This window comes from Sphingobacterium chuzhouense (genome assembly GCF_014692525.1).
GTDB lineage: Bacteria > Bacteroidota > Bacteroidia > Sphingobacteriales > Sphingobacteriaceae > Sphingobacterium > Sphingobacterium chuzhouense.
On sequence record NZ_JACNYL010000005.1, the window covers coordinates 173,014 to 230,684 of the forward strand.

Annotated in this window: 46 protein-coding genes (2 of these 46 only partly in view); 15 read left to right on the forward strand and 31 right to left on the reverse strand. The window is 41.9% G+C overall.

Features of this window, described 5'->3' with window-relative positions; all coding sequences use genetic code 11:
* Together H8B21_RS18445 and pdxA are read right to left on the reverse strand one after the other, a co-directional pair.
* Positions 1 to 710 carry the 5' portion of a CCA tRNA nucleotidyltransferase gene (locus H8B21_RS18445; protein ID WP_190315321.1) on the reverse strand. The gene continues 709 nt to the left of window position 1, outside the view, so the window shows 710 of its 1,419 coding nt (coding positions 1-710); its start codon is at positions 708 to 710; its stop codon lies off the left edge, out of view.
* Between the two features lie 69 nt (positions 711 to 779).
* Complete coding sequence (gene pdxA, locus H8B21_RS18450; RefSeq protein ID WP_190315322.1) at positions 780 to 1,835, reverse strand: 4-hydroxythreonine-4-phosphate dehydrogenase PdxA; 1,056 nt, start codon at positions 1,833 to 1,835, stop codon at positions 780 to 782.
* A 162-nt stretch (positions 1,836 to 1,997) separates the two neighbouring features.
* Here pdxA and rsmA point away from each other — a divergent pair, with 162 nt between their 5' ends.
* Genes rsmA through H8B21_RS18465 form a run of 3 tightly spaced genes read left to right on the forward strand, consistent with a single transcriptional unit; the run spans position 1,998 to position 4,873 of the window.
* Positions 1,998 to 2,792, forward strand: a complete 795-nt coding sequence (rsmA, locus tag H8B21_RS18455) for a 16S rRNA (adenine(1518)-N(6)/adenine(1519)-N(6))-dimethyltransferase RsmA (RefSeq protein WP_190315323.1) — start codon at positions 1,998 to 2,000, stop codon at positions 2,790 to 2,792.
* Complete coding sequence (locus H8B21_RS18460) at positions 2,767 to 3,936, forward strand: FAD-dependent monooxygenase (protein ID WP_190315324.1); 1,170 nt, start codon at positions 2,767 to 2,769, stop codon at positions 3,934 to 3,936. The genes rsmA and H8B21_RS18460 overlap by 26 nt, the downstream gene beginning before the upstream one ends.
* A 7-nt stretch (positions 3,937 to 3,943) precedes the next feature.
* Positions 3,944 to 4,873, forward strand: a complete 930-nt coding sequence (locus tag H8B21_RS18465; protein ID WP_190315325.1) for an NAD(P)-dependent oxidoreductase — start codon at positions 3,944 to 3,946, stop codon at positions 4,871 to 4,873.
* On the opposite strand, the gene H8B21_RS18470 is transcribed toward H8B21_RS18465, so the two are convergent.
* Positions 4,858 to 5,718: a UbiA prenyltransferase family protein gene (locus tag H8B21_RS18470; RefSeq protein ID WP_190315326.1), complete on the reverse strand. Its 861-nt coding sequence runs from the start codon at positions 5,716 to 5,718 to the stop codon at positions 4,858 to 4,860. The genes H8B21_RS18465 and H8B21_RS18470 overlap by 16 nt on opposite strands.
* A 155-nt stretch (positions 5,719 to 5,873) precedes the next feature.
* Between H8B21_RS18470 and acs the strand changes: the two genes are divergently transcribed.
* Entirely contained in the window at positions 5,874 to 7,793 is a 1,920-nt protein-coding gene (acs, locus tag H8B21_RS18475) for an acetate--CoA ligase (RefSeq protein WP_190315327.1), read from the forward strand.
* Between the two features lie 76 nt (positions 7,794 to 7,869).
* On the opposite strand, the gene H8B21_RS18480 is transcribed toward acs, so the two are convergent.
* Positions 7,870 to 8,499, reverse strand: coding sequence for a porin family protein (locus tag H8B21_RS18480; RefSeq protein ID WP_190315328.1), 630 nt, complete (start codon positions 8,497 to 8,499; stop codon positions 7,870 to 7,872).
* A 68-nt stretch (positions 8,500 to 8,567) separates the two neighbouring features.
* The gene (locus tag H8B21_RS18485; protein WP_190315329.1) at positions 8,568 to 9,635 is read right to left on the reverse strand and encodes a metallophosphoesterase; all 1,068 of its coding nucleotides are present in this window, start codon (positions 9,633 to 9,635) and stop codon (positions 8,568 to 8,570) included.
* Between the two features lie 97 nt (positions 9,636 to 9,732).
* Here H8B21_RS18485 and H8B21_RS18490 point away from each other — a divergent pair, with 97 nt between their 5' ends.
* From H8B21_RS18490 to mnhG, 7 genes are read left to right on the forward strand one after another with little or no spacing between them, the layout of a single operon-like run.
* Positions 9,733 to 12,042 carry a putative monovalent cation/H+ antiporter subunit A gene (locus H8B21_RS18490; protein WP_190315330.1) on the forward strand — a complete coding sequence of 770 codons (2,310 nt, stop codon included), beginning with the start codon at positions 9,733 to 9,735 and terminating at the stop codon, positions 12,040 to 12,042.
* A gap of 14 nt (positions 12,043 to 12,056) precedes the next feature.
* The gene (locus tag H8B21_RS18495) at positions 12,057 to 12,467 is read left to right on the forward strand and encodes a Na+/H+ antiporter subunit B (protein ID WP_190315331.1); all 411 of its coding nucleotides are present in this window, start codon (positions 12,057 to 12,059) and stop codon (positions 12,465 to 12,467) included.
* A 1-nt stretch (position 12,468) separates the two neighbouring features.
* The gene (locus H8B21_RS18500) at positions 12,469 to 12,825 is read left to right on the forward strand and encodes a Na+/H+ antiporter subunit C (RefSeq protein ID WP_190315332.1); all 357 of its coding nucleotides are present in this window, start codon (positions 12,469 to 12,471) and stop codon (positions 12,823 to 12,825) included.
* 59 nt (positions 12,826 to 12,884) lie between these two features.
* Positions 12,885 to 14,333 carry a proton-conducting transporter transmembrane domain-containing protein gene (locus H8B21_RS18505; protein ID WP_223815137.1) on the forward strand — a complete coding sequence of 483 codons (1,449 nt, stop codon included), beginning with the start codon at positions 12,885 to 12,887 and terminating at the stop codon, positions 14,331 to 14,333.
* A gap of 3 nt (positions 14,334 to 14,336) precedes the next feature.
* The gene (locus H8B21_RS18510) at positions 14,337 to 14,813 is read left to right on the forward strand and encodes a Na+/H+ antiporter subunit E (protein ID WP_190315334.1); all 477 of its coding nucleotides are present in this window, start codon (positions 14,337 to 14,339) and stop codon (positions 14,811 to 14,813) included.
* A complete protein-coding gene (locus H8B21_RS18515; RefSeq protein ID WP_190315335.1) occupies positions 14,810 to 15,085 on the forward strand; it encodes a monovalent cation/H+ antiporter complex subunit F in 276 nt (91 codons plus the stop codon). The genes H8B21_RS18510 and H8B21_RS18515 overlap by 4 nt, the downstream gene beginning before the upstream one ends.
* Positions 15,078 to 15,491: a monovalent cation/H(+) antiporter subunit G gene (gene mnhG / locus H8B21_RS18520; protein ID WP_190315336.1), complete on the forward strand. Its 414-nt coding sequence runs from the start codon at positions 15,078 to 15,080 to the stop codon at positions 15,489 to 15,491. The genes H8B21_RS18515 and mnhG overlap by 8 nt, the downstream gene beginning before the upstream one ends.
* A gap of 5 nt (positions 15,492 to 15,496) precedes the next feature.
* Here mnhG and H8B21_RS18525 read toward each other — a convergent pair whose 3' ends face one another.
* Entirely contained in the window at positions 15,497 to 16,588 is a 1,092-nt protein-coding gene (locus tag H8B21_RS18525; RefSeq protein ID WP_190315337.1) for a lactonase family protein, read from the reverse strand.
* A gap of 158 nt (positions 16,589 to 16,746) precedes the next feature.
* On the opposite strand from H8B21_RS18525, the gene H8B21_RS18530 reads away from it, so the two are divergent.
* Complete coding sequence (locus H8B21_RS18530; protein ID WP_317170415.1) at positions 16,747 to 18,120, forward strand: peptidylprolyl isomerase; 1,374 nt, start codon at positions 16,747 to 16,749, stop codon at positions 18,118 to 18,120.
* A gap of 26 nt (positions 18,121 to 18,146) precedes the next feature.
* Here the strand turns inward: H8B21_RS18530 and H8B21_RS18535 are convergent, their stop codons facing one another.
* The 13 genes from H8B21_RS18535 to H8B21_RS18595 form a co-directional block, all read right to left on the reverse strand.
* On the reverse strand, positions 18,147 to 19,016 hold the full coding sequence (locus tag H8B21_RS18535) for a DUF4440 domain-containing protein (RefSeq protein ID WP_223815138.1): 870 nt from the start codon (positions 19,014 to 19,016) through the stop codon (positions 18,147 to 18,149).
* 23 nt (positions 19,017 to 19,039) lie between these two features.
* Positions 19,040 to 20,512 carry a cysteine--tRNA ligase gene (gene cysS / locus H8B21_RS18540; RefSeq protein ID WP_190315338.1) on the reverse strand — a complete coding sequence of 491 codons (1,473 nt, stop codon included), beginning with the start codon at positions 20,510 to 20,512 and terminating at the stop codon, positions 19,040 to 19,042.
* Between the two features lie 17 nt (positions 20,513 to 20,529).
* Positions 20,530 to 21,837, reverse strand: a complete 1,308-nt coding sequence (gene der, locus H8B21_RS18545; protein ID WP_190315339.1) for a ribosome biogenesis GTPase Der — start codon at positions 21,835 to 21,837, stop codon at positions 20,530 to 20,532.
* A gap of 217 nt (positions 21,838 to 22,054) precedes the next feature.
* Entirely contained in the window at positions 22,055 to 23,392 is a 1,338-nt protein-coding gene (locus H8B21_RS18550; RefSeq protein WP_190315340.1) for a DUF3472 domain-containing protein, read from the reverse strand.
* Between the two features lie 147 nt (positions 23,393 to 23,539).
* The gene (atpG, locus tag H8B21_RS18555) at positions 23,540 to 24,424 is read right to left on the reverse strand and encodes an ATP synthase F1 subunit gamma (RefSeq protein WP_190315341.1); all 885 of its coding nucleotides are present in this window, start codon (positions 24,422 to 24,424) and stop codon (positions 23,540 to 23,542) included.
* A 61-nt stretch (positions 24,425 to 24,485) separates the two neighbouring features.
* Entirely contained in the window at positions 24,486 to 26,060 is a 1,575-nt protein-coding gene (atpA, locus tag H8B21_RS18560) for a F0F1 ATP synthase subunit alpha (RefSeq protein WP_190315342.1), read from the reverse strand.
* Positions 26,061 to 26,111: 51 nt separating this feature from the next.
* Positions 26,112 to 26,657 (reverse strand): F0F1 ATP synthase subunit delta, encoded by a 546-nt coding sequence (locus H8B21_RS18565; RefSeq protein WP_190315343.1) that lies wholly within the window; start codon positions 26,655 to 26,657, stop codon positions 26,112 to 26,114.
* A gap of 28 nt (positions 26,658 to 26,685) precedes the next feature.
* Positions 26,686 to 27,180, reverse strand: a complete 495-nt coding sequence (locus tag H8B21_RS18570) for a F0F1 ATP synthase subunit B (protein ID WP_190315344.1) — start codon at positions 27,178 to 27,180, stop codon at positions 26,686 to 26,688.
* Positions 27,181 to 27,305: 125 nt separating this feature from the next.
* Positions 27,306 to 27,509, reverse strand: a complete 204-nt coding sequence (gene atpE / locus H8B21_RS18575; RefSeq protein WP_105727133.1) for an ATP synthase F0 subunit C — start codon at positions 27,507 to 27,509, stop codon at positions 27,306 to 27,308.
* Between the two features lie 51 nt (positions 27,510 to 27,560).
* On the reverse strand, positions 27,561 to 28,679 hold the full coding sequence (atpB, locus tag H8B21_RS18580; RefSeq protein WP_223815139.1) for a F0F1 ATP synthase subunit A: 1,119 nt from the start codon (positions 28,677 to 28,679) through the stop codon (positions 27,561 to 27,563).
* Between the two features lie 62 nt (positions 28,680 to 28,741).
* Complete coding sequence (locus H8B21_RS18585) at positions 28,742 to 29,140, reverse strand: hypothetical protein (RefSeq protein WP_190315346.1); 399 nt, start codon at positions 29,138 to 29,140, stop codon at positions 28,742 to 28,744.
* Between the two features lie 12 nt (positions 29,141 to 29,152).
* Positions 29,153 to 29,371: an AtpZ/AtpI family protein gene (locus H8B21_RS18590; protein ID WP_190315347.1), complete on the reverse strand. Its 219-nt coding sequence runs from the start codon at positions 29,369 to 29,371 to the stop codon at positions 29,153 to 29,155.
* 41 nt (positions 29,372 to 29,412) lie between these two features.
* Positions 29,413 to 31,659: a helix-turn-helix domain-containing protein gene (locus H8B21_RS18595; RefSeq protein WP_190315348.1), complete on the reverse strand. Its 2,247-nt coding sequence runs from the start codon at positions 31,657 to 31,659 to the stop codon at positions 29,413 to 29,415.
* Between the two features lie 188 nt (positions 31,660 to 31,847).
* Here H8B21_RS18595 and H8B21_RS18600 point away from each other — a divergent pair, with 188 nt between their 5' ends.
* Entirely contained in the window at positions 31,848 to 32,354 is a 507-nt protein-coding gene (locus H8B21_RS18600) for a cupin domain-containing protein (protein WP_190315349.1), read from the forward strand.
* Positions 32,355 to 32,371: 17 nt separating this feature from the next.
* On the opposite strand, the gene H8B21_RS18605 is transcribed toward H8B21_RS18600, so the two are convergent.
* A complete protein-coding gene (locus H8B21_RS18605) occupies positions 32,372 to 34,390 on the reverse strand; it encodes a hypothetical protein (protein ID WP_190315350.1) in 2,019 nt (672 codons plus the stop codon).
* A gap of 138 nt (positions 34,391 to 34,528) precedes the next feature.
* Here H8B21_RS18605 and H8B21_RS18610 point away from each other — a divergent pair, with 138 nt between their 5' ends.
* The gene (locus tag H8B21_RS18610) at positions 34,529 to 37,543 is read left to right on the forward strand and encodes a ligand-binding sensor domain-containing protein (RefSeq protein ID WP_190315351.1); all 3,015 of its coding nucleotides are present in this window, start codon (positions 34,529 to 34,531) and stop codon (positions 37,541 to 37,543) included.
* Positions 37,544 to 37,551: 8 nt separating this feature from the next.
* Positions 37,552 to 38,154, forward strand: a complete 603-nt coding sequence (locus tag H8B21_RS18615; RefSeq protein WP_190315352.1) for a response regulator transcription factor — start codon at positions 37,552 to 37,554, stop codon at positions 38,152 to 38,154.
* 5 nt (positions 38,155 to 38,159) lie between these two features.
* On the opposite strand, the gene H8B21_RS18620 is transcribed toward H8B21_RS18615, so the two are convergent.
* The 11 genes from H8B21_RS18620 to H8B21_RS18670 form a co-directional block, all read right to left on the reverse strand.
* A complete protein-coding gene (locus H8B21_RS18620; RefSeq protein ID WP_190315353.1) occupies positions 38,160 to 40,259 on the reverse strand; it encodes a polysaccharide lyase 8 family protein in 2,100 nt (699 codons plus the stop codon).
* Between the two features lie 52 nt (positions 40,260 to 40,311).
* Positions 40,312 to 41,577 (reverse strand): glycoside hydrolase family 88 protein, encoded by a 1,266-nt coding sequence (locus H8B21_RS18625; protein WP_223815140.1) that lies wholly within the window; start codon positions 41,575 to 41,577, stop codon positions 40,312 to 40,314.
* Positions 41,578 to 41,634: 57 nt separating this feature from the next.
* Complete coding sequence (locus H8B21_RS18630) at positions 41,635 to 44,463, reverse strand: glycoside hydrolase family 3 N-terminal domain-containing protein (protein ID WP_223815141.1); 2,829 nt, start codon at positions 44,461 to 44,463, stop codon at positions 41,635 to 41,637.
* A gap of 72 nt (positions 44,464 to 44,535) precedes the next feature.
* Positions 44,536 to 46,452, reverse strand: a complete 1,917-nt coding sequence (locus tag H8B21_RS18635) for a heparinase II/III family protein (RefSeq protein WP_190315354.1) — start codon at positions 46,450 to 46,452, stop codon at positions 44,536 to 44,538.
* A complete protein-coding gene (locus H8B21_RS18640) occupies positions 46,443 to 48,149 on the reverse strand; it encodes a RagB/SusD family nutrient uptake outer membrane protein (protein ID WP_190315355.1) in 1,707 nt (568 codons plus the stop codon). The genes H8B21_RS18635 and H8B21_RS18640 overlap by 10 nt, the downstream gene beginning before the upstream one ends.
* A 10-nt stretch (positions 48,150 to 48,159) precedes the next feature.
* Entirely contained in the window at positions 48,160 to 51,654 is a 3,495-nt protein-coding gene (locus H8B21_RS18645) for a TonB-dependent receptor (RefSeq protein ID WP_190315356.1), read from the reverse strand.
* Positions 51,655 to 51,783: 129 nt separating this feature from the next.
* Complete coding sequence (locus tag H8B21_RS18650) at positions 51,784 to 52,953, reverse strand: FecR family protein (protein ID WP_190315357.1); 1,170 nt, start codon at positions 52,951 to 52,953, stop codon at positions 51,784 to 51,786.
* A 79-nt stretch (positions 52,954 to 53,032) separates the two neighbouring features.
* Entirely contained in the window at positions 53,033 to 53,635 is a 603-nt protein-coding gene (locus H8B21_RS18655; protein ID WP_190315358.1) for an RNA polymerase sigma factor, read from the reverse strand.
* Between the two features lie 72 nt (positions 53,636 to 53,707).
* Entirely contained in the window at positions 53,708 to 54,943 is a 1,236-nt protein-coding gene (locus H8B21_RS18660; RefSeq protein ID WP_190315359.1) for a metallophosphoesterase family protein, read from the reverse strand.
* A gap of 19 nt (positions 54,944 to 54,962) precedes the next feature.
* Positions 54,963 to 56,600, reverse strand: a complete 1,638-nt coding sequence (locus H8B21_RS18665) for a RagB/SusD family nutrient uptake outer membrane protein (RefSeq protein ID WP_190315360.1) — start codon at positions 56,598 to 56,600, stop codon at positions 54,963 to 54,965.
* Positions 56,601 to 56,614: 14 nt separating this feature from the next.
* A protein-coding gene (locus tag H8B21_RS18670; protein ID WP_223815142.1) for a SusC/RagA family TonB-linked outer membrane protein crosses the window boundary here: on the reverse strand, positions 56,615 to 57,671 show its 3' portion. It continues 2,147 nt past the right edge of the window; only the last 1,057 of its 3,204 coding nucleotides appear in the window; its start codon lies off the right edge, out of view; it ends in the stop codon at positions 56,615 to 56,617.

A 57,671-nucleotide genomic window follows, 5' to 3' on the forward strand; every position in this document is an offset into this window, starting at 1 on the left:
ATGGCAGGAAAAATAATCTTTAGCAGTCCTGTATCGAATAGATAGCGGAAACCAACGGAGGGTTTAGTTGCCATGACGATTTTATTCAGTTCATCTGTAATCCGCTCCTTAGAAATAATTTTAATGCGTTCCGCATTTTCCGCTATAGCTTGAACCGCTTTCACATCAATCTTAAAGTTAAGTTGTGTAGCGAAGCGAATCGCGCGCATCATACGCAAGGGATCATCAGAAAATGTGATATCTGGATCAAGCGGTGTCCGAATAATACGGTTTTGGATATCTTCCACTCCGCCAAAAGGATCTACAAGTTCGCCAAAACGGTCAGCATTTAAACAATACGCCATTGCATTAATTGTAAAATCCCTACGGTTCTGATCATCTTCAAGTGTACCATCCTCTACAATGGGTTTTCTGGAGTTGGAACGGTAAGATTCTTTACGGGCCCCTACAAATTCCAAATTGATCCCATCATGCACCAACATGGCTGTTCCGAAGCTTTTGTAGACTGCAACTTTAGCATGTAGAAGTTCGCCAAGCTTAGAAGCAAAATCAATCCCACTTCCAATCACAACCAAATCGACATCGTTTTTGAAAGATCGTTTCATGATACAATCACGAACATACCCACCCACTACGTAGCATTCGACCTGTTCTTTATCCGCTAAATCTCTGATGATTTGAAAAATAGGATGTTGTAAATTTTCTCGCATAGCTTCTTCTCCAGGCACAGCGCCTACAGAGGGCAAAAATACAGATTATTTTGTAGAAAGTGCCTTCTACTAATCCCTATCTTTTGATAAGCGACGGAACGGTAGCGGATTGGCAGCGAGTTCCTCTTGCTCCCGTCGGCGTTTCACAATATGAACAGCAGAAAAAATGGCTTCCAAGAAAGATTCATGTGACGCCAAGTTTTTTCCGGCGATATCATAGCCCGTTCCATGATCGGGAGATGTACGAACAATAGGTAATCCCGCGGTGTAGTTAACTCCTTTACGAGAAGCAATATGTTTAAACGGGATCAAGCCCTGATCATGATACATGGCTAAAACACCATCAAATTTAGTGTACGTATCACTCGCAAAAAAACCATCTGCCGGATAAGGTCCAAAACAGAAAATCCCTTCTTCCTTCGCTTTTTGGATAGCCGGCGCAATAATCTCTTCATCTTCCGTACCAATTAATCCATTATCTCCTGCATGGGGATTTAATCCCAGTACTGCTATTTTAGGTTTTTCAATCCAAAAGTCTTTCTTAAGGCTTTCGTTCATCATCCGTAATTTCTGTAAAATAGCATCTGCTGTTATTGCGCCCGCAATTTCCTTGACAGGAATATGTCCGGTAACAACCCCTATACGAAGTTCATCGGCAATCATAAACATCAACACATCCGATGCTTCCATCTTAGATTGGAGATATTCAGTATGGCCCGGAAAATGAAAACCATCTTGTTGTATATTGTGCTTATTGATAGGCGCAGTGACCAACGCATCCAATTTACCATTACGGAGATCCTCCGTAGCTCTCTCTAAAGAAAGAAAAGCATACCTTCCCCCGATTTCATTCTGCTCGCCCAAGGTGATCTTCACATCTTCCTGCCAACAGTTAATCATGTTAGCACGCTTAAGGTTTGCCTGATCTGGATGATGGATAACATTGAAACTGAAATCCTGTACACCAATCGCTTTTCGATGAAATGAAGCAACTTTAGTATTACCGTATACGACCGGCGTAAAGTAATCCAACACCCGATTATCCATCAACGATTTAATAATCACCTCTAATCCGATGCCGTTTACATCCCCTATGGTAATACCTATTTTTAGTTTTTCACTCATTGTCTGAAAGCTTTGAATCAAAATTACAAAATTTAGAGTAAATAAAAAGCTTTCTCGTAGTTGACCGGAAAAGATGGTCGCTTTCTCCTACAAGGGAACCTTGAACGACACCGGAAATTGCATAATAATGTTTAATTTTGCTTTTTAACACCTCAACGACGAATGAGTACGGTACGCGCAAAGAAACATTTAGGACAACATTTTCTCAATGATAAGAGTGCTGCACAAAAAATTGTGGAAGCTTTGGAACCTACTTTGGGTTTTAAACACGTATTGGAAGTGGGACCTGGTATGGGTGTGCTATCCGATTTTTTACTTCAAAAAGATGCCTACGAAACCTGGCTGATTGATGTAGACGATGAATCGATCGTGTTTCTTGCCGACAAATACCCACAGTTGGACAACAGGCTTATTCACGGCGACTTTCTTACGCTAGATTTCAGTCGATTTTTTGGAGATAAGATGGCGGTCATCGGCAATTTCCCTTATAATATATCTTCGCAGATTCTATTTAAGATTTTGGAGGAGCGTCAACGTGTGGTACAGATGGTGGGAATGTTCCAAAAAGAAGTAGCTGAACGCTGTGTGGCAAAGCCTGGCAACAAAGAATACGGCATTCTCAGTGTATTCCTGCAGGCTTATTATGACGTGCGTTATCTTTTTACGGTAAAAGCCGGGGCATTTAATCCACCTCCCAAAGTACTTTCAGGTGTCATTAAAATGACCAGGAACGACCGTGATAGACTTGACTGTGACGAAAAACTATTTTGGCGTGTCGTAAAAGCCGCTTTCAACCAACGACGCAAAACGTTACGAAACGCCTTGTCTGCTGTTGTTCCTAAAGATAGGATGAGCAACAATCCATTGTACGAGCTCCGGGCGGAACGGTTGTCAGTCGAAGATTTTGTCACTTTAACAAATGAAATTGCCAATGCCATATACCAAAACGATAGATAGCGAGTTTACCATTGTAGGTGGCGGTGTAGCAGGGCTTGCCATGGCTATAGCTCTTCAAAAAATCAACAAGGACTTTTTGCTTTTTGAGCAAGCAAAGGAGTTAAAAGGAATAGGTGCAGGATTTGGTCTGGCAGCAAATGCGATGCGTGCTTTAGATCTACTTGGTTTGAGAACTGAAGTAGAACAAATAGGTTATTATCTGGATAGCTACAACATTTTAGACCATAAAGGGGGGCTTTTAGTGTCTCCCGATACACATGCGATCCGTGAACAGTATCAGCAACAAAATTTTGCCATTCATCGTACAGATTTACACCTTTTTCTGCTATCTAAAATCAAAACTCAAAAACTACAGTTAGACAAAAAAGCTATCCGATTAGAACAATATGGAGACGCTGTTACCCTATTTTTTGACGACGGCACTCAGCATACATCACATTTTTTAATTATTGCCGATGGGGTGAAGTCTCCACTCCGGCAACAACTCATACCATCCTCCACACCTCGTTTTTCGGGATATACTTGCTGGCGCGCGACCATTGATAATACGGAGATAACATTAGATAAGGGAACAGAAACGTGGGGGAAATTAGGAAGGTTTGGGATGACACCCTTAACCAATAATCGTATCTATTGGTATGCATGTATAAACGCCACGCCTAACAATCCCATATATCGAGATTATAATATCGACGATTTATTACAACATTTTCAATCCTACCATGACCCTATTCCTTCTATTTTAGCGTATACCAAGGATAGCGAACTGATTTGGAATGACATTATAGACATCGAACCGCTCAAACATCTTGCTTATGACAACATTCTTCTCATTGGTGATGCCGGACACGCTACGACGCCCAATATGGGTCAAGGGGCTTGTCAAGCTTTAGAGGATGTAGCCGTTCTATTGGATGAGCTGGGGTTAGAAAAGGGTGTTAAGGAGGCGTTCTTTTCGTTTGAAAAAAGACGATTACCCCGGACAAAATATATTACGGATACTTCGAGATGGATCGGAGAAATCGCGCAATGGGACAATAGCCTATTAATCAGCATACGAAATATGCTGATGAAAATTATGCCTGCTAAATTAGCTCAAAAGAACCTAGACAAATTGTTATCTGTAGATTTTATGAAACTTTAGTTAAAAAATGAATATTCTTATTGTAGACGACATACACCATATATTATTAGAGAAGCTGGATCAAGCCGGAATTTCGTACGATTACCAACCGGGCTTCAGCAGAGCAGATGCCGAAAATGTTATCCAACACTACACGGGACTGATTATCCGTTCGAAATTTCAAGTAGACGAGTCCTTCCTTGATCTGGCCGCCAACCTACAATTTATTGGCCGTCCAGGTGCAGGAATGGACAATATCGATGAGGAATATGCCATCTCAAAAGGTATTCGGCTGTTTTCGGCGAACGATGGTAATAAGGATGCTGTTGGTGAGCACATGATCGGGATGCTGCTGGCCTTAATGAACAATCTAAACCGTGGGCATAGAGAAGTGTGTACTGGGCAATGGTGCAGGGAAGAAAACCGAGGTTACGAATTAAAAGGACGAACAGTAGCTCTCATTGGGTATGGACATAATGGGCAAGCAATGGCCAAAAAACTGTCGGGTTTTGAGGTTAATGTCATTGCGTATGACAAATACAAAACTGGGTTTTCCGATGCTTACGCCAAAGAGGTTTCGATGGAAGAAGTTGTTCGTCAAGCAGACGTATTAAGTTTTCACATTCCGCTAACACGTGAAACCAGAGGCATGGTAGATGATGAATACCTTTTCCACTTCCGCAAACCCATCTTTTTCCTGATGGGTGCCAGGGGATCTATAGCAAACATCCCATCGGTTCTGAAATACCTGGATACCGGTAAAATTTTAGGGGCAGCATTTGATGTGTTACCTATCGAAAAATTCCCTATGCTTAGCGAAACAGACTGGTACGCTGACCTTATTTCAAAGGATAACGTATTGCTAAGTCCACATGTAGCCGGATGGACGTTCGACAGTTATTATAAACTATCGGATATTATAGCCGATAAGATTATTGGGTTCTATAAAAACAAATAAACTATTAAAAACTGCGCTATCAATGCAAAGTCTAATAAGAATGCATAATGATAGCGATTTGCATTTCGGAACACAACCTGCTTGAGCACGACTGCAATCAACAGGTTCGTTGTCAATATCCCCATTTGTACATTAAATTGAATATCTGACAACAGAACGATTGTGCTATGCGTGATTAAAAGAGCGTAGCACAATAAAATCGCTCTATCCGCGCCAATCATATTTGGAATAGTTTTCAAATGATAATACGAATCTTGTTGAATATCCCGGATGTCAAAAGGTAAAGTACAAATAAGCAAGAAAATAAACTTTAGCACGAAAAGCGTTCGGAATAGATGTAAATCAACCGTTAATCCGTCCAAATGCATCTCAAAAATCGGTAAACATACCGAACTTAACGTCCAGACCAACGCAATATGAAAAATTTTCATACCCGGCAATTGGCGAAATCCGACCCACTTCCCCTTATGGGGGATTATTGGAACAGAATACGCTACGCTGATAACGCCTATCCCCGTTAAAATAAACAAACTATATAAGTGAATATGAAAAACGGCATATACCAATACGATAAATCCTATTCCGTTATTTAACCACAATAGCCATTCGTTCCTAAATATCCAGCGTGTACGTTTATATATGGATTTCTGTGGGTTTCGGGGTTTGGACAATAGCATACTGAAATTGTACAAAAGTAACGTTGCCGCCCCTTCTACCATTATAATAGGATAATCAAACGGAGCATCAAAGAATAAGTACGTCAATGCACATTGCGCTATTGCAGCTCCTGCAATCAGCAGATTGGTATAAATAAGAAAATAATATACTTGCTTCAATAGCTTCATCGAAGATAAAAATAAGAATACTTAAAGGTAAAAAATTGACATTAATGGCAAAAAAAACTAAATTAGTCCTTGTATATCCAATACAGACATCTTTCAATAAATAAATGTCTGTATTGGATAAAAGTTAATCATTTAAATTTTGTATTTAAAAAAACATGAACCTACAAATTAAAAGTTTTGAGGAGTATGAGGAGGCGTATAAGTATAGCGTCGAAAACCCGGAAGCATTTTGGGGAGAAATTGCAGAAAACTTCTTTTGGAAACGAAAATGGACTAATGTATTAAACTGGAACTTTACCGAACCTAACATCAAATGGTTCGAAGGGGGAAAGCTTAATATCACCGAAAATTGTTTAGATCGCCATATTTATAATTTAGGAGATAAACCTGCCATTATATGGGAACCTAACGACCCAAATGAGGCACATCGCATCCTCACTTACAAACAACTTTTAGAGAAAGTCGAAGTCTTTGCGAACGTGTTGAAAAACAACAACGTAGTCAAGGGAGACCGTGTATGTATATATCTTCCTATGGTACCTGAGCTGGTCATCGCCGTATTGGCTTGTGCTCGTATTGGTGCCATCCATTCCGTTGTATTTGGTGGTTTCTCCGCTCGCTCTATCGCAGACCGAATCAACGATGCAGAATGTAAATTAGTCGTTACCTCGGATGGTGGATTCCGTGCGGGGAAAGTGCTGGAGTTAAAATCTATTGTGGACGACGCCCTTATGCAATGTGAATCCGTGGAACGTGTAATTGTATTAACGCGTACGCGCACGCCGATATCTATGATAAAAGGTCGTGATGTATGGTGGGAAGACGAAATTAAAAAAGTGGAAACCCAAGGAAATCCTCCTTGTCCCGCGGAAGAAATGGATGCAGAAGATCCTTTGTTTGTACTCTATACATCGGGTTCGACTGGCAAACCTAAAGGCGTGGTACACACTACCGGAGGTTATATGGTCTATACCGGATATACCTTCTCGAATGTATTCCAATATCAACCTGGTGAGGTCTATTTCTGTACCGCCGACATTGGTTGGATTACAGGCCACAGTTACATTGTATATGGGCCACTGTCGCAAGGAGCAACGTCGTTAATGTTCGAAGGAACACCGACTTACCCCAATGCAGGACGTCTTTGGGATATCGTTGATAAATATAAAGTAAACATCTTATATACAGCGCCTACGGCCATTCGCTCTCTAATGGCTTTTGGAGACGAGTATCTAGAAGGTAAGGACCTGAGCAGTATCAAAAAATTAGGATCTGTAGGCGAGCCTATTAATGAAGAAGCTTGGCATTGGTTCAATGAAAAAATCGGAAAGGGCAAAGCACCGATTGCCGATACTTGGTGGCAGACAGAAAATGGTGGTATATTGATTGCACCGATGGCGGGTATCTCGCCAACCATTCCTAGTTACGCGATGTTACCACTTCCTGGTGTACAACCGTGTTTAATGGATGAAGATGGCAAAGAAATCGAAGGCAATGATGTAACGGGAAACCTATGTATCAAGTTCCCATGGCCAGGCATGTTGCGCACAACTTGGGGCGATCACGAACGATGCCGCCAAACCTATTTCTCCACCTATCCAAACAAATATTTCACGGGTGACGGTTGTTACAGAAACCCCGAAGGTTATTATAAAATTACAGGACGTGTGGATGATGTGTTGAATGTTTCCGGCCACCGTATCGGTACCGCAGAGGTGGAAAATGCGATCAACATGCACTCTGACGTCGTCGAATCTGCAATTGTGGGGTATCCGCATCCAGTTAAAGGGCAGGGTATTTATGCGTATGTGATTGTAGCGAACCATCATATCGATGCCGAAAGTACGCGCAAGGACATTATGCAAACTATTACACGCTTAATTGGCGCGATTGCTAAACCGGATATTATTCAGTTCGTATCGGATTTACCGAAAACACGTTCCGGAAAAATTATGCGTCGTATTTTACGCAAAATTGCAGAAGGCGAAGTCAACAATTTAGGCGATACTTCTACGCTACAGGATCCAACCGTGGTCGAAGCGATCATCAAAGGAGCAGAAGAAATGAAGAAATAGCTAAAAAGAAGATAAACAGCATTAAAAAAGCCTCTCGCAAAAACGAGAGGCTTTTATTTTTTATCTTGGGAAAGGATTAAAATTCAAATCCTACGCCTAAACTAAGTACTTGATTCTTCACCTTTGGACTATCAATATTTTCTAAATTTGCTAGTCCCAAACCATATCCTAAATTAAACAGAATCCCATTGGACAACTTATACCCTGCTAAAAAGTTTGCACCGTAATCTATTCGTTTCATTTCATCATCACTTGATCCAATGTTTATATCTTGGCTTATATTTCCATTTTTAGCTTTGGCTGAGACGTTAAATCCTAAATATGGCCCTGCACCGACGAAAACAGAACCAACTGTACCGGTTGGGATATAGTATACTGCATTTACGGGAATCTCAATGGACATAAAATTCAAAGTAGCTGTTTCTCCGGCAGCCCCTCCCGTAAAATGTCCTTCTTTAACTTTTCCTCCTTTTCCTTGTAAAGAAACGCCAGGTTGGATAGCGAAATTCGGAGCAGCCAAAATACTTGCGTAACCGCTCACATAGAAATTTGTTGAAGCGTCCGATGTGTAACTCATGTTAACATCATCGGCAGTTATTTTAACTTTAGGTAGGTTAAGCCCAGCTTTAACTCCATAACTTACCTGTGCATTTGCACCTGCTGCCAATAAAAATGTAGCACCTAATGAAAGTAAAATTTTTTTCATAATTGTTTAATTAAATTTTATTAGGCGCTAAGCTACAATAAACAAACGATATTTTCAAAAAATATTTACTAATCCAAAGTAAAGGTAAACTGCTGATTATCTTCGGTTTTATAAGCTAAATCCTGTGTAGCAGGCGAAATAGCAAATAAGGGTGAAAAAGTCTTTACTTTTACGGTATTGCCATCTGGCATAAATTCTAAATAGCGCAACCAGCCGTCGCCACCGTTTCCATGCCAACCTCCTCCCATCGCCTGCGCATTAAACGTCATCTGCGACACCGTTTTTCCAGCGGCATTCTTATCACGTCTAAAACCTAGATGCGCGTCAAAATTATCTGGAGCACCAATATGTCCAGAAAAAACTAAGCGGATATTCTTCGATGGTTTCACCAATTTCTCAAACAAGGCAGCTCCATAGTTTACATCTTCCATTTTGTAACCTTCTTTTTTTATATGCTCACTCTTGCTATTGAGGTATGTATGCGTTAGCAAAATCACCTCCTTGTCTGCATAAGGCTTTGCTTCTAAGACATGTCTTGCCCAATTGATCACCGTATCACGCGGTGCAAATTCCAACACCATGACCAGCCAATCTTTACCGTGTGGCGTATGAAATTCATAAAGGGCATTCACCGCACTAGATTGACCATTTATCTGTGGACCAATCTCCCGCAATGCACGTTGGTTAAATCCATTTTGATTCACATTAAAATACTTGTCATAATTGGTAGAGCGGTATTCTGCACTTCGATAACCGAAATCATGGTTTCCGGTTGCGAGTACATAAGGCACACGGTTATCCAATGTCTCAAAGGCGTTTCTTACATTTTGCCATTGCTTCAAACTATTCGCTGTACCATCATTTCCTTTCAAATGGATCAAATCATTATGTTCCACCAGATCCCCCGTACACAATACAAACTGCGTGTTCAACTTATCCACGTTTTCATATATCCAACCGGTCATCAAGTTCAGTATCCCAACATTTTTGTGAAAACGCGTATACGTCTGCGGATCTGGCATCAAGATCAAGGACCAAGATTCATTATCAGTAAGTGCCGGCTTTTGGTACTGTGCGGCTACCTGAAAATAGCATAAAAAAGCTAACAGGGGGAGCAATAGGTTTATTCTCTTCATGCTCTAAAAATAACAATATTTCAAAAAACAACCTGACAAATTGCGGATTTTTTGTAATTTTATAACGTTTCCAACATTATTTAAACATAAAGACTGCATGCTATTTACTGTTTTAACAGGGTTAATAACATCGAGCCTTCTCGTTCCTTTCGGCAAGTTTATTAAGACGAAATGGAGTATTTTGCTTCCATTTATACCTGTCATTCTTTTTTTGTTCTATCTATGGCATGTGCCTGTAGTAGCGAACGGAACGAACATTGTTCAACACCTTGCTTGGGTTCCCAGCTTAGGCATTAACTTCGACTTTCGATTGGATGGTTTATCCTTACTTTTCGCACTGTTGATTACAGGAATTGGAACGGGAATCTTTTTTTATGGCCGCAGTTATCTAAAGGGACATGTTTACTTTGACCGTTTTTTTGCCTATCTGCTCCTTTTTATGAGTGCCATGTTAGGTGTTGTACTGTCCAATAATATCCTGACGTTATTTATTTTCTGGGAATTGACCAGTATCAGCTCCTTTTTTCTCATTGGTTTTAATAACGACAGCAAAGCGTCACGAAACAGTGCATTAATGGCGCTGAGTATTACCGGGATGGGCGGATTCTTCCTATTAGCCGGACTAATATTAACCGGTAACATTGCAGGAACTTTCGTTATCAGCGAATTGTTTGCACACCATGACCAGTTGATAGCACATCCATTATATCCGTTAATAGTGGGACTCATATGTATTGGCGCCTTTACCAAGTCAGCACAATTCCCATTTCATTTTTGGCTACCGGGTGCTATGAAAGCACCTACACCGGTATCGGCGTATCTTCATTCAGCCACCATGGTAAAAGCCGGGGTATATTTGCTCGCGCGTTTCACACCGATATTGGGAAATACCGAGCTATGGGGTATTACGCTCATGATCGTAGGAGGTTTTACGATGATTTTCGCCGCTGTACATTCCCTTTTCCGTACAGATTTAAAGGGTATTCTTGCTTACTCTACTGTTTCTGCATTAGGTATTTTAACCTTTTTGCTAGGTGTTGGTACAAAGGATGCGATCGTGGCGGTCAGCGTATTTATTTTAGTACACGCATTATACAAAGCCACCTTGTTCATGGTGACCGGGATAATTGATCACGAAACACATACACGCGATATTACCAAATTAAAAGGGCTGCGTAAAGTGATGATGCCTGTTTTTATAGCATCATTATTGGCAGCACTGTCCAGCGCGGGCGTACCAGCTACTTTCGGTTTCATTGGCAAGGACTTGATTTACGAAGCGACGTTAAACTTTAAAGAAAACTGGGCCATCTGGTTAACTGCTCTCGCTGTACTTACAAACATCGGGTTGGTGACCGCTGGGTTCAGAGCCGGTATTAAACCATTTGCAGGAAAACTGCCGGAAGAATTCCGGCATGTGCGTCTTCCGTACAAGTCTATGTGGATTCCACCAATGATATTAGCCGTGCTGGGTATATTATTTGGTCTATTCCCCGGAGTCGTGGGTGCTTATTTCAACCACCAAACCGCGAATGCGATCGCCGGAGGAGAAACAGATATGCATCTTCAGTTATGGCATGGATTTAATATCGTCCTTACCCTAAGTGTTGCTACATTAGCTGCAGGAATCGCTTTATATTTTGCCAATAACCCTACAGAGGAAAAATTACTTGCACTCGAACGGTTTAACGTCATTTCATCACAGCACATTTTTCGTCGGATTGGCAACGGCATAGAAAAGGTTGCTAGCTGGTATACAAATACTATTCACAACGGATACCTTCGCTCCTATCATCTTAAGATTATCCTGTTTGCGGAACTATTGTTAGGGTACAAGCTATGGCTAGGCGGCCCTGTTCGGATCGATTACGCAAACTTGACACCGCTATCTTGGTATGAATTTGGTATTGCGGCTATCCTATTAGGTGCGATGTACCTTATCGTTTCAACGAAATCGCGTCTGACCGCAGTTGTTTCCACCAGTGTCATTGGATATTGTATTTGTTTAATGTTTGTGTTCTACAGTGCCCCCGATTTGGCCATGACACAATTCACTATCGATACGTTGACTACGGTATTGTTCGTATTGGTTTTATACAAACTTCCACCATTTATCAATTTTACAAGCCGGGGTGTTCCCATACGAGATGCTATCGTAGCATTAGGTTTCGGAGTCATCATTTCTCTCATTGCCCTACGTGTGCTTTACGAACCTAACTCGACCGCGATTAGTGACTTTTACGGTGAAAACGCGTATTTATTAGCCAAAGGAAAAAATGTGGTCAACGTGATATTGGTAGACTTCCGTGGAATGGATACGATGTTCGAAACAGTTGTGCTATCTATTGCTGCATTAGGTGTTTACAGTTTACTTAAACTACGATTGAAATCGTCGGAAAAGGAATAAAGAAATTATAAGATATGAAGAGTGCTATATTACAGACGGCTACGCGATATTTACTCCCGATATTGCTGTTATTTTCATTTTTCTTGCTCCTGCGTGGACATTATTATCCCGGAGGTGGTTTTGTCGGCGGATTAGTCGCTTCTATTGCCTTTGTATTACATAGCTTCGCCAACGGCACGGAAAACACCATGAAAATACTTCGGTACAAACCGCTATCATTGATTCCCATTGGATTGGCGACCTCGGCAGTAAGCGTTACTTTCCCGTTATTATTCGGACTTCCACCCATGACAGGACTATGGTTTGAGGAACCTATCCCGGTTATAGGCATGATCGGTTCTGCGTTATTTTTTGACATAGGTGTATATCTGGTCGTGATCGGTGTTGTTTTAACTATTTTGTTTACCATAGCCCTAAACGATTGATATGGAATTACTATTGGTTTTAATATTAGGTTTATTATATGCTGCCGGTGTATATCTAATTTTGCGGAGAAGCATGGTGAAACTTCTGCTAGGTATTATGCTGTTAGGCAATGGTGCAAACATTTTAATTTTCGTCCTCGGAAAAATTACGAAGGGAAGCCCTCCGGTTATTGACGGAGCATACAAAGTTTTTCAAGATATCTATGCCGATCCTATACCACAAGCGTTGATTTTAACCGCTATTGTTATCAGTTTTGGTTTAACTTCCTTTGCCATTGTACTATTAAAACGAGTATATGCATTAGTGGACTCGGATGACTTAGACGATTTAAATACTCCTGAAGAAGAAGATATATGATAGACAACCATATTTTAGCACCTATTTTTGTGCAATTATTTACGGCAATAATCCAACTTATGTGTTGGAGAAAAACACTCACACAACGCTACCTAAGTGTTGGTGGGAGTTTAATTGGCCTTATGGTTGCTTTTCGGCTGTTTAATCGGGTATATGAAGGCGGTATACTCACTTTGAATGCAGCAAACTGGGACGCTCCTTTTGGGATTGTCTTCGTCGCAGATCTCTTAAGTGTTACATTGGTATTGCTCACATCTATTGCCTGTTTTGCCGTTTCGATCTTTTCATCGGTAGGCCTTAGTCGACAACGAATGCTCTACGGATATTTCCCAATTTTTCATTTTCTCATTATGGGATTACATGGGGCATTCTTAACAGGTGACATCTTCAATTTATACGTTTATTTTGAGGTCATTATTATCTCTTCTTTTGTACTGATGACCCTAGGCGGAAGAAAAGCCCAGCTAGAGGGCGCTGTTAAATACATGGCCATGAATATTTTGGCTTCCATGTTTTTTCTAACCGGAATCGGGATTCTCTACGGTATTACCGGCTCACTCAATATGGCAGATTTGTCCATCAGAATCCAAGAGGTGCAAAATAAGGCCCTCATCGGTATCACATCCTGTTTTTTTATTATTGGTTTTGGTATTAAGTCGGCAGTTTTTCCACTGTATTATTGGTTACCGTCTTCATACCATACCCCCCCCTCTGCGGTTGCTGCGACTTTTGGTGGTTTATTGACAAAAGTTGGCATCTATGCTATGTTGCGTGTTTTTAGCTTGATATTTATTCCAGACGATTTCACGCGAATACTTTTAATGGTCATCGCTGTATTGACCATCTTAACCGGAGCATTTGGTGCTCTTATAAAGACGAACATACGGAGACTATTTTCTTATCTGATCGTATGTCATATTGGTTTCATGATAGGAGGTATTGCCATGTTCAGCAAGGTCGCCCTTATGGGAGCTGTATTCTATCTAATACATGATATTATGGTTAAAACTAACATGTTTCTCATCGCAGGGCTTATCCGTCAATTGAGAGGAACAATGGATATGAACAAACTCGGCGGCCTGTACAGCGAGTATCCAAAAATATCGCTCATCGTCGCCATTGTCTTATTTTCGCTCGTGGGGATACCACCGTTATCTGGATTTTGGCCAAAAGTCTTTCTTTTTCAAGAAGCTTTTTCCCAACATCAATACTTCTACATAGCTGCCTTGATCATCGGTAGCTTCGTGACATTATATGTTATCGCTAAGATGTGGTCTGAAGTATTTTGGAAAAATCCACCTGCTTCCGAGGGGATGGAAAATCTCTTCGCCCCCATGCCTCCCTATAAGAAAATACTCATGGTACTTCCGATAGGGTTAATGGCACTTGCGACACTATATATAGGATTAAATGCAGAAGCTATCGTCAAAGTAACAGACATAATATCGACACAGTTAATGGATCCTTCGGCATATATTGATGCCGTTTTGGGAAATAAAACGGATTAAGATATGATTAAGAATTTTTTAATGAACCTGCTGCTCTCAGCGATCTGGGTGGCACTTACAGGTTCTCTTTATTACACCAACTTTTTGTTTGGATTCATGATTGGGTTCTTTATCCTCTGGATCATGAATCGAAACGAAACAGATCAACGGTATTTTTATCGTGTTCCGAAGATTATAAGCTTTGTTTTTTATTTTCTTTGGGAGCTGTTCAAAGCGAACTTACAGGTGGCGTTCGATGTGATTACGCCAAAATATTTCTTCAAGCCGGGGATTGTCAAATATCCGATGAGTGCTCGGACAGATTTTGAAATAAACTTGTTGACAACTATGATCTCGCTGACGCCGGGTACACTTATTGTGGACATCAGCGATGACAAAAAGACAATTTATATCCACGTGATGTACCTAACGGATCCAGAAACATTTGTTAGACAAACGCAAACTGGTTTGGAGAGAAGATTATTAGCGATTTTAAGATGATTACACTAGAAGCATATTTCGATTACGTTATTCTCCCGATATTGTCCATTTCGGTTATGTTGGTGTTCATCAGGCTATTCAAAGGTCCTGCGGTAGTAGACCGTGTTGTAGCGCTCGACTTAATTATCACTATTGGGATCGGAATTATAACCGTATATAGCATCCGTTCGAACCAAGAAGTTTTTTTGGATGTCGCCATTATTCTTGCCCTGATTGCTTTCTTAGGTACAGTGGCTTTTGCTTATTATATAGAAAAACAGAAAGATGATTGAAATAGTATTAGCCATTTTAAGTACGGTAGGTGCACTTTCTATTTTATTTGCGTCAATCGGAATATTACGAATGCCGGATTTTTATCTGCGCTTATCCGTAACGGTAAAGGCCTCTACTCTGGGAGTTGGCCTATTACTCATTTGTGCTGCGATTATGTTCCCGGATGTATCCGTAACAACTAAAGCGATTGCTATTATCTTCTTTCTGATTATTACCGCTCCCATTGGCGCACACATGATTGGCAGAGCTGCTTATTTTACCGGCACACCACTTTGGAAAGGCACCATTATTGATGAGCTTGCCGGCATGTACAACGAAGAAACACATGAGTTGGAAAGTGAAGAAAGTGACACGGACGATGATGACACTCCTAACATTGCCAAAACAGACGAAGAAACAGAATAGAGAGTTTAAAAAACAATACAAACCGGTGTGGATACCTCGATTTGTTTCCCCGTGTCTGTCAATTCTCCAGTTTCCTGGTTACGTTCAAAAACGGTAATATTATTCGTATTTTGATTTGCCACTAACAGATATCGTCCATCTGGAGAGATATTAAAATTCCTAGGCCCTTCTCCGCCGGTAGGATATACTTTTTGACGTTCCAGCCTACCTGATTTGTCTACAGCGAATAGCGCAATAGTATTAGCATCACCACGATTGGAGGCATAGATAAACTTTCCGTCAGCCGAACGCTTTATTTCTGCTGCGCCATCTTCCCCTTCAAAATCATCTTCATTGATGGAAACCGTATCCACTAACGTCCAGTTTTCGCCATCCTTTTCATAATGGGCAATCTTGGCAGTCATTTCCAACAGCACGTATATGTTTTTCCCTTTTTCATCAAATACCAGATGGCGGGGACCACCTCCTGCCGGGGTTGATATGTGATTTTCTTCTACTAAAGTATAGTTATCATTCTTTTTATCTATCCGATAAATGGTGACCTTATCCGTGCCAAGATTTTGTACGTATACATGTTTTTCATCTGGGCTGAAGAAAGCAGAATGCACATGCGAAGCCTCCTGCCTTTCTTTGTTGGGGCCCGTTCCCTCTTGCTGTATATACTGTATCTTCTCTGCTAAACCACCATTTTTCTCCAGTCGATATACCGACAGAGAACCTCCGCCATAATTAGAAACAACCGCGATGGGATGACGTTTGCTTACGGCAACGTGACATGGGTAACTTCCTTCTGTAGACATGGCATCCACAAAAGACAATGCATCACCATCAAAAGTAAATGAGGACAGTGCAGCTGAACTATCTCCTGTTTCATTTACTGCATACAACATATCTCCTTTCGCCGATCTAGCTAAAAAGGACGGATGTTCACTAGCGGTCGATGAATACATGGTAGCGTCTCCGCTATTCTCGTCAAACATGTACAAATAAATCCCCTGACTCCCGGCATGTGTATACGTGCCTATAAACATAGGAATCTCTTGTGCTATCGACCATTGGGCTATACAGCCTAATACAAATATCATGGATGCTCTCATATTTTGTCCTCATGAAGTAACTGATGCTAAATTACACATTTTAGCACTTGAAATTAGTCCGTTTTATTTTTTAACATTTTTAACATATTAACGGGCAAAGTTTTAGTACTTTTGAGAAGAAAGTGGGTAATTTTGCAGTGCTTTAGAGGCAACGTTTTATGATGAAGAAATATATAAGTTTACTGGGAATGGCAATTATGGCCATCATTTGTTTGCAATCCGTGTATGCACAAGGGAGATTGGTAGACCGGGTGGTTGCCACCGTAGGTTCCAGCATCATTTTGCAATCCGATGTAGAAATGCAATATGCACAATATTTAGCACAAGGAGAAAAACCGAACGACGACATGAAATGTTATGTCTTACAACAGCTCCTTACCCAAAAGCTATTATCCCAACAGGCTGCTATCGACTCCATTGAAGTATCTGAAGCGGAGGTTGATGATAACTTGAATAGAAAAATGCAAGTCATGGTAAGACAAGCTGGAGGAAAGGAACGACTGGAAGAGTTCTTAAACCGCTCGCTTCTGCAATATAAAGAAGAAATGCGCAGTACCCAAGCGGAACAACTTAAAGCACAGCGGATGCAGCAAACTATTGTTTCTACAATTAACGTTACACCTGCGGAAGTAAAGCAATATTTTGAAAGCCTTGATCAGGATAGCCTTCCTTATTTTGATACGGAAGTAGAAATCGGTGAAGTTGTTATCAAGCCTGAATTAACCAAGGAAGAAAAAGAGCAATTTAGAAAAAAAGCCGAAGGATATAGACAGCAAGTGGTAAATGGTTCGGACTTTGGAACAGTAGCTCGATTATATTCAGAAGATGGATCAGCTCCGTATGGTGGAGAGTTAGGGTTTGCCACACGGGATCACTATGTAAAGGAATTTTCCGCCATGGCATTTAAGCTTAAGGAGGGAGAAGTTTCGCCGGTGTTTGAGACACAATTTGGTTTCCACTTTTTGCAGGTGTTGCAACGACGAGGTGAGGAGGTCAATGTTCGTCACGTATTGATTAAAAAGAAACCTACATCAGCTAGCTTGCAACGCGCAAAAGCGAAAATAGACAGTATCTACGACAAGGTGTCCGAAGGGAAGCTAGCGTTTCACACCGCAGCAGCCTTACATTCCGATAATAACGAAACAAAGTATTCCGGGGGGATGATCATGAACCCTGAGGATCATTCTCCTTTGATTCCAATCAACAGATTGGATAAGGAGACTTTTACAGCCATAGATCCGCTTGAGGTTGGACAATATTCTAAGTCATTTCTCTCCGCAGATCAAACAGGTGAACAGGTATACAAATTCGTCTATCTTAAATCTCGCGTAGCACCGCATAAAGCAAATTTAGAACAAGATTTTGCCAAGATACAGGAAGCGGCGAGTCAGGATAAAGTTAACCGAAAACTTAGTGAATGGTTTGAGCAACGCAAGGAGAACACTTTTATTGACATCAATGAAGATTTCCTTAAATGTGATGTATTGAAACCATGGATGGACGAGACCAAAGAGGTTTTAGCTAATAAATAAAAAAAAGAGGCGCGGGCCTCTTTTTTTTATCTTTCAAACATCATCTCTATAGCGACCCGCCACTGATAATCGTCTTTCAGTTGCCAAATGCGGATATAATTAAATTTAACGACTTTTTCTTTAGATCTCACGGTCGCTGTTCCAGAAGTGTAAGCATATTCACCGCTATATGCACGGCCGACACCGGATGGATCTGTCGTAATTTCTATTCTCTTTTTCTTTAGAAAAGCAAGTACGTTTTTCTTTCCTTCTATTTCTGCCTCCCACGGATAATAATAACGTACATCGTCTGCCAAAAATTCATTGAACGCCGTTTCGTTGTTTGCTTTTAAGATCGTGGAGAAGAGCTCGTCGCTTTGTGTTACAACTTCCTCTCGCTGCTGCAAGCGCACTTTCGAGCGATGCTTCAAGTACCAAGAGTCATCCGGCTCATAATACACCAAATCGGATTTGGCTCCCTTTCCAAAATTCTCAACTTCAGCCCTTATATGTACTTTCCAGTTTCCTTTTCTATCGCGACGCCAAACCGTGAGGTATTGTCCATATCTTTTTATAGCACCTACTTTCTGAAACTCCATCGGCCCAGATGTCACCCCCCAATCCAAACTTTTGGATACCAATGCAAAATTTGGCTCCCATGACATGATATCAGGTATATTCGGCCGATTATTCAGATAATTGATGGCGTTTACCGGCGACGGAACATATAGTGTTGATTCCTTGTCTACGATAGACATAAATGCTTTGTATGGGTTTTCCTTTTTTGCTATGTTGGACGCCGTCCGATCTGCAGTAATTAAGCTCCCTACTTTATCCGGTAACTGTGCATATACACCCGAAAAAGTAATACTGAGTATGAGGGTGGTTATTGACGAATAGATTTTTATAAGTTTCATTTACGCAATTTTGTCGTTTACAATCAAATCTTATTCCAAAGCGTTCCATCCTTGCTATCTTTTAATTGGACACCAATAGATTGCAGATCTTCACGAATACGATCTGATGTTGTAAAATCTTTATTTTTCTTTGCTTCATTGCGCAGATTGATAATAATCTGCATTAATGCATCGGTATCGTCGGCATCGCCTTCTAAAGCATCATTTCTCAAGCCTAATATATCCACTACAAAAACCTGCATAAACGACTTGAGCTCGTCCAGCATCGTTTGATCCATCGCCATCTTACCGTCGTATGCTGCATTGATAAAACGGACTGCTTCAAACAATTCGGCTATAAGCACTGGCGTATTGAAATCATCGTCCATAGCCTTATAACACCTTTGCCTTAAGGCAACAAGGTCAAAATCACCGTTACTTCCGTTCGAAGGTTTTATCTTGTCTAACAGCGCTATAGCGTTCATCAAGCGCTTATACCCCTTATCAGCTGCATCCAATGCGTCATTGGAGAAATCCAATGTACTACGGTAATGCGCCTGCATCATAAAAAACCGAACCGACATGGGGGAATATCCCCTATCTAACAACGGGTGATTGCCCGTAAACAGTTCGTGGGGTAAAAAGCCGTTCCCGGCAGATTTCGACATCCGTGCACCATTTACGGTCAGCATATTCGTATGCATCCAATATTTAGCCGGCTGAACGTGATGACAAGCTTCCGATTGGGCTATCTCATTCGTATGGTGTGTCGCTGCAAGATCCATTCCCCCACCGTGGATATCGAACTGCGCACCGAGATATTTACTGCTCATAGCCGAACACTCGATATGCCAGCCTGGAAACCCTACGCTCCAAGGAGCCGGCCAGCGCATGATATGCTCCGGCTTCGCTTTGATCCATAGGGCAAAATCCAACCGCCCGTGCTTTTCATCCTGTCCGCCTAGTTCACGGGTATTGTTTAAGAGATCCTCCAGCTTACGGTTGGTCAAAATCGTATAGTCGTGTTCTTTGACATATTTGTCTACGTCAAAGTATACCGTACCATTGACTTCGTAAGCGTAACCATTGTCGATAATGCGTTGCACCATCTCAATCTGTTCAAGAATATGCCCTGTTGCCGTAGGTTCGATGCTAGGTGGCAAGGTATTGAATAGGCGCAAAACCTCATGGAACCCCAGCGTATATTTCTGCACGATTTCCATGGGTTCTAATTGCTCTAATTTTGCCTTTTTGGAAAACTTATCATCGCCTTCATCCCGATCACCTTCAAGATGCCCCGCATCGGTAATATTTCTTACATATCTTACCTTATACCCTAGATGTAACAAGTAACGAAAGATCATGTCGAACGACACGAACGTACGGCAATTCCCTAAATGCACATCGCTGTATACCGTAGGGCCACATACATACATGCCTACAAACGGCGGGTTAAGGGGTTCAAACTTTTCTTTTTTTCGGGTAAGGGTGTTATAAAGAACAAGATTAGGTTCCATAAAAATCTAAAATCAGCTTACTTTTGTCTAAAAAATACTTGAATAGGCACTCCCGTAAAATCAAAATGCTCCCGCAATTTATTCTCAATAAAGCGCTTATATGGCTCTTTGATATATTGCGGTAGGTTACAGAAAAACGCAAACATCGGCGAGCGTCCGGTAAGTTGCGTGATATACTTGACCTTGATGTATTTTCCTTTGATAGCGGGCGGCGGATAGTTTTGGATGACTTCCAACATGACGTCATTGAGTTTAGAGGTCGGTATCTTTTTCGTTTTATTTGCATACACCTCCATGGCTTTTTCCACCACTTTAAATATGCGTTGTTTTTCTGTTACGGAAGTAAAGATAATTGGAACATCTGTGAACGGTGAAATTTTTTCGCGGATACGCGTCTCAAACTCTTTCGTGGTCTTGTGATCCTTTTCAATGGTATCCCATTTGTTGACCACAATCATCACACCCTTCTTATTCTTTTCTGCCAAGTGAAAGATGTTAATATCTTGTGATTCAATTCCATCATTAGCATCTAGCATCAGAATAACGACATCCGAATCTTCCAATGCTTTGATCGTCCGCATAACGGAATAGAATTCGATATCCTCGTTCACTTTATTCTTCCGACGAAGCCCTGCCGTATCGATAAGTAAAAACTCGTTACCAAATTGATTATAGTGAATGCGTATAGAATCACGGGTCGTCCCAGCAATATCAGTCACAATATTTCTTTCCTTACCTAATAGCGCATTCGTTAACGATGATTTTCCGACATTCGGACGACCGACGATCGCTAGCTTAGGTAAGGAGATTTCCTCTTCTTCTTTCTCTTCCGGGAAATGAGACACTACGGCATCTAGCAATTCTCCTGTACCCGAACCGGTTATCGAGGATACATTATAAACTTCGCCCAATCCAAACGCGTAAAACTCCGCCGATTCATGGGTTCTTTTAGCATGATCTACTTTATTAGCAACGACATATACAGGTTTAGAAGTGCGACGAAGTATATCGGCAATTTCATCATCTAGATCTGTGATACCTGTCGTCACATCTACCATAAAAAGGATAACGGATGCTTCATCTATGGCGATATGAACCTGATCCCGAATAGCTTCTTCGAAGACATCATCCGAACCATGAACGAATCCACCCGTATCAATAACCGTGAATTTCTTCCCTATCCATTCAGCCATTTCATAGTGGCGATCACGTGTCACACCACTGAAATCGTCAACGATTGCCTTTCTACTTTCTGTTAAACGGTTAAATAATGTCGATTTCCCTACGTTCGGGCGACCAACAATTGCCACTATATTTGCTGCCATATTGTATTTTATACCAAGAGGAGATGTTCCATTCTAAAACACGTCATTGCGAAGCGCACGGCAACGAAGCAATCTACGTTTTGATATCACCAGATTGCCACGTCGTCATTCTTCCTTCTCGCATTGACGGTAATGGGTTCTAGACACCGCCACTCTCCATTTATTTATAAGGTCACAAAGTTACATAAAATAGATGGCATTATAATGCTGCCGTTATCTAAGGTAAGGTATCAAAATCGATAACAGGTGCTTCTATTGGTGGATTGATGGAAAAAACACTATTTGGAGCAATAACTTCCGAGAAAAAGCCGCCATTCTGCAAACAGAATTGTTCATTCTCGATACCACCTACGGCATCTATACGTTGCTGCGCATTGTAAGTCGCATCAACCGTGAATTTAGCCTCCTGGATTGGCAACCAATTACCTGCCACTGTTCTTACCCACCTATTAGAGAATAAAACGCGCCGACCAAGGTGTCCATTATCCGGATTGAAATTTTCCAAAAAGCTATGAAAACCTGTTAAATGTTTGGAAATCTCCGGACGCTTCCAACTGGCAATCAGATTCCAACCACCTCTATCTTCCAAATAAATCCAAGCTGTAAAATCGGTTGAACCGATATTATCCGGCCGGCCTTTAAGCAAAAATTTATACGGCTCCCCTGCTTTCCAATTATACTTCAAATAGCTTTGTCCACCCGAGCCCTCATTTCCAAACTCGCCCGTATAAACATCGTCGCCTTTCTTATTCAGGTTAATACGTAAATGTGAGGGAATTTCTTCTGGATTATCGGTATTGTGCGGACTCCAAACAGAAAATAACACTCTCCTCTCTGTTGCAGAATTAACCTGTATTCCAAAATACCCTTCACTAAACCCATTGCTCATAAAATACGATCCTATGGCGTCTTCTCCTATTGGCACTATCAATTCACCATAATAATATTCGACAGGGTCTGTTGTCGGAACGGTGTATGCCATGTGACAAGAAGGCCCTCGCCTCGCCCAGTAGTAATAGTCTGGGTCGTTAGCGTACAAAATATTATCGGTCGTCGGTTTGCCTCCCACCAATATGTGCGATAAATCAGCAAAATAATCGCCCGTCTTTGTTAATCCTTGCAAATCCACTTTAACATAACCTGAATCAACATCGAAATATCCCACATGATACGTTTGGTAGTCATCGCCCGATAAGGCCACTTCTTTAGAAATGTCATTAATCGATACGCGTATGGTGCTTGAATTGTCCGCAGGAGCAACTTTAGCACGCAATTTAAGATAGAGACGGCCAGCCTGTCCTACGCGAAAATAAACACTGGAGACAGTCTCTACAGCTGTCCAGTTTGCTAATCCATTTTCCGTTATAGCCTCATCAGCACGCTCAGGTTTATTGGTAATAAATGCGTTTCCTGCCAGAGGGATCTCAAACAATGTAGAGTCTGCCAATTCCGCTTCGTTATCTATCGCATCGTCTTTTAGCTTAGAACAAAAAGATAGCGAACCCACACATAAACTTAGTAAAGTAATAATTCTAATCGTTCTTATTATCTGCATAGTAATCCGTTTATACGGTAAACTTAATCAGTTTCTATTAGAAGAAAGAAGCAAACAACGCATCAAACGTTTGCACAATATGCCATTCTATGTAAAATAAAAAAGGGAACCCGTGAAGATTCCCTTTTTAAAATACGATGATATATCTTATCCATTTGATAGCGCCGCCGCACCGGAAACAATCTCCGTCAACTCTGTTGTAATGGCCGCTTGTCTTGCTTGGTTGTAAGATAACTTTAATGCTTTCAGTAGCTCACCTGCATTTTCGGTTGCTTTATCCATCGCCGTCATACGCGCTCCATGCTCAGAGGCATTAGAGTCTAAAACCGCCTTATACAATTGCGTTTTGATAGCTATAGGAATGAGCTCCTCAATGATTCTTTCTTTGGATGGCTCAATAATATAATCCGTTTCCGCCGATACTGCGGTTTCCGGTTTTTCCTGAGGCACTAACGGTAACAACTGCTCTGTAGTCAATATTTGAACCGCTGCGTTACGGAACTCGTTATACACAACTTCTACCCTGTCGATGTTTCCGGCTTTGAATTCCTGCATAGCATATTCCGTTACCTGGGATACATTCAAGAAGTTAAGGTCGCTGTACAACTCATTGTAATTACCAATAACGTTAAAACCGCGCTTTTGAAAGAAATCATGGCCCCGTTTACCGATAGCAATGATGCTTAGGTTACCTCGAGCATGTTGTTCAGCATATTTACCGAAAATCAGGCTATTAGCTGTTTTGATTGCGTTTGCATTAAATGCTCCCGCCAAACCTCTATTGGAAGTCAACACGATAACCAATACCTTCGTCGGTATCCGATCTTGCGTATAGGGCGAATCATTCCCTTCAACAGAAGCAGAAACTTGTGCCAGAATATCCCTTAATTTGTTGGCATAAGGGCGTAACTGTACGATAGCGTTTGTGGCACGCTTCAATTTCGCCGCAGCCACCATTTTCATGGCTTTGGTAATCTGTTGCGTTGATGTTACCGAACTAATCCGGTTTCTTACTTCTTTTAAATTTGCCATTCTTTTTTAGTAGTGAGCATTGTGTATGCTTAATCGCTATACACAATACGCATATCTAACACTAATATTTTGCTGCTAATTCGCTAGCTACTTTTTCTAACACACCTGTTAACTCATCCGTAAATTTACCAGCTTTGAAAGCTGCTAAAACCTCTGGATGACGTTGCTCCAATTGCGTTAAATACTCTTCTTCAAACTGACGAACTTTATTTACAGGAACAGAACGAAGCAATCCTTTTGTACCGGCGTAGATAATGGCTACTTGTTTTTCTACAGAAACTGGAGAATACTGGCCTTGTTTCAAGATTTCCACATTACGGATACCTTTATCCAATACTGCTTTCGTAGCGGCATCTAAATCGGAACCGAATTTAGCGAAAGCTTCCAATTCGCGGAACTGCGCCTGGTCAAGTTTCAATGTACCGGATACTTTCTTCATCGGCTTAATCTGCGCGTTACCACCCACACGTGAAACCGAGATACCTACGTTAATCGCCGGACGGATACCTGCGTTAAATAAGTTAGATTCCAAGAAAATCTGACCATCGGTAATCGAGATTACGTTTGTCGGAATATATGCAGATACGTCACCAGCTTGTGTTTCGATAATCGGAAGTGCTGTCAAAGAACCGCCACCTTTTACCAAGTGCTTGATAGATTCCGGTAAATCGTTCATATTACGCGCGATATCGTCAGACGAGTTGATTTTCGCTGCCCTCTCCAATAAACGGGAGTGTAGATAGAATACGTCACCAGGATAAGCTTCACGACCCGGTGGGCGACGCAATAACAACGATACTTCACGATACGCTACTGCCTGTTTTGACAAGTCGTCGTATACGATCAGTGCCGGACGACCTGTGTCACGGAAAAATTCTCCGATGGCAGCACCTGCCATTGGCGCGTAGAACTGCATTGGAGCCGGATCAGCTGCAGATGCTGCAACAACAACGGTGTAAGCCATCGCTCCGTTTTCTTCCAGCACGCGTACAATGTTTGCTACTGTTGAATTTTTCTGTCCTACAGCAACATATATACAGAATACAGGCTCACCTGCATCGTAAAACTCTTTTTGATTTAAAATGGTATCGATACATACCGCAGTCTTACCTGTCTGGCGGTCACCGATAACCAACTCCCGTTGACCACGACCTACCGGAATCATCGCGTCGATCGCTTTGATACCAGTTTGCAATGGCTCGGTTACAGGTTGACGGTAGATAACACCCGGCGCTTTACGCTCGATAGGCATTTCGTAAGTTTCACCTGCGATCGGACCTTTACCATCGATAGGCTGGCCCAATGTATTTACAACACGACCTAACATACCCTCACCTACCTTAATAGATGCGATACGTTTGGTACGCTTAACGGTATCTCCTTCTTTGATTTCATCTGAAGAACCCAAAAGAACGACACCCACGTTGTCTTCTTCCAAGTTTAAAACGATACCTTCTAATCCATTATCAAATTCAACCAACTCACCGGACTGAACTTTAGTTAAGCCGTATATACGAGCAATACCGTCACCAATGGTAAGTACGGTACCCACTTCCTCTAGTTCGGCTTCTGATTTAAAGCCCGACAATTGCTCTCTAAGAATTGCCGAAACTTCATCTGGTCTTACCTCTATCATTGTTATTATTATAAGGGGTTTTTGATTCTATTTTTAATTCAATACCAGGGACTATACACCCTGCGCTGCAAAATGCTTTTCTAATTTATTCAACTTACCAGCAATGCTTGCATCGATTTGCCTATCTCCTACCCGTACGACAAAACCTCCGATCAAGGATGGATCTACGATATTTTTCAGGATAACCTCTGCTTTGATTTCACCTGTAATAATCTGCTGAAGTTCTGCAAGATTTGCTTCAGAAAGCGCTGTAGCCGATGTAACAGATGCCTTCACAATACCCTTTGCCTCATTATATTCACGAACAAACTCCTGAGCAATATCCAACAGGATAGCTGCACGTCCTTTATTCACCAATATATAGAAAAACGAAACAATGGTAGGGCTAATCTTTCCTTCAAAAATCGCTGCTAAGATATTACGTTTCTTATCACCGCTAATAATCGGATTTTTAAGGATAGCCAACAACTCGGAATTAGACTTCAATACCGAAACCACACTTTCCATATCCTTCTTCACGGCATCTAATTGGCCTTGTTCCTGTGCTAAGTCAAGTAAGGATTTAGCGTATCTGGATGCAACTGTAAAAATCGACATATTTTTAATTTAAAATCTGAACAACCCGTTAGTTTAACTTCACGTCTTTCAACAAGTCACTTACAAAAGCGTCCTGTTTAGACTGGTCTTCAAATTCTTTTGTTAATACTTTACGGGCAATATCCAAAGATAAAGAAGAAACTTGATTTTTAACCTCAGCCAACGCTTTGTTTTTCTGTTCTTCAATTTCTCTTTTCGCTTGCTCTAAAATCTTTTTACCAGACTCTTGCGCTTCCGTTTTCGCATCAGCAACGATCTTATCTTTAAGTTCTTTTGCTTCTTTTAAGATATTATCCCGCTCAACACGTGCCTCTTTTAATAACTGCTCATTTTCGTTGGTTAGACGAGCCATTTCCAATTTTGCCTTTTCTGCCGAATCCAGCGCATTTTGAATATTTTCTTCTCTTTCTTTAATTGCTTTTAGCACCGGCTTCCAAGCAAATTTACCCAACAAGAATAACAGGATCAAGAAACTAACGGTGTGCCAGAAAATCAGACCAATTTCGGGAATTAATAAATCCATATTATTATGCTATATATGACGTTTAAGTTTTTCGTTTTAACTATTGATTGTGGACAAATAAAAGAACCCGAAGTGGCAACCCCAAAACAGGTTCTTTTAGTCCTTTGCGTTTCTCGAAGCTATTATTAAGCGATCAAAGAAACAACTACTGCGAATAGAGCAACCGCCTCGATAAAAGCAGCAGCGATCAACATGGCAGTTTGGATTTTGGAAGCAGCTTCAGGTTGGCGAGCGATAGATTCCATTGCAGAACCACCGATTTTACCAATTCCTAATCCAGCTCCGATAGCAGCTAAACCTGCTCCAATTGCGGCTAATGTACCAGTCATAGTTTTAAAATATATATTAGTTGAAAAATTATTTCCTTAATCTATTTATTATTAATGTTCGTGGTGTTCTTCGATAGCCATACCGATAAACAATGCCGAAAGAATTGTAAAGATAAACGCCTGTATAAAAGCCACTAACAATTCGATCAAGCTGATAAATATAGTAAATATAACCGAACCTCCGGCTACTGCACTCGCATTGAAAATGAACGGCAAACACAATAAAGACAACACGAGAATGTGACCTGCCGTAATGTTCGCAAACAAACGGATCATTAACGCAAAAGGTTTCGTGAATACTCCGATAATCTCCACCGGAATCATCAGCGGTTTCAACCACCAAGGTACTGGCGGGTTGAAAATGTGCCCCCAGTAGTACTTATTCCCGTTAAATAAAATGATCAATAACGTAATGACGGCAAGTACCATCGTTACGGCAATATTACCTGTTACGTTGGCAGACCCCGGAAAGAATGGCACCAAGCCCAACATATTCATAAACCATATAAAAAAGAATACGGTCAATAAATAAGGCATAAAACGCTCATATCGGTGTCCTAGATTCGGAATAGCAATTTCATCACGCACAAAAAGAATGATCGGCTCCATAAAGGACTGAATACCTTTTGGGGCTTTACCTGCGTTTTTCTTATATCCTCTTGCAACCGCAAAGAATACAAGAATCAATACGATGAATCCTAAAAAGATACTGAATACGTTTTTTGTAATGGAGAAATCTAACGGGCGTTTATTTGTAGCGTGATGTTCTTCATCATATACGACATAAGAACCGTGATCATTTGCTTGATCCGCTGCGTAATAAATCTTACCGTGGTATTTAACGAACTGCTGTCCCTTTTTCTCAACGATTTTAGTACCGTCGTCGTTCCGCTCAAATTCGCTAGAACAAAAAGTTACCAGACCGTTTTCTGTATATAATATAACAGGTAGGTAGATACCTACCCATTTTGATTTACCTTCCGGGTCACCACCAAAAATAGTAAATTCATGCGAATCGCCGATGTGATGGAAAATAAAAGCGGTGATGTCAAAACCTTTCTTCTCGTGCGCATGGTCATCCGCTGTTTCGGCATGCTGTTCCGGTGCAGATGTGGTATTTAAAGAGGAGGCAAACGAAGAGAAAGAAGCTAGAAAAACGCACAAAATCATCAAAGTTCTGATTCTGGCTGAAGTTAAAAAGTGGCTTATTTCCATCTATACAATATTTTTAGCTATTTTATTTTGCGCCGCAAGTTACGTAACAAAATGATAACTTCAAAGCATGACATTAATAAATATATGCAAAAAAAATTCAGTCCTAATAGCACCTTATTTTCGGCTTTAAAACCGTACAGAAAAACGATAAAAATACCGAGCGATACCAGCATTTTTATCATGACGCCACCAAGAATCGCATACACACCAAGTTCCGGATTACTATGTATTCCAAGATACGATATGGCATAAGCAAATACCGTAACCAAATACAACAATATACAGAGTGGCACAAAAGTACTATCTAAAAAGAGCGTGTTTACAGACTGTTGTATGAAGTATGCTCCTCCAAAAATAAATATACTTCCCAATAGTAGCTTCCAGGCAAACTGCCCTGTGGCTTTTAATATTTCCAATGTGTTATTAATTTATTTTCCGTTCTTTCCCATACGTTGCACCTGCACGATCAGCTGATATAAGGAAATCAAAACAGCGAATAAGGTCAACCCTATTGTCCACCAGTTTTTTTCTACCGCATACTTTTCGTCGAGCCAGCTTCCAAGCCAATAACCTGCAAAGATAGTCGCCAACATTTGGAATGGCACACCAATCCATGTAGCCATTTTTCTGCGATTTGATTTTTCCATTTTCAACCGTTCGTTATTCGTGACTCATAATCCCTGACTCGTCATTGACTATTGACTCCTGTCAACTTCCCACTCTCCACTTCCAGCACCTTTTGCCCCAACTTTATATCCGGGTAGGAATAATCTTCACCGAGTATCATCTTAATCTCCGAAGAAGACTTCCCATCATTTTTACGCAATACATCCAATAAAACTTCCAGTTTAGTGCTTTCTATTAAATCTTCAGCTTCCACTTCATTTCCTACAAAATGAATAAGGTGACCGTATATTGTTCCTGCGACCATACCACGTTTCTGCGCGATGTCATCAACACTTAATCCATCGAGGAACAAATCTAACGAAATAGTTTTGGTATCTTTCTCGACTCCTTCTTCCTCCGCTTCCTTAATTTCGCTATCCTTTGTTTTTTCGTACTGGCTAAGTGTTTGTACTTGATGAGACAAATCACCTTCGTTCGTCAATATATCCGCAATCGTCAAGCAATGCGCCAACTGCTCCTTCTTACGCCTAAAATCCAACAGTATTGACCGCAGTTCCTGTACATATTTTTTAGTGCGCTTCTTAATTTTCCAAGCTTCGATATGCTCCTGCATCGTTAGCAATATCTCTTCGTCAAGCCGAGGCAAGAACCAAGCTACCGCAGCTTTTGTCCGCTCGCAGATTTTACTATAATCTAATGCTTCCTTATCCCGCAGCATCGTATACAATAAGGTCACGAACTTATTTGCCACCTTTTCTTGTTCCTTTAATACAGTGGAAATTTCTGCCAGATAGGCTAAAGCGGCATCCTTACCGTCAATATTTCGGTTTGTTAACGATTCTTTCAACTCGTCAACACTTTCAACCAAGGTTCCCCATCGAAAACTTTGCAGTACAATCTGTCCTAAATAGTTACGTTGACATGATTCCAATATTTTTGCGACCTCGGCGTTAGGCATCATCCGTTGCATAAAATCGACCACTTGGGCATCTGTTCGGATGGAATGCATCGGAATTTTAGATTTCAACACCAATCCCTCCAACCCTGTTAGCCTACTCAATGCAACATACACCTGTCCTGCGGCAAACGAAGTCCCTGCGTCAATGACAGCCTTATCAAAAGTAAGTCCTTGACTTTTATGGATGGTAATGGCCCATGCCAACCGTAAGGGGAATTGGGAAAATGTCCCCATCACTTCTTCCTCTATCTTATCTTCACCTTTATTATATTTATATCGGATATTCTCCCAGGTTTCACGACGTACCACGACATCATCCGAACCGTCATTAAATCCCACAACAACCTGATGGCGATCCAGATTGAGTTCCTTAACCGTTCCTATTTTTCCATTAAAAAACTTCCTGTCTTCCCCACTATCATTTTTAATAAACATGACCTGTGCGCCTAATTTTAAAGGAAGCATCTCATCCGCAGGAAAGGAAGCCTGTTGAAATTCGTCTTTCACGACAGCCCGTACATTATGCATCGTTCCCTTCAGTCTTGTCAGTTGTTCCTGATTGATAGCGTCCGCCAATTTGTTGTGCGAGGTCAAGGTAATATATTGCTCTCCTTCGGCAGGAGAAAAATCGTCTTGATAATGCACGTTCAACTTTTCCAGATCATCCGCTGAACATTTATTGTTCCGGATATTGTTTAGTAACGCAATAAAATAGCTGTCATTTTGCCGATAGATTTTGCTAAGCTCCAATATAACCGGCGGATGCTCCCGCAAAACTTTGGCATCAAAAAAGAAAGGACTGCTATAGTGATCACGCAACACTTGCCATTCGTGTTCCCGGACAACGGGAGGCAACTGATAAAGGTCACCTATAAAGAGCATCTGCACGCCACCAAATGGTCGCATATCACGACGTACCGATTTCAGGATAACATCAATAGCATCCAGCGTGTCGGCACGCACCATCGAAACTTCATCAATGACCAACAGTTCCAGTTCCTGTAAAATAGCTCTTCGCTGTTTGGTCAGTTTAATGGTAGAAAACAGCCGGCTCTTATTGTATATATGACTATCCTGTTCATTCCACTGCAATGGATAGTCTTCGATAAATGTTCCGAACGGCAACCAGAAGAGTGCATGAAGTGTGGTTCCTCCAGCATTCATAGCTGCTACTCCCGTAGGAGCGGTAATTGCCATCTTTTTATGTGAATTCTCCCGGATGTATTTTAAGAACGTAGTTTTTCCAGTACCTGCTTTACCTGTTAGGAACAAATGCTGGTTTGTTTGATTTACAAAAGAAACAGCCTGCAAAAAGGCTTCGTTTTGTTTATCAAATTTTAATTCTTCCATCGATTTTATTTTTTGGGATTGTTAAGCATGTTACTGAACCTCAAATGTAATAAAAGTTAAGGAGGTTAGGAACATGTATTGCGTAATTTCAAGAAAACTCATAACTTCACCGAATAAACAAGCGAACGGGGAACTTTCGCATAACAGATGAACGTATTATTGTTTACAATTGCTAACAAACAAAAAACATGACCGAAGAATATATTAATAAAGGCGATTTATTTAGCCAGATTGAAGAAAATTTAAAAGGACAGGGATTTACTATTGATCACATCGATCAAACCCGTCCGTGGGGAGGTTTCTTTGTCATCGCCGAGGAACAGGCGCAACAATTTGCAAACACCTATTTTGATGGTTTAGATGTGCAAAACCTTAAAATAGCGGGCAAATTAAGTCCTAAAATTTTAGTGGTAGCTCCCGAAAAGCGTTTATCTTGGCAATACCATCATCGTCGCGCAGAAATCTGGCGTGTTACGCAGGGTGAAGTTGGTGTCATTACCAGTTCCACGGATCAGCAAAATGAACTAAGAAAATTAAAAGAGGGTGATGTTATCCGACTTTCCCAAGGAGAACGTCATCGCTTAATCGGATTGAAAACTTACGGTGTAGTCGCCGAAATATGGCAACATACCGATGCCAACAACCCATCTGATGAAGGTGATATTGTTCGGGTAGAAGATGATTTTGGAAGGTAAGTAGGGGCACTGTGCCTCTACTTACCTCCGAACAATGCTTTAATAGAGTCAAAAAAACCTGGTTTAGCAATTGCCACCCCTAGCCCGAAAGCACTTTCCTTACCTATTGCAGCATATTTGTCACGCAGGCCCGGAATATCTTCCACCGGCACTTCCACATTAGAAAGTGGGATATATTCAATCGTTGCAGTAGCACCATGCTTGTCCACTTTTTTCTTTAAACTATATTTGAACAGCTCATAGTCCACATCCATTTGTCTATTCGTATACTGATCCTGCGTATCTATCGGTTTATCCGAGCGAATAGTAATCGAATATCGTTCACTATCATACGAATGCCAGAAACTCACATCTTTCAACATGTAGTCTTTTAAGTGGTTTTTCAAGATGTTGCCGTCGTAGAATTTCAAGTATTTTCGACCATCATTCCCTACGTAATATGGTTTGTCAATAGTTGCTGTATATAACGTTACAAAGATATTATTCACTTTATCGTCGTTTACCACGGTCAGCGAAGCATCTTTGAACACCTCACGTTTGTCGTTCCCATTTTCACTTTCTACAAAATCCATACAACTGAAAACGAAATTATTGGTATTGTCTATCACCGCTTTCTTATTGGTCGTCTTCACATAGCGCCGCATACCGTTTGCGCGGCCGTAGCGATAGGTCGTTTTTATGGTGATGGTTCCCACTTCGTCTTGCACATCCAGCGTGATTTCATCAAAAATGGCAAAATCCAGGCTCTTATATGGCTCGCGCTGCTGCAAAGTACCATTTGGCTTGATTTCCATATAGTTTAGAAAGCTGATAAACGTACGATTCTCCAGCGTACCATATTCGTCGCGGTAGGTAGCATCCACGAAATAATCGTTCCCATTATGATGTACTTTTACGATGACATGGTTAAAGTTGAACAATGACGGTAAATAGTATTTCAAATAATAGTCTGCGTTGTAATTCACCAAGGTAATGGATGAATCGACACCTAAGTAATCAAGCACACATTTGAGCAGCACGGTTTTCGCTTTACAATCCCCTTGTTTAAATTCATATGTTACCCAGGGGTCTTGCGGCTTATGTCCGTGCATTTCCTCTTCATTATAAATATATCTGACATGGTTCTGTACAAATTCGATGGCCAATTGAATCTTCGCTTCGATATCCTCGCCAAGAGCATCTAGTTTAGCTACCAAATCAGGTGCATATTCCGAAAGAGGCTTGGCCTTCAATGCGGCTTCATAATAAGGAATCACCAAATCGAGCAATTCTTCGTATGTATATTGTGTTGCAAAATCAATAAAAGGGAAAAGTTCACGATTGACATCCACGGGGTTGAGGTAGTTTTCATGACGTAATGAAAACGTGTCTCCAGGGGCTATCAATCCCTCTTCTACAGGCAACAATGCTCCCTGCTCGTCACGGAAAAATTGCTTTTTATAGGCAACCGGTTTGGAGCGTTTATTTATAAGGTCAAATGCATAACTTCCATACGCCCAATAGACGTCCGGACTTGACCATACATACTTCGTCAACTCTTTACGCAAAAAATCCTTGTCTGTATAGGTCAGCACACGGGTATCCTCCACGAGGATAATGTCGTAGAGACGTACATCTTTAATACTGATATTTACTTTCTTAGAGCTGTTAATTACGCCATCTAAACTCTGCCCTTCATTGTCCAATACTTTGAATTTCGTATCCGGAAGCTTATCAATCAATACGCCATCACGAAGTATCGCAATACGATGAAATATCATTTGCTCTGACGGATATAATACAAACTCGTTAACAGCGGCAAACTCCAATGTTCCGGGTTGTTGCACACTATAGGCCATGCAATTGTATTCTGCATTTTGCGTGTCGTCTGTATATTGGATTTTGCGAAGGAAATAGCAGTAATCTTTTCCTTCATCATATTGCTGTTGGGAAAAGTCGCTTTCCACAATTTTGGATAACAATTCTTCTTCAGACAATGGACTTGCCCAAGCCGCGGGTGTTCCAATCTTATATTTTTCTTCTAATTCTTGCTCCATAAAAACTGTTAGATTTCGTTAAACTTAGAAAATTTAATTGTTATATGCAAAAAAATACCCACTAACAGGTATTGGCAACAAGAAATGGTTTCCCTAACTTTGGCTAGTACCAGAAAGAATTATTAGCCTTTCGCAACAATGAGAAGAATATTCCTCCTGTATCTTATCGTGATAACAGCATGGCTGCGGGGAAATGCACAGCTATTACCTAGCGATACACTGACTATTCTGCAAATAGCACAGGAACAAGGACTCTCCCAGTTAGGCGCAACATCGCTACAATTTGATAAAAAAGGCTACCTATGGGTCGGCACACAAAACGGCTTGAACCGATTCAACGGTTATCAAATGAAAGTTTGGCTAGCCGACGGAGAAACCAACAATTTCCCGAACGATCTTATCCGAGCGATGCATTATGAGAACGACACCCTATGGATGACCACCCATACAAACGCCCTCTGTGCATACTTATTGGCAGAAGATAGGTTTATTCACTTTTCAGAACAGTTAGATTTTGAAAAAACACCATCCTTAAAGCAAAGCCTGGCACTACATGCTGCGTCTGATAGCTTGCTAATTGTAGGAACTGCCGGACATTGTTTACTCTTCGATCGCCATGAATTGAAATATGAAGTTCTACAGATTCCACAGCTATTGGAACATGATTTTGTTACTTGCATACAAACGCTTGATGAGCAAAAGTACTTGATCGGTACAAACGCCAGTGGCTTGTATATCTTAGACATAAAATCAAAATCTTTATATGCAGTCGACTTCCTAAAGACACTACAAGGAGCTCAGGTAAACGTACTGTATAAACAACCGAATGACGATTTGCTTATTGGAACCGATCGGGGCTTATATGTGTTGACACAGGACACAAAAGAACTAACACAGAGAAGTAAACATGTTATTCGTGGCATATATCCTTGGGACAACGGGCAGCTATTAATGAGTGGTGCCAGTACAAATTTTCTCCTGACCGAAGATGGGAAATGGCGAAATTTAACTTTCTTAGACCATAATGGAAATGAGTTGGAGGCTGTTGTATTAGCCTATCAAAAAGATGCACAGGGAGGGAGATGGCTAGGCACGGAAACACGGGGAATATTTTATTATCATCCCTATCAAACCAAATTCAAACCGCATCGTATCCAAGCAAGCAACGCACCTAAAAAGGATTTCATCAGCATTTTCAATTTTTTGCGAACAGCAAATGATTTATGGATGGCGACGGAATTTGGATTTGTACAGCATCGATTAAAGTCGAATGATTACAAACTTCACCGAACAGATTTTGTAGGGTACACACTGGCCAGGGACGACAAAGGTACCCTTTGGGTTGGTGGCTATGATCAAGGACTTTTGCGCTATAACCAAAAAGCTGACAAATTCGATCGTATCCCTCTACCCGTTGTGGATCGGGATGTCATTCAGATAACCCCTATTTCTCCCGATACGATATGGGTACATACGTTGGCCAGCGGCATTTATGCGCTTAACATCAACAATCTAGAGACTAACCCCGTACATCTTTTAGGCAACCCTATTTTAGGATCCAGAACCGGTTATGTCGACCGCAAAGGCAATATATGGATAGGGAGCGAGAATGGTCTCTATCAGATCCAACGGAATAAAGAGATTATTTATTACGACTCTTTATCCAACGAACGCGTGTTTGCCATCACGGAGGATCAACAGCATCTCTGGGTCGGTACCGCGAAGGGTCTAAACAAGCTCAATCCAGTAACAGGAAAAATCACTCATTATACAAAACAGACTGGGTTACCAAACGATTTTATATATGGGGTGCAGGTAGATAATAGAAACAATATCTGGGTATCGACCAACTACGGTATCTCCATGCTGAATCAGCGCACTGAAACATTTAAAAACTACACCCAAGATGATGGTTTGCAAAACAATGAATTTAACGGAAAGGCTGCTTATCAAGACAGCTTAGGCTATCTCTATTTTGGCGGAATGAACGGATTTAACATCTTCCATCCTGACAGTATTCCCATCAACACGCACACGGGTAAAACCCACATCGAAAATGTACTCCTCTTTGGAAGACCCATTGCGGATAATATCCTCTACACCGACACGCTCGTATTTTCGCACGATCAGAATGTTATCACCTTTGATTTTGTGAACTTGAATTATTTATGGAGCAAAAAGAACAGATACCAATTCATGTTGGAAGGGTTTGACAAAGAATGGCGTCCTGTAACACGCGACCGCTCCACCACATACACCAACCTCGCTCCCGGAACATATACTTTCAAAGTACGCGGAAGCAATAACGAATTACTATGGGGCGATATAGACGAGATTACGGTCATTATTCGCTCACCCTGGTATGCTACAACGGCTTTTCGGGTCGGATTGGCATTGTTTGTATTAGCACTCATTGCTGGTGGATTTTCATATAAAGCCTATCAACAACGGCTAATCAACCGCCGATTGCTCCGCATGGTCAATGAGCGTACCGAAGAACTGTCGGAAGCCAACAAAGCACTATATCAGTCATTAGAGTTGACCCAACAACAAAAAGAAAACATTTCTTTCTTGATGCAGGAACTCAACCATCGTGTCAAGAATAATCTGCAGCTGATAACAAGCCTTATCGATATACAAAGTTTTGAAATCAGCGACCAACGTATCCAGGATAGGTTGGTCACCTTGCAATCACGTATTTTTACGGTATCTAAAATACACGATCTTCTCAATGTCCGCGATATAGAACAAGGTGTATCGGTCAATAGCTTTATCGACAACCTTGCTCAAGATCTAATAACTTTTTCCGGGCAAAACATCGACTTTCACTCCGACATTGCACAAGTCATACTGCCATCAAACAAATTGACTTACATAGGGCTTATCATTAATGAAATGATTACCAACTCCATTAAGCATGCTTTTGAAGACCAACAAACGAATAAAACGATAGCGATCCGTTTTGATATTAGTGGAAGCGATATGATATTGGAGTACCAAGATAATGGCGTTGGATTTAATAAAGACAAGATGTGGGATGCCGGGCATCAGGGAATGAACCTTATACATTTACTTATAGCGGAACTAAAGGGCACGATTGATATAGAAATCAACCGCGGTACCATATTCACTATAAAACTACCTACAAATTAACATAAATCATGGAAACCAACATATTGATATTGGAAGATGAAATCATCATCGCGAAAAGTATCAAACTTCATTTAGAGACAAACGGTTATTGCGCCGAGATGGCCACCAGCCCCGAGGAAGCTATTCAACTCCTGGAACAACAGTCTTTCGATCTAATTTTGAGCGATATTAATCTTCGGCATACTATTGACGGCATTAGCTTCGCACAACAATTTGTTCCGGAACGCACTCCGGTTGTTTTTCTCACAGCATACTCTGATCTCCAGACCTTACAGAAAGCAGAGCTGGTTATGCCCTATGCGTATCTTCTCAAACCTTTCCACAAGGAACAATTGCTACTCACCATCAACCTTTCTATTGCGCACGCCCGTAAAAAGGTACTCCCTTCGTCGATATCCACCAACAGTAGCAACGAGGATATTACACTAAGTACCAGAGAAGTAGATGTTGTACGACTCATCGCCCAAGGGAAGACAACGATTGAAGTCGCCGATATACTCTGTATCAGTCCTCAAACCGTTGCTACCCATCGTAAAAAAATCATCCAAAAAACAAAATGCAAGAACGTTGTGGAGTTGATCGCGCTCGCCGTGGATAAGGGGTGGTTATAAGATCATCATTTTATTTTAACGCTAACGGTTGCCCCCTTTTCTGCACCTTGCGGTAGCGCGATTGTTTTCTTTTCCGAAACTGCATATGACTGGTTAGTCAGCGATACCTGTATATTTTCAGCAAGCTGGAGTGGATCCGACACTGCAACTTCCACATCACCATCTTCGTCTGTTGTCAACTGTAAGAGGCAAGGCCTATCAACTTCTATACGCCAATCATCCCCTGCGAATACTCCGGGCTCATAAAAAACAACCTGCGTTCGTCCCAAAATAGCATGCGATACCGCTTGCATAGCTGCTGTATTCTGTAAAATACGGATAGTACCCAATTCCTGTTCACTTACCTTGTTTGTTCCGGGATAAACGATATAAGCATATGTAGCCTGTTGTGGCCTTACTCCATGATTTAACCAAAGTTTAAACACTTCACCCTTAACCGTATCGGCCGATCTGGAACGGTTAATTTTAGACCATGTTCCACGTTCCTCCTTTGCATTGAGGGTTACATTTCCCGCTTCGGGGAAAAGATATACGATGCGATTATGCATAAACCGGTCGCCAGCATTCACTTCAACGAAAACCTCGTCTTTTGTTGAAAGTGCCCTTCCGTTTATGATAACATTGCCCTTCAGCCATGTTTGGTTGAGCGTTGTCACGATGGGCTCCTTTGTCTCGGAAGTGATACCTGCACCCAGACAAACCACTTGATCGTCAAAGAAAAACCAAGCTTTATTTGCAACCACACTATCGTAGTCTACTTTCAATGCCGATACGCCGTAATGCCCGTCGGAAACTCCACCCGCAAATTGATTTTTAGCAGGCTTCCCCCATTGTTCCACCAACACTTGATCCTCTTGGTAATCTCGGGTTGTTGTTCCCGGAATCTTATCCCATTCCCAAAGCGGCATGATGTCGTAATATTCATCTCCATATACTTGGATATTGGTTACGCCATCGCTCATGTTTTTGCCATAGATATTTTCTTGATTTCCGGCTTCTGATTTGTTTGTCCGATCACTGGCCAAACGGACATTGAAGTGATAGTTATCCCGTAAATGTATCGTATAATCGGCTTTCCAAAAATGCTTATGGATAGGTGAAAACTTAAAATCATATTTCGAATCTTTATCGATTTCCTGCAATACCCCATTCCAGATAGCTTTATTTTTTCCATCCAAAGCTATCATTCTTTCCAGCACATCCTTCATATCGTCTTTCTGCAGGATACCCGGTCTGGAAACCCCTCGTCCGTGTACATTAAAATCGATATAACCGTAACGCAGAATCGGCAAATAAGTGTTTTTTAAAAAACCGGAAAACAACGCCACCTTATCCGGTGGCATGGCATAAGTCGTATTCCGCACATAAAACATAATTTTAGAAATCCCTTTCAAGAATTCTTCACCATATCCTGCGATGTACAACTGTGGGCCATGTTGCAGATAAGAATAGTCGTGCTGTAGTCCTTCTTCCCCATCTACCAACTGAACTGGATAATATAATTGTTCGAGCGACGACGTCAGCAATTCTTCGTCACTCGTCAGCAAAGCACGATAGAAATAATGCATTGCAATATCACTTTTATTGGCTCCCGTTTTTGCATAAACATCCCCTCTTTCCATTTTCTTGATCAATGCGCTTTTCAAGTTTCCATCGACAGGTTCTTTGCCAAAATGTAGCATGATCAAGGATACGCCTATCGCTTTTGGCATCGCTATTTCGTTGTGCCACCAGTTTTTACTCTTAAAATCATGGTTTGCCCAGAACGACAAAGCCTTATCAATCGCTGATTTGAGTTTAGCATCCCCGTATAGTGGGCTCTTGTTGTATACATAGGCCGCAATAATAGGTTTCAAACGATCAAAATGTTTCCCTGCCGGCCAGCTGCTGATATCTGTACGTTCGTATGGAATGTCTTCCCACGCACCATCCACTCCCAATGATGCTGCAAGCTGCTGTACTTTCGGCACACGAGACGAGGTCACCTCTACCACCTCATCGTCAAAAACCCGCTGCATGATCATGTCAAAAGGTTGGTTAGACTGTGCCGAAGCCAACATACTCCATATCACGACCAAAAACAATAAACACTTTTCTTTTCCCATTATGTATATCCTATTGCTACGTCCTGTTTTTCTTTTTGCAGTCGACTTCTTCTTACAACATATTTTTCAACCGGTACAACCCCTCCAGATAATAGTAGTCCGCGTAGATCAACGGTACGTCGATTTCCGAATTGTGTGGTAAGCTACCTACACAATGCTGCAATAAAAAACCACCATTGGTTCCTTTCTCTGCAAAATACGCTGGTCCTGACAATGTTTCCAACGTCTGTTTAGCAAAATCAATATACTTTTTGCCTTGTTCGCCATCGGTGAACTGACCGAGTTCAAGAAGTGCTGAAGCTGTAATCGCTGCTGCAGAAGCATCACGTGGAATGTAATCTAGCTCCCGGGAAGAAAAATCGACGTCAGATTTATAACCTTCCTGTTTAGCATTAAAATCCCAGTAGGGAATTTTATCTTCCGGAAGGTTTGGATGATTGATGTAAAAATCTGCTGCGCGTTGTGCTGTCTCCAAAAACCTCGGATCTTTTGTTTCACGATACATCAACGTAAACCCATAGATAGCCCATGCCTGCCCTCTTGACCATGTCGAATTATCCGCATACCCTTGATTCGTTTGTTGATGAATGGCATTCCCTACGCTATCATAATCCACGACATGATATGTGCTATAATCATCCCGAAAATGGTTTTCCATGGTCTTGGTAGCGTGGCTGACAGCCACCTCCCTATATTTAGGATTTCCGGTAAGGTCTGATACATAGCACAACATCTCCAAATTCATCATATTATCGATAATCACCGGATATTTCCACAACGTCTCGCCATCCCATGATGCCTTTTCATTCCATGATTTGATAACCCCCACTTTCGGATCATAACGCTTTAAGGCTGTCTCCGACGAGTGAATTAAGACATCATTATACTGTTTTACTTTCTGTTCATCACCTAAAAAGCGAATGGCATTGCCATACGGACAATACATAACAAAACCGATATCGTGGTGTTGGTCGAGATCTTTAGCTGCCTCGAGTGCTTCTGTCCATTTGATGGCATCTTTCTTTATCTCCTCATTTTGTGTATGTTCGTAGATATACCATAATGCACCGGGAAAGAATCCACCTGTCCAGTCCCACTCATCTGTACCGATCACATTCCCGTCTTTATCCAACGTGCGGGGGAAAGCTTGGATACGTTCTCCAGCAGCGCTAAGCAACTTATATTGTTCTTCCGCAGCAGCAAAGCTGTTGTCTATGAAGTCATTTTTATTTTCTTTAGGTGCTTGACACGCAATTGCTGACATGCCGAGTATCATACCCAGCACCCAAGCGGATTTTCCTTTTTGTTGTTTTCTCATTCCTTTCATCTTGTATTTTTTATCGTTACGGGATTGGTATTTCCCTTTTTAACATTATTATCTTTTTAAGGATGGTATATCTACCTCTGCAATAGCTGCCCTGCCCGCAGTCAGCATAATCCGAACATCACTGGCTAAGTCTCCCTTTAATGGAAAGCGCGCCAAATCGTTGGTCGGATGAGCCTCTCCTTTATATACAGTAAGAAACTGTCCACCCCCACTTGACACCTGTACCTCGAAGGTGGTGGGTTCTGCCACACTTTTCCAATGGATAAAAATCTCCTTTGGTTTGGCATTGTCTTCCATCGTAAAAGTAAGATAATCGCCACGCTGCCCCTCCCATACCGTCGAAATATTGTTATCGAGCACCGGATTTATCTGGTTTTGCCCCTCCGAAGCTTGTGATGGTCTATTACTAATTGCTCTTCCCTCATAGGGTACAACTTCAAAAGTGTCCTCTAAGCGGATATCTTCTGAACCGGAGCCGATCATGACCTTAAAATCGCCTGGCTCTACTACCCATTTATGATCGATGTTATATAATTGTAGGTCTCTTGGCGTCAATGTAAAAGAAAGCTCCTTTGTTTCACCTTTTTTGAGGTGGACACGTTCAAAGCCACGGAGATTTTTCTCATAAGTCGTTACAGAGCTTACCACATCTCTCGTATAAAGCTGTACGACTTCATCACCATCTCGGTCACCTACATTGCGGACTCTTACCGTGACCTGCACATTTTGTTTCGGCGAGATCACTTTCGGCGAGATCGTCAACTCTGCATACTCAAATTTGGTATAGCTTAGTCCATGTCCAAAAGTATAAAGTGGGCCATTTACACGACTCATTTTACCTTCTGGCCCCATGCCTACCCCACCATCTACCTGCGATGCCGGTTTTGCGGGAAAATTCATCGGAATCTGTCCCACAGTTTTTGGAACCGTTACTGTCAACTTTCCTCCGGGATTATAATCGCCAAAGAGAACTTCCGCAATCGCCTTTCCGCCTTGCGATCCGGGATACCAAGCTTCCAGAATAGCCGGAACATGCTTTGCCGCCCAATTGATCGAGTTCGGACGACCATGGATCAAGACAAGCACCACCGGTGTACCCGTCGCATATATCGCTTCCAGTAATTGCTGTTGTCGTCCGGGAAGTTCCAGGCTTGACCTCGATTTATTTTCCCCTGCCGTTCGGCTGTTCCCACCAAGCACGACTACCGCTACATCACTATGCTTTGCCTGTTCCACCGCCCGGTTTATTTCAGCCTGTTCATCCGCCGTTAACGGAAAAGGAAGAATCTCTGACTCCGGCCAGTTGGCATCAACAATCTCACAACCTTTGGTGTACCGTATTTCTGTATCTGCTCCCAAGCGCTGTTTAAGACCTTCTAAAACAGAAGTTACCTCTACTGCCAACGGGCCATAATGGGTCAGTGCGTAAGATGCGTCATCCGCATTAGGCCCTGTTACGCTGATCGTTTTTATTTTATCGGCCGAAAGCGGTAACAGCGTATCGTCGTTCTTCAACAACACGAGCGATTCCCGAGCTACCTGTAGTGCCACCGCTTGGTTATCATCGCTATTAACTTCGATATCTGCCTGTTTTAAATCCTGCTGATAAGGCTTGTCAAAAAGTCCTATTAAAAATTTCACCCGGAGAATATCACGTACACGGTCGTCAATAGTTGCCATCTCCAATCCGCCCTCTTGGATAAGCTCTCGAAGCGGCAAAACATAAGAGTCCGGAGAGCGGAAGGTACACCTGACATTCAGCCCCGCTTCGACCGATTGCCGTACGGATTCCTTCATATCCTTCGCCGTACCGTGTTTGCCATGCAGATATTCGACCGCATCACTGTCAGAGACCACATAGCCCTTGAATCCCATTTCGCCGCGTAACCGCTCTGTTAGCCAGTAATGACTACCCTGGATTGGGAAACCATCATAATCGTTATAGGAGCTCATCACGCCTAACAAACCAGCTTCTTGAATGACACGCTTAAAAGGGTATACATGAATCATTTCCACCTCTCTGGGCGACATCTGTGGATCGACGCGCGCCATCCCCTCACGTCCACCTTTGTTATTACTATAAGCTACAAAATGCTTTGCTGTTGCTGCCACCTGATAATTGTGCTGCAAACCTTTTGCCATCTCCACGCCTAATTCCGCGACAAGATAAGGGCTTTCACCATATACTTCTTCATATCGTCCCCAACGCTGGTCACGTCCCACATCCAAAATAGGCGCATACACGTTCGTATAACCTAATAATCGCGCTTCACGTCCGGTTATTTCGCCTACTTTCCTTATCAATTCGCGATTCCAGGTATGTCCCATACCAAGCTGTGTCGGAAAATTGGTCGCTTTAAAACTCTCGACACCACGAATACCCTCGTTGGTGAAATCAACCGGTATACCTAAACGTGTTTCCTCTATAAAAAAACGTTGTACTTCATTCAGCGCCCAAGCGTGGCGGGAAGCGGGCCATACAAAAGGATTGTCGGAAGGAGGCAAACCCCACTGCTGAAAGCCGTTCAGATGTTCATCTATCGCACCTATGCCGTCTTTCCACAACTTGTTTTTCCACTCCGACGTAGGTAGGTCGTCCTGTAATACACGCCCATAACCATATAATGTCACCATCTGGTTTGTTTTTTCTTCAACCGTCATTTGGTTTAACAAATCTTCCACTCGATCCTCAATCGTAGCTTTTGGATCTTCGTAAACATCTTTCTTTCCGTTTTTATTGAAATCTATCCAATCCGGACGGTACATGGCATGTTTAGGTAGTTGATACGTCACGAGTTCCCTGCCTTTTGGAATACGCGGGTCGGTCTGTTGAGCCTGCCCGCATATTGTCCATAAAGCAAGAATTCCCATGCTCATTAAATTTCTTTTTTTCAACTGCATAATTCCTCTTTTAAAGACGATGAAGCTATCAGGTTTATCCATTAAATTCTATTGCACGGTAAACGTGTATTTCGCCTTCAACTTCGGCTGTTTCGCTTTCAAATTGATACGATACAAATAATCTCCCCACACGTTACTCAAGCGCGGGTCATCTTGTTCTATAGCATCGATCGAAGCTTCGAATTCGTTGACATCAAATGTCAATGTATGTTCCCCATTTCCTAAAGATATTCTTCCTTTTGAAATAACAGGTTTTTCCGCAACCATAAAATGAACGATATTGGTGGTATTCGTCTGTTGTAGATTAAAATCGTCTTGGATCAATAATCGACCATTTTTCAACTCATAGGAACGTAACCATTTATTTACCTGTGCTTCGGCTGGGTATGCTCCGGCGATATCCAATTTGAAAACACCCTTTTTCGAATCAAATGATACATCTTTCGATTTATAAGAAGCGCCGAAACGCTGATCGTGTCCATTAATCTGTGGAAGGTTATGATAAGCGCTCTGCATTGTCCATATATCGTAACGCTCGCTACTGAATGTTTTTTTCGTATAGGTGCCTACACCGGCATCAATAAATAGCGGCTTCCCTTCTTTATATAAAATAAAACTGCCGATATCGTTGTGATTATGGCTTTCATTATTATATCCTCCTTTCACCGCGAAAAAGGTGTTTTTATCTTTGAGATAGAGAAACTCGGTCTCGGGATACCACTTATAGGTATTTTGGGGGAGCTGCGCCTGCTGCTTTTGGAAGGTCGGATAACACAAAAAGTTTTCCAGCGTACGGAAAGCATCTCTCCCTTCAATCATTTTGAAAGACGATCTTTGTTCGGTAAGGTATTTCGCGAATTGCATCATCTCTGTACTGTGCACATCTTCGCCATATCGGAAAATCAATAACGGATCTCCGCCGCCTTTGGCGGAAGCATCAGCGAAGTTGACTACCCAACGATCTCCGCCAATATAGGACTGGGAAATATATTCTCCCATGTTTTTTACGATGGGGTGCTCAAAAATGGAAACCTTATTATTCGTTGCATACGACAACAACTTGAGGTAATCATAAAGTTTACCGGCTGCATGTCCCCAATAAGAGGGACCTTCTTCGCAAGCACCATCAGCCTTCACATAATTGATAAACTGATCGACCGATGTCATTGTCTTATAAACACCCTGTAATTTCTTACCGATATCGTCTTCCACTAACAAAAGCGCGGTCAACACATTAAAATTACACCAAGGATTCCAATTGTTTACGAGCTGCCCTTCGTCGATATCCAGTGCCTGCCACCACATATCGTTGCGTGATAGATAAGGTTCGATGACACGCTCTTGTACATTCAACTTAATGCGTTCACTAATAGCTGGGTTTACCTTATCGAACTCCGGTTGCAGGAAATAGTATATCCACGACATCAGGGCGCCTAAATCACCTGCCATCAAATCGAACACATGCGTACCTTGTTGTGGAAGTGTACGTTTGGACGATTGAAACGCCGGTAGATGGGCTGACAGTGACCATGTACTGATTTCGGTCACGTACCACGAACCATTGATAATCTGATCCAGGTATCGGCCCTTACCTTCTGCCAGTTCGGCAATCACTAAGCCCATGAGTGCTTTGATATTCTCATTGAGCGGTTTTTCCATAATGACACGCGAGCCAGACCGCTCGTATTCCAGATAATCCGTTGCTTTCACCACCTGCCACGTGTAATCCAGATACTTATCCCCTTCTTTCAGCAGCTGATCGTAGAACGGCGCTGTCAATTGTTTCCATCCCGTGCGATCGCTGTAGTCAGGATAGGCAACCCAGCCGTTACCCGTTGCAAGGTATTGCTGCACGTCATCTATCGTATAGTTTTTGGTCAATAGGTCTACATCTCTAGCCTGCGTAAAATGCAGACCAAAGATGTTAAACAATAAGATTATAATACCGTGTTTTATCATTTCCATTCGTTATTTTGTTCTAACGCCGGGTTGATTTCTATCTCCTGTCCCGGAATTGGCCATATTTTATGTCTGGCTTGATACTGTCTGGTCACTAGATTATCTCCCACAATACTTTTTTCAATGAATGCGTTAGACACTTCTGCCAATTGTTCCCAACGTTTCAGATCGAAATAGCGAAGACCTTCTCCGGCAAGTTCTACCTTACGTTCGTGGCTGATACGTTTACGCATTTGTTCTTTATCAGCAACCGCAAGATAAGGATTTCCGCTGTTTAATCCCGGCATATCCGAACGCTCCCGTACTTTATTCAATTCAGTGATCGCCTGCGCCAGTTTGTTGTCTTCATTATACGCTTCGGCAAGCATCAGCAACACATCTGCATAACGGATCAACGGGAAATTAATAGGCACGTGCTCTCTATTGGTCAGCGCGCCATTCATATTCCCCTCAGGCACAAATTTACGCCACAAATACGTCATCCAACCCCTATTGTTACGGATCTGCCCGAAGTTTTCGTTTGCGCCGGTAGCCAGAACAAGCTGCATTTGACGTGGTGCATTGGCATTCCATCCCAAATAAAATGAATAAGGCACAATCAGCGTCTGCATCATACGCGGGTCTCTATTCCGGTATATATCCAATAGCTTTGTGGTATCTGGGACGTGGTTGAGTTCCCCATTACTTAGCGTAGAAACCATCGCTTGCTTTTTTACCTCGTTGTTTTCGTTGTAATTCGGGAAGTGATCGTTCCAATTGAACGGAGAGCCATCTTTATTCTCATAACTGTCTCCAAAACGGGTACTCGGCATACTGTTGTTCCAGCAGCTGCCAAATGTTGAACGTGTCCCCATATATAGGGCCATCGGCATACCGTAGTCAAAACCCGTTCCGCCCATATTCTGGATACCAAAAATCATTTCGGGTTGATTATCCCCTTCCATCGTGAACAAGGAAGCATAATCATCCGCTAAAGAGTACCCATAATTGTTGCTCTTGTTCTGTACAATTTCTTCAAAATCAGAGATAGCCGCTCCCCAGTTCTTATTATAAAGTTCCACCTTTCCACGAAGGGCGTAAGCAGCCCCTTTCGTTACCCGGCCGGTATGCGCCGCATCATAAGAAACCGGAAGATTTGTAATCGCAAATTGAAGATTGTCCCGGATAAACTTCATCACATCGGCTACTGACGAGCGTGGATTATTTAGTTCGGCATAGTCGCGGTTGATATCCACACTTTCGTCATATAGCGGTAATGCCCCGTATAAATTGGTCAATTGAAAATATACAAGTGCCCGTAGGAATTTAGCCTCTCCGATGAATACATTTTTCTTCCCTTCTTCCAATTCTTCCATTTGCTGTATCTGCGCAATGGCATGGTTACAACGCTGGATTAGATCGAATCCCGATTTCCATCGATCCACTATTCCACTCGAACGATCAGTAAACGTCCCTGCGATTACGTCGCCAAAACCTACAGGGTCATATCCCATTCCGACATCGGTGAGGTTATCATAAGCGAACTGCAGACCGAACACATTGTTTTTCTTTAGCGCATTATAGCACCCCAATACCCCGGCCAAGGCGTGTTCCTCCGTTTGCCAAAATGTGGTTGCATTTACCCTATCATAAGGGACGGTATCCAGCTTATAACAGGAACTAAAAGCTAAACATCCTAATAATAATATTGAATATTTTTTCATCTCTAATCGTTTAAAAAGTAAGACTTAGACCAAACACCGCTTGTTTCATCGTTGGGTACTGCGTTCCACTAACTTCTGGGTCAAATCCCATGTAATTGGTGAGTGTCCAGAAGTTTTCTAGCGATCCGAAAACACGAAGATTTTGGACAGCAAAACGCTCGGTTATGCTATTTGGTAAGGTATAGCCAAGTTGGATATTCTTTACACGCAAAAATGATTTATTTTGTAACCAGAAATCACTATTGCGGATATTCCGTGTATCGGTATAGGGCAACAAGCGCGGATACTTCGCATCGGTTTCGCCTTCTACCCATCTGCCATCGGCTATATCTTGATTAATCTGATATCCCCACCGCACATTTGGTGTGAAGTAATTGTCAGTCCATACGACTTTATTTCCGGCGTTACCCTGCAACAACATGGAAAAATCAAACCCTTTATAATCCAAGCCGAGATTAAAACCAAAGGTGATGCGAGGTGCAGTCCCATTGCCTACCGGTACCCGGTCTTCGTCGTTAATCACACCATCACCATTGACATCCTTATACAACAAATCACCGAGTACGGGTCTACCATAAGCGGCAAAGGGATTCATCGGATTACCCGTATCGGGATTGATAGGGGCATTGTCTATCATCTGTTGTACCAATTGCATGTCCGCTTCCGTTTGCACGATACGATCCGCCAACAGAATATATTGCGTATTGATGGCATAGCCTTCTTGAATAAGATTTGCACCATCTATCGCCCTGTCCTCGCCTTTGAACTTCAAGACTTTGTTATCGATAAAGGTAAAGTTTCCGCCAATATTGTATCGGAAATCATCTTTAATTGTGCCGCGGTAGTTCAGGTTAAGTTCTACTCCGGCATTTCTGACTTTTGCAGCATTAGTACGTGGAATGGTCGCATCTCCGACCACCAATGGTGCTGGAAGATCGATCAGAATATTATTGGTCACTTTGTTAAAAACATCGATCGAACCTGTTAGGCTATAGTTAAACAAATCAAAGTCAATACCTCCATTGAGAATATAAGTACTTTCCCAGGTCAAGAGTGAATTGCTCAAACCCGTTTGAGCAAATCCGACGAAGAGTTGGTTGTTCAGCACATAGTTTGCCGCATTGTATAATGTAAGGTATTCATAGTTATTAATATTAGCATCATATCTAAACCGTGTGTCGATCGTCCCGTTATTACCCAACGCCCCATATGACCCCCTGATTTTTAAACTTGGCATCCAGCTTACATTATAGAAGTCTTCCGAAGATATCTTCCATCCTGCCGATACCGAAGGGAATGTACCCCAGCGACTTTTGCCTGTCATAAACCGCGACGAACCGTCTGTTCTTAGATTGGCTTCCAACAGGTATTTATCATCCCATGCTAAATTTATCCGACCGAAGAACGAACGCATGGCCCAGTCTGTCAAGTTACCGGCGGCAGCGGCATCCATGGTTGCCGCATTTAATACCGAGAGACTTGGATCGATGAGATCGAGTTTAGATGCTCTGAACCATCCGTCTTTATAGTACTCCTGGCTGGCACCTACCATCACTTCGTAACTTAAGCGGTTATCGATTGCTTTGTTTTCATAGCGCGCAATACCGTCCATGTAATACCGGTATGTTTTGACCGATTCGTTGGTAACCGAAGTACGTCCTGTTCCAGCCGACGCCACGGTATTGGACAAAAAGTTCCAACGATCGTTAAACAGCGGTTGCGAATAGATGAAATCGTCATCATAGGTATAGGTATACGACCCCTCAAAAGACAAACCATCCATTGGCTTCACTTTAGCAAAAAAGCGGGATACCAACCTGTTTTTGTTGATGTCGCCTTTCCTGCCATAAAGGCGATGCAACACGTTGTTTGCCTGCGGATCGTCTTCGGGGTTATTGACCGATCCGAAACGTCCGTCAGGAGCACGCAGCACCATACCGGGTGTACTCGCTCCGGCGTAGGTAAATACGTCCTGTATAATATCGGTTCCCGCGTCCGTTTTTGAAACCACACCGTTCACGTTTGCGCCAAGTGTTAGCCAAGGTTTAACATCCGCTTCCAAATTGACACGTCCGCTGTGCCGTTTATAGGTTGCTTGCTCAATGACACCCGGGTTATCCAGCAGACCATACGACCCAAAGAATTTTATTTTTTCACTTCCACCACTAAACGATAGATTATGATTTTGACTGAGTTTGCGTTGAAATACTTCGTCAACCCAGTCTGTATTTGGATACTTCAATGGATCTTGTCCTTCATTAGCACGCCACAAATCGATCATTTCCTGCGAAAAAAAAGGATTGGCATTCGGGTCGCCATTTTTGTAACCTTCGTTTATCAATTCCATATAGTTCGCGTAATTGGATACGGTATTGATTGTATTGGAAGGCTGCTGCGTAGAGAAGTAGTTATTATATACCAATCGGAACTGATCGGTCTTACCACGTTTGGTCGTAATCAGGATAACACCGTTCGCTGCACGTGACCCGTAGATTGATGCAGATGCCGCGTCTTTTAATACGGATATACTTTCGACATCTTGTGGATTGATTAAGTTCATGTCACCAACTACCCCATCGATAACCACCAACGGATTGGCGTTGTTCAGTGTTCCTTGCCCGCGTACTCTCAGCGTACCGCCATCATTTCCGGGTCTACCCGACCCTTGGTTGACATACAAGCCGGGAGCTTGCCCGGCCAACCCCGCAGAAAGCGATGTTATCGGACGGCTATCAACGACATCGGACATGTTTACTGAAGCTACAGATCCAGTTAGGTTTTCTTTGCGTTGTGTACCAAAACCGACAACCACAACTTCGTCAAGATCACTCATGGAAGATCTTAACGTCACCCGGACAACGCCGCTGCTACCTACCGTTTCCCGATGAGGTTCATATCCCATCAACGAAAAGCTCAATGTAACCTGTGATGCGGAACTTCGCAATTCAAATTCTCCTTCGCCGCCAGTGGATGTGGCATTCGTAGTACCTACTTCAGCAACGGTAACGCCCGATAACGGCGATCCTTCTTCATCGATTACGGTTCCCTTAATCGTGCGCTGTACAGACTCTTCTGTCCTGCTAGGGCTATTTGACTCCAGGGCTCTATGTGGTCTGTTTAGCTTTTTATTGCTGATAAGGATCGTTTTATCATCAATGGTATAGTTTAACGGTAGGTCTTTTAGCACCACATCCAGAAACTGGTTTAGCTGTGCGTTGTGTACATCAACATGTACCGGATTGATAGCTTTCAACTCATTATAGTTGTAAAGTACAACGTAGTTGGTTTTCTGTTCTATCAGTTTAAAAACTTGTTCCAGTTTAATCGATTTGGATTTCAAAGAGAGCGTCTGTGAGAATGTCTCGGCATGCAATGGTAAATTGCTGATCAGGAACAACGGAAGAACCTTACAAAACATAAGCAATTTCCGTTGAATATTCCATAGAAGCCTCTTTCGGTTTGGAACAACTTCATATGCTCCATCCTTGGTTTGTTTATTCGTCATAGTATACTGAATGAGGTTTATAGTTATTATAATAGCATTTTTTAATCTTTTTGGTTGCGTTTGTCTTCATCCTATAGGAGATTAAGGAGGACGCCGGGTTAACTTTATCATTTTATTATATTAAGTTGTTTATTTACTCTTTCTTGTGATTATCAATTTTCGGTCGGCAGTCACTTCGCCATGGATATCGAAATTCGCTTCCAGAAATTCAAGAAAAGTCGAAAGCCGTACCCCTCTACTCATTTTACCACCTAAAAGGACGGAAGGAATTTTTTCTTTGTATACGATATCCAGCTGATACCATCGCGCGATAACGCGCATAGATTCTTCCACATCCATACCGTGGAAATCGAATATGCCGTCCTTCCAAGCGACAATACTGGCGGCATTGACGTCGCGCGTCGCTATTTTCTTTGCATCCTTATCCAAGATGGCCTGTTGATTGGGCTTTAATATCAACTTTTGATCATTATTGGCTACCGCTAACGATCCACGTTGGAGCGTTGTCTTCACCATAGGTTCTTCGGCATATGCGTTGATGTTAAAAGCTGTCCCCAACACCTCTACTTGCTGCCCATTGATTTCCACGGTAAAGGGAAGATCGGGATTTTTGACCACGTCAAAATAAGCTTCCCCTTCTAAACGTAAGGCACGGTTATCTGTTCCGAATCCGGTATTATATGTCAACTCACTTCCGGCATTCAGCCATACTTGCGAACCGTCCGCCAACATAAGTTGGTACTGTCCACCTAGAGGCGTTTTCACCTGAACAGATTGCTGAACACCAGTAGTTGTTAATAATTGCCCATCGCCATAAAAAAGACTATCTGCTCCTAGCACCAATTCCCCTTGATCAGTATCCAGTTCAAAATCTTGTCCATTTACCGTGATTGTTGCCCTGTTACCACCCGGCATAATAGTCGACGCAATACTTTGATCTGTTCCGGAATGTTCATTACCAAACTGCCATAAATAGGTAATCGTGAAAACAATGGTTAACATGGCTGCTATTCCAATTGCTATCTGTAAGGAGGAAAGTTTTCTTTTTGACGGAGACGATTGGGGTGGGTTAATTTTAGCCAGAATATCTTCTTGGAGGAGTTCTACACGTTCGTGTATAAAATCAAGGTTTTCCGGTGTTTGCTCTTCATCCAGAATACTACGGATTGCTATATGCAATTGCTCTTCATCCGCTTCCTCGATTAAAGCAAATAGTTCTTCCAGCTGTGATCTTTCCAGTTGGTCATTTATAAAAGCGCGTAAAAGCGTATAGGTTTTATCATTTTTGTCCGAAGCCATCAATCGTCAGGTTTATCGCTTATTTTATATCCTATACGAACGACTGGACAAAACACACTATTGGATAGTGACTTTTTTTTCAAAAAGCCAACACGGCTATAAAAATAAGGCTGATGAGATAATCTTCACGGTAGTTTTTCACGATATATTCTCTGATATCTTTCATAGCAGAAACTAATTGGTTGCTGACAGTAGAGACAGAAATTCCCATCATTTCCGCCACTTCTTTATAACTTTTATCTTCGAGCTTGCATTGGATCAGTATTTCTCTCCGTTTTGGTGGAAGGCTCTGAATGGCTTCTTGTATAATGCGTGCCTTTTCTTTATCGAACACTTGCTCTTCGGTATGTAAATAAAAGCTGACGGAGGCTGCCCAAAGCTCCAATTGCAGTGCTTTATCACGACCAATCTTACGAAACAGATCAATCGCCATATTATCAGCCATGCGGTAGATAAACGTTTTAAAGCCCTTTTCGGGTATAATCTCTTCCCGTTTATTCCATATTTTTAAGAATACATCTTGTAAAATTTCTTCAACACTTTCGGGATTCTTGAGCAACCGCAACAAGCGTTGGTACAGAATCGGCGCATATCTACCATACAATTGGTTAAACGCTGCAACACTATCCTGCCTCATTTCCTCCAAAAGCTTCGCCTCATCAAAATATCCTTCTTCTTTCATATTGTAGCGAACCAAAATACAATATAAATAAAGTTAATATTTTGTTAATATGCAACTGGAAATAAAGGTACTCTAAGAAACGGTGTATTCTCCTACCTTCTCGCCATCATCTCGGATCATGTCTACATGGAGCTGTTGTGCATTAGCTGCAATATGCATGATTGTTCTGCTACCGTCTTTTGAACCACCACCAATTAAAATAGGATAACTATGGTCGGTATCGGGTGGATGTACACCGTATCGGTGTGTATGGCCAGACACTACCAAATCAACATTATTGGCTTCAAAGATCGGTGAAAATAACTTTTGACAGTGCATAGGTCCGTGCCAGTCGCCACTATGATAAGGAGGGATATGCATCAGAACGACGCGGTATTTTGCTTCTTTATATGCTTTTGTCTCTACCACTTCTGCCAACCATTTTGCCTGACGTTCGCGTAGCCCGTCAAAATCGACAATTCCCGCATAAACTGGATGGTCGTCGGGTTTATCTTCGCCTGTATCCAATACGACCCAAAAGACAGGCCCTTGCTCAAAACTGAAATGGTATTTATCGTTAGGAAGCGCAAAATAATTTTTGAACTCACGACGGAACTTACCGCGCGTCTCGTGGTTACCGCGTATCATCAAAAACGGCTTCTGACTGGCAAAAACATTTGTACAAGGCAATAAAAGATGGTCTATAATTTGTTGTTCGTCGGTCTGATAATTAAACGTATCTCCATTCAACGCGACAAATTCATACGGTCTATCTTTTACCAACGAAAGCAATTTACCAAAAGCTTCCGGACTGTCGTGTATATCATTCAGCACAACGCAAGAAACTTCCTTGGCGTCCGCAGCGGGCGTATTAAAAGTAAACCATGCCGTCCGTACCTCTTCACCATATTCCAACTTATAGGGTTCAAACAACGTGATGGGCTTCGAGCAGACCCTATAACGATAGGCTCTACCCGGTTGTAGATCCGGAATATAAATTTTGTTCAGCTTTACGTATGCATCATACAACCCGTCGTCTTCCATGTGCGCTTTTTGCACAGTACCATCTGACCCCTCATATTCTATCCAACTGTATGATTTCACTGCGGTGATAAACATGACATATACGGAAGTCGCCGTGAGGTTCTGCAAATAAGGAGGGACGGTAAGGCTATCCTCCATAGTAGATTTCTGCCTACGATTTGCATTTGCAAAAACCGGTGCAGCTATATTGGTTGTAAAAGCCCCTACAGAAAGTAAGGATACCTGTTTTAGAAAATTTCTTCTGTTGTTCATATGATGTAAATGTTGATTGTGTTGATTATTCATAACTATCGTTTTTTGAATACTACGGATTTTGCTGTAGTCCTTCATGTACTAATATCTGGGACTCCGGGATATATTCCACGATGTGATTATCTTGCCAGGAAATATCGCTAATTACATCATTTCCTACCAAATGAATGCCCGGGTAGTTTCTATCCATATCCAATTTGTTACGGAAAACATCCAGTTTACGATGTCCTTCCCATGCCAATTCAAGTCGGCGTTCATCCAAGATAACCTCTAGCAGCGTTTGTCCTTCCGGGAGATTATTCATGTCATAAAGCCCTGTTGCAGGTATGCCCGCACGGCTTCTAATAAAATTTAAGTCGTCCAACGCTTCCTGGTTTCGATTGAGTTTAGCATAGGCTTCAGCGCGGTTAAGGTAGATTTCTGCTAAGCGCGAGATAATGGGCGACCATAGCTGCGCTTGACCTTCCTGCCGTGAACATTTAACAATAAAGTATTTTGGATAACCGTTACGTTCGTCTATTTCAGATTCTACAAACACTTTGCGACGATCATTGGCAGAGAGTCGAATAAAATATGCTGGATAACCACTCGATGTCATTTCACGTTCCAGGAGATGCGTATTTCCTTGCGAATCTGTATATCGATATGTATCGCCAGATGCCTGAACAGCTACTTTGACATACTCGGATGCATTATTTACATAAACAGCATACAATCGATTATTATTTAAATAAGCCGGTTGGATAAATAGATTACGCTGATCCTGTGGATAGCGGCGTACCAATTCTAAGTAAGAGCGTGATGCATACATCTCGCCATAGCCTACACCATCAATTGTGGAATAGATAGAGCCTATATTACTCCAGCCGTTGGAAAGTAAATCTTGATTGGGTATGAATTTAAGCGCCAAGATGGTTTCGGGATTGCTTTCGGGCTTTATGGTAGGATAGTCTCCTAATTGGCTGGTTGGCAATAAAGAGAACCGAGGAGACTCAATTACCTTATCGGCATATTCAATGGTTTTCTCCAGATTGTCCATATAAAGATAAACGCGCGATAACAGCGCCCATACCGCTTCCTTGGAAGCATATACGTTTGATTTGTAGATCGTCATTAACTGCTCCGCTTTCTCCAGATCGGCAATCACCTGGCGATACACTTCTGCCACTGTAGCACGCGTAGGGTGATTTTGTGGGTCGGCATCAACCTTAATAGGTACGCCTAGATTATCTGTACCATGTGTATACGGCTTCCCAAAAATGTTGCATAAGGTAAAATGCAGCATGGCGCGTAAATAGTAGTTTTCACCAATTAGTTGATCTATTTCTTCCGATTGTCCCTCTTCTACAGATTCTATGATTTTGTTACCTGCAACAATAACTTTATAAGAATTCTGCCAAAATGAATTTGCAAAAGAGTTGGTCGGTATACGCTGATAATTGTACAAATAGATCAAATGGGATGATGTCACACCGCTAAGCGAAACATTATCTCCGGGAAATTCCTGTACCCGATGCCAACCCAATGTCATTGTTTTGAGACGAGCATAATTCCCCAGTGTGGCAGATTCTAAACTTGCCGGAGAAGCGTTCAGGTCGTCCGGAGTGAGCGAATCATAAGGTTTTTTATCAATATTGCAGGCCACAAGGCTAAGCAATAGAACGAGATAGATAATATTATATAGTTTCATAGTTCATTATCCGTTTAAAATTGAAAATCAAGACCAAACATTATTCTTCTTGGGAGCGGGTAAGGCGAAGTTGTGCTTCCTATTGCCGCTGCTTCTGGATCTAAACCGGAATAGTCTGTGATTGTGAACAAATTATCAACCGATATACTGGTATTGAGGTTTTTAATTCGCACTTTATCTAACCAACCACCTCGGAAAGAATACCCCAGATTTAGGTTACGCAACCGGATATAAGAGCCGTCTTCCAAATAGCGGGAGGATACTCCATTTGATCGGTTGTTACCTCCATAAAATGCTCGCGGGTGCGTCGCATTGGGATTCTCCGGGCTCCAACGTGACCATCCATCTCTTAATTTCATCTGGTTATAGGTGGCGTAGGCGCCATCACTATCAAACAGCTCGCGACCGCTATTATAGACCAGTAGTCCCTGTGTAAAAGCAAAGTTTGCGGATAAATGGATATTTTTATATTTAAACGTCGTATTGAGTCCTCCGAAATAATCCGGGGTCGAAGTTCCAGCATGCTGTAAAGTAGCTGCCGCGTAGTTGCCGGTAATGGAAGTTTCACCCGTCTGTGCATTTTCTATTTCCCATTGTGGAGTGCCATCCTCCGGGTTCACGCCAGCCCATTTACGTAAGAACCAGGTATTAATATCATATCCTTCTTCGTAGACTTGTTTATCATCGATCTGCCGGGAGCCCCCGTAAAGTTCCGTAATTTTATTCCGATTAAAACCGATATTAAAACCTAAATTCCATTGGAAATCTGCTGATTGGATGACATCTGCATCCACAGTGAGCTCAATACCTCGGTTGCGCACACTACCTATATTGTCCCAATAACCGTCGTAGCCAGAGATATAGGGCAATGGAACAAAATGCAGCAATCCGGAAGTCTGACGGTTGTAGGCTTCCAACGTCAATTGCACGCGGTTATAGAGACTGGTTTCCACGCCTATATTGGCAGAATATGTTTTTTCCCAAGTCAAATCCCTATTCCCCAGCTGAGACGGGAACGCTGTAGGATCACCGTTGTATTGCTCGTTGACCGAGAACAATTCATATTGCGGA

Coding starts and splice junctions, on each gene's coding strand:
- H8B21_RS18530 (WP_317170415.1), top strand. CDS start 16,747: ATGATGAAGAAATATATAAGTTTACTGGGAATGGCAATTATGGCCATC.
- atpG (WP_190315341.1), bottom strand. CDS start 24,424: ATGGCAAATTTAAAAGAAGTAAGAAACCGGATTAGTTCGGTAACATCA.
- H8B21_RS18515 (WP_190315335.1), top strand. CDS start 14,810: ATGATTACACTAGAAGCATATTTCGATTACGTTATTCTCCCGATATTG.
- H8B21_RS18635 (WP_190315354.1), bottom strand. CDS start 46,452: ATGGAAATGATAAAACACGGTATTATAATCTTATTGTTTAACATCTTT.
- H8B21_RS18595 (WP_190315348.1), bottom strand. CDS start 31,659: ATGGAAGAATTAAAATTTGATAAACAAAACGAAGCCTTTTTGCAGGCT.
- H8B21_RS18550 (WP_190315340.1), bottom strand. CDS start 23,392: ATGCAGATAATAAGAACGATTAGAATTATTACTTTACTAAGTTTATGT.
- H8B21_RS18490 (WP_190315330.1), top strand. CDS start 9,733: ATGCTATTTACTGTTTTAACAGGGTTAATAACATCGAGCCTTCTCGTT.
- H8B21_RS18525 (WP_190315337.1), bottom strand. CDS start 16,588: ATGAGAGCATCCATGATATTTGTATTAGGCTGTATAGCCCAATGGTCG.
- H8B21_RS18535 (WP_223815138.1), bottom strand. CDS start 19,016: ATGAAACTTATAAAAATCTATTCGTCAATAACCACCCTCATACTCAGT.
- H8B21_RS18660 (WP_190315359.1), bottom strand. CDS start 54,943: ATGAATAATCAACACAATCAACATTTACATCATATGAACAACAGAAGA.
- H8B21_RS18640 (WP_190315355.1), bottom strand. CDS start 48,149: ATGAAAAAATATTCAATATTATTATTAGGATGTTTAGCTTTTAGTTCC.
- H8B21_RS18570 (WP_190315344.1), bottom strand. CDS start 27,180: ATGGATTTATTAATTCCCGAAATTGGTCTGATTTTCTGGCACACCGTT.
- pdxA (WP_190315322.1), bottom strand. CDS start 1,835: ATGAGTGAAAAACTAAAAATAGGTATTACCATAGGGGATGTAAACGGC.
- H8B21_RS18495 (WP_190315331.1), top strand. CDS start 12,057: ATGAAGAGTGCTATATTACAGACGGCTACGCGATATTTACTCCCGATA.
- mnhG (WP_190315336.1), top strand. CDS start 15,078: ATGATTGAAATAGTATTAGCCATTTTAAGTACGGTAGGTGCACTTTCT.
- acs (WP_190315327.1), top strand. CDS start 5,874: ATGAACCTACAAATTAAAAGTTTTGAGGAGTATGAGGAGGCGTATAAG.
- H8B21_RS18510 (WP_190315334.1), top strand. CDS start 14,337: ATGATTAAGAATTTTTTAATGAACCTGCTGCTCTCAGCGATCTGGGTG.
- H8B21_RS18625 (WP_223815140.1), bottom strand. CDS start 41,577: ATGAGAAAACAACAAAAAGGAAAATCCGCTTGGGTGCTGGGTATGATA.
- rsmA (WP_190315323.1), top strand. CDS start 1,998: ATGAGTACGGTACGCGCAAAGAAACATTTAGGACAACATTTTCTCAAT.
- H8B21_RS18645 (WP_190315356.1), bottom strand. CDS start 51,654: ATGACGAATAAACAAACCAAGGATGGAGCATATGAAGTTGTTCCAAAC.
- H8B21_RS18565 (WP_190315343.1), bottom strand. CDS start 26,657: ATGTCGATTTTTACAGTTGCATCCAGATACGCTAAATCCTTACTTGAC.
- H8B21_RS18655 (WP_190315358.1), bottom strand. CDS start 53,635: ATGAAAGAAGAAGGATATTTTGATGAGGCGAAGCTTTTGGAGGAAATG.
- H8B21_RS18665 (WP_190315360.1), bottom strand. CDS start 56,600: ATGAAACTATATAATATTATCTATCTCGTTCTATTGCTTAGCCTTGTG.
- H8B21_RS18500 (WP_190315332.1), top strand. CDS start 12,469: ATGGAATTACTATTGGTTTTAATATTAGGTTTATTATATGCTGCCGGT.
- H8B21_RS18630 (WP_223815141.1), bottom strand. CDS start 44,463: ATGAGCATGGGAATTCTTGCTTTATGGACAATATGCGGGCAGGCTCAA.
- der (WP_190315339.1), bottom strand. CDS start 21,837: ATGGCAGCAAATATAGTGGCAATTGTTGGTCGCCCGAACGTAGGGAAA.
- H8B21_RS18470 (WP_190315326.1), bottom strand. CDS start 5,718: ATGAAGCTATTGAAGCAAGTATATTATTTTCTTATTTATACCAATCTG.
- H8B21_RS18605 (WP_190315350.1), bottom strand. CDS start 34,390: ATGGAGCAAGAATTAGAAGAAAAATATAAGATTGGAACACCCGCGGCT.
- atpB (WP_223815139.1), bottom strand. CDS start 28,679: ATGATTTTGTGCGTTTTTCTAGCTTCTTTCTCTTCGTTTGCCTCCTCT.
- H8B21_RS18610 (WP_190315351.1), top strand. CDS start 34,529: ATGAGAAGAATATTCCTCCTGTATCTTATCGTGATAACAGCATGGCTG.
- H8B21_RS18620 (WP_190315353.1), bottom strand. CDS start 40,259: ATGGGAAAAGAAAAGTGTTTATTGTTTTTGGTCGTGATATGGAGTATG.
- atpE (WP_105727133.1), bottom strand. CDS start 27,509: ATGACTGGTACATTAGCCGCAATTGGAGCAGGTTTAGCTGCTATCGGA.
- H8B21_RS18460 (WP_190315324.1), top strand. CDS start 2,767: ATGCCATATACCAAAACGATAGATAGCGAGTTTACCATTGTAGGTGGC.
- H8B21_RS18600 (WP_190315349.1), top strand. CDS start 31,848: ATGACCGAAGAATATATTAATAAAGGCGATTTATTTAGCCAGATTGAA.
- H8B21_RS18590 (WP_190315347.1), bottom strand. CDS start 29,371: ATGGAAAAATCAAATCGCAGAAAAATGGCTACATGGATTGGTGTGCCA.
- H8B21_RS18505 (WP_223815137.1), top strand. CDS start 12,885: ATGTGTTGGAGAAAAACACTCACACAACGCTACCTAAGTGTTGGTGGG.
- atpA (WP_190315342.1), bottom strand. CDS start 26,060: ATGATAGAGGTAAGACCAGATGAAGTTTCGGCAATTCTTAGAGAGCAA.
- H8B21_RS18650 (WP_190315357.1), bottom strand. CDS start 52,953: ATGGCTTCGGACAAAAATGATAAAACCTATACGCTTTTACGCGCTTTT.
- H8B21_RS18480 (WP_190315328.1), bottom strand. CDS start 8,499: ATGAAAAAAATTTTACTTTCATTAGGTGCTACATTTTTATTGGCAGCA.
- H8B21_RS18615 (WP_190315352.1), top strand. CDS start 37,552: ATGGAAACCAACATATTGATATTGGAAGATGAAATCATCATCGCGAAA.
- H8B21_RS18485 (WP_190315329.1), bottom strand. CDS start 9,635: ATGAAGAGAATAAACCTATTGCTCCCCCTGTTAGCTTTTTTATGCTAT.
- cysS (WP_190315338.1), bottom strand. CDS start 20,512: ATGGAACCTAATCTTGTTCTTTATAACACCCTTACCCGAAAAAAAGAA.
- H8B21_RS18465 (WP_190315325.1), top strand. CDS start 3,944: ATGAATATTCTTATTGTAGACGACATACACCATATATTATTAGAGAAG.